The following is a 57671-nucleotide window of genomic DNA, read 5'->3' on the forward strand; positions in this document are numbered from 1 at the left end:
TCACCTATAAGTTTAGATTCAGTGTTTTTACCATCCCATTTAGGTTTATTTCTATTCCCTTCAAACATCAAATTGCCATAGCGATTATAGATTTCCAGTTTATAATCTGGATAAACGAATTCAATATTAGGAATCGTGAACGAATCGTTGACTCCATCTGCGTTAGGTGAAAAGCCATCAGGAATGAAAAAATCAACCGGTTCAGTTTCACAATCCGTTAGCGTTACTGTTACCGCAAGTACTTCTTTAGATTGACAACCTGTAATCGTCGAAGTATTTACACCATAATACGTTGTTCCTTCCGTTAATACAGCTGTTAAGGGCAATACATTCCCACCTATTGGCGCATCATACCACACTAAATTTCCTGAAACAGACACATTATCCGATAAATTCTGAAGTGTTGGATTATCTGCTCCACAAAACTGTTCCCCATCGGCAGTCAATACAGGTACAGGTACAATATCGACTGTTACAGTAACCGTTGTTCGGTTCGATTCACATCCTGTAAGCGGATTGGTTTGAGAAACATAATAATTCCCAGTAGTTAAAACTGAGGTTGAAGCCAAGGCAGTTCCTCCAGAAGAAACGCTATACCATTGGTACTGACTACCATTCGGAACTAAATCGGCAACAGTAGCATTATCCGTTTCACAAAAAGTCTGATCTGAAGCAGCTGGTGGATTTGGTAAAGCACTAATTATAAACGAATCCGAAACATTACTAATTACTACTCCACAAGCGTTGCCCGTGTTGGTAAGATTAGTAACCAAAACCATCGTAGAGCCAGTATTAGTCAATAGAACAGAAGGAATTGTAAATGATGCACTTCCTGAGGTAACAGCTAAAGTTTGTGAATTAGCCGATGAAACATTTGCTCCAGACAAATCATAATTGATTGTCACATTTGTTAAACTTCCTAATCCCGAAAGAATAGCATTTACAGGTTGGCCTAAGCAGACATCCCCAATTGACAAAGTTAATGCAGGAACCGAAGGTAAAGGTAACACTTCAAATGAATCAGAAACATTAACAGTTGCGGTACAAGTTGTAGTAGTATTTGTAACACTCGTAATTGTTATCGTAGTTGTTCCGGCATTCGCCAATAAACTTCCAGGTACGGTAAAATTAGCTACACCACCCGAAACTGTGACAAACTGGTTCTGAGGTGCAGAACTATTCACTCCAGAGAGTGTATAGACAATAGAATAACTACCATCAGGCAAGTTACCTATACCTGATAAAACAGCATTAGCGCTATTATTTTGACAAACATCATTAACCGACAAAATTGCGTTGGGTATATTTGGCGATGGATAAATAGTCAAAATATCCTGAATCAGTGGAATTGGATTCACACAAATCCCGAGACTTGTCGTCGATACTAAATTCGTAATTGTAATGGTGTAAGAACCTACTGCTTGAAAATTGCTATTCGGAATAGGAAATGAAAGTACCCCTCCAACAAAAGTAGCGGTTACCGTTATGGGTGTGACTTGTCCAGAAACTGTATAAGTTACGTTATATGTACCGTCTGGAACAGTTGCAGGAGATTGTGTCAATACTGCAATATAATTCGCTGATGTTATTTGCGTTTCACAAATATCTGAATTCACTTGTAGCGCAATGTTATTATAATTTATTGGATCCTCAATTGTAATGGTTACTGTTTCAGACTCTCTATTACAAATTGGATTCGAAGGAAAAACTTCATAGGTAAAACTGTAAACACCTGCGCCAAAATTTGCATAAATGTTAGGCAAATTGATAACTGAGTCCGTTGGTGAAGTTAATTCACCAGTTCCGCTATTGTCAATCCATCTTCCTCCACCATCTTCTCCTGTAAGTAGACTATATAAATTCAAATTGGAGTAAGAAGAAAGATCCTGTGTGCTACAAAATTGCAAATTCGTTGGAGTTCCTGGTTCTGCAGGTGGATAAACCGTCAAAAATGCAGAAACCGAATTGGCAGCACAACTGCCAATCGCTGGCAAAGTATAGCTGAATTGATAAGTAGTTGCCGAAGTCACATTAAAAGATGACGGGTTAATAGAACTACCGGAAATTGGCGTACCAGTGGTCACATTAAACCAATCCCCATTGAATTGAGGACCAAGATTCCCACCAGTTCCACTAAACAACTGAAATAAATTGTAATTCGATTCATCACCACAAACAGCACCATTCGGTCCTGGCACACCTGCGTAACCGCCTACAGTAACGGTTATGGTTCCTGTTGTATCAGTACATCCCGAAACTCCGGTCACAGTATACGTATAGGTATATACACCACTGTTTCTAATTTGATGTATGTTCAAGATTCCGGTTAAGGCATTCAATCCACCGGAATTCAGATCATCAGTCCATGTACCTCCTGGTGTAGGAGTTCCTCCGAGTAGAGCAAAAAGGTTAACAGCTTGGTTTGTTGGGTTGGGAATATCACAGATTGTAACAGAATTGTCACTACCAGCACATTGCGCATTACTTTTCTGTATGCTGAACAAAAAAAGAAAAAAAAGCGCGAGTTGTAATGCCCCCAAATTTCTTAAAAAGGGTAATTTTTTTCGCATAGATTAGGGATAAAGTTGGGATAAATGTAGGAATAACTATGGATTTGAGTAAAAAAAACACGAAAACTCTTAACAATAACCGAAAAAAATCGATGAAAAAATACAATTTACCGTTAAAAAGCATTATTTCAATCCTCAATAACCTCTTTAAAATCAATCAATTGAAGTGATATCAACAAAAAAAGGCTGCAAATTGCAGCCTTTTTTTGTTGATATTTAAAAATTATGATTTTGTCAATAATTTGGGTTTTGTACTTTTTATTGCAATATTTTTATTTACAAAATTGCTTTTTATATCACCTAAAACATTCAAAGCTTCATCGATATAAGCGTCTTTTGTCATAATATCGTGCCAATCTTTTCTTTTCTGTGCCAAAACATTGTCGCGTTTCATTAGTTCAACCTCATCAGGCAATGAAAGAAAATTCAAATTATTTTTATAACTAGTAATCGCTTTATATTTCTTGGTAACCTCTTCAATTTGAGCTACTTCTTTTTTATACTTTTCTAAACTAAGATTTACTAGGTTATCTTCTTTTCTATCATTAATCCATTTTGCATTTTCATCAATCAATTTAAATTGAGCATTTTCAGCAATACGCTTTTGACTGTTAATTACAACCGTTTCAAAATTTAATATTGATTTGGTAGGTTGATAAACCGCTTGATCGATTTTATCCCATGGCATTGCGTTTTCAACATCTCTTTCTCCGATTTTAATATAAGAATAACGGTCAGGCATTGGAATATCACTGGTTACTCCTTCTAATTGCGTAGAGCCACCATTAATACGATAAAATTTCTGTGTAGTTGTTTTTAATGCTCCGAAATCTCCGAAAGTACTATTTTTAATAAATTGATTCAAATCAATTACATTTTGAACTGTTCCTTTACCATACGATTGTTTACTTCCTAAAATAATGCCACGTTTGTAATCTTGAATAGCTGCTGCAAAAATTTCTGAGGCCGAAGCAGAGAAATTATTCTGCAATACTACTAGCGGTCCATCCCATTGTACTTTTGAATCGTGATCATTCAACACTTCCTTCTTACCATTTGAAGATTTAATTTGAACAACCGGACCTTTATCAATAAACAAACCTGTAATATCTACAACTGTTTTTAGAGATCCTCCTCCGTTATCACGTAAATCCATTACAATTCCTTGAACACCCGCTTTTTTTAATTTTTCAACTTCAGCAGCTACATCTTTAGCAGCATCTCTGTTGTCATCATTTTCAAAATCTATGTAGAATTTCGGCAAATAAATCACTCCATATTTTTTTCCGTTTTTCTCAACAATACTTGATTTTGCGTAGGTTTCTTCAATTTCAACAACATCTCTTTTCAAGATAATAACTTGAATTGAACCATCAACTTTTTTCACTGTCAGACGTACTTCCGTTCCTTTCGGACCTTTAATTTTCTTCACCACATCGTCCAAACGCATCCCAACCACTTCTACGGGTTCGGCTGCACCTTGACCAACTTTTAGAATAATATCTCCAGCTTCCAATTGTTTACTTCTCCATGCCGGTCCACCAGAAATCAACTCGGAAATTTCAGTGTGATCGTTTTTCTTTTGCAAACGCGCTCCGATACCTTCCAATTTTCCACTCATGCTGATATCGAATTTCTCTTTTTCCTCAGGAGCAAAATAGAATGTATGCGGATCAAACTGCGTTACAATTGAATTAACATAAATTTCAAACCAGTTACTTTTTTCCAATTCAGCAATAAAATCGAAATATTCATTCAAAGATTTCAATGTTGATTCGCGAGCTTCTTTTTCAAGTTGCTCATATGTTTTTGGTGTAAACTTCTCATCTTTTGCTTTTTTCTCTTCTTCAATTTTTTGTTTGTCAACTAAAGAAGCCAAGACAGAAAGTTTCATTTGCAAACGCCATCTGTTTTTTAAATCAGAGTAATTTTTAGCAAAAGCAATCTTATCAGAATCAATATTAATTGTTTCATCTACTTTAAAATCGTATGGTCTGTCGCTTAAAGCTCTGTAAATCACTTTAGCTTCCGACATACGTTTTTGCAATTTATCATATACTAAATTGAAGAATGTCAAATCTCTATTTTTGATCATATCATCAATTTCATATTCATAAGGTTTAAATTCTTTAATATCTGACTCGATAAAAAAGCGTTTAGAAGGATCTACAGCATCTAAGAAATCATCGTAAACTCCTTTTGAAAACTTATCATCCATCACCGTAGGATTGTAATGACCTTTTTCAATAACGAAGGAAATTAGATCCAAAAGCATTTTATCTTTTTCCGGATCATGCTGTCTTTTAGGCATAAAACTCCATAGAAATGCCGACAAAGCAACGACTGCAAGTATTACTTTAAAATTCTTTCTCATAAACATCCAAATTGCATTCATAATGATTACTAAAGTACATAAAAAACCATGCCATCATATCGATACTTACATAATTTTTTGTTAAAGATGTAAAATTAAAGAGTTACACATAAAATTGCGTATTTTAGCCCTACTTTTTTATGTTAATTTTTTAGAGCGAAATGAAAAAACCATTGATACTGGTTACTAACGACGATAGTATCACAGCACCAGGAATTAGAACACTTATCGAAATTGTAAGAAATTTAGGTGACGTTATTGTGGTGGCACCTGACAGCCCTCAAAGCGGTATGGGGCATGCCATCACAGTCAACAATACACTTCAAATCAATAAAGTTTCTGATGAAAATGCTGAGATTACCGAATATACTTGTTCTGGAACTCCTGCTGATTGTGTCAAAATAGCCAAAAATGAAATCTTAAAAATCAAACCGGACTTGTGTGTTTCCGGAATCAATCATGGCTCAAACTCTTCCATCAATGTAATCTACTCAGGAACAATGAGTGCCGCCATTGAAGCTGGAATTGAAGGCATTCCATCCATTGGATTTTCATTAGCCGATTTTAGTTGGAAAGCCGACTTCGAACCCATAAAACCTTTTGTAAAAAAAATAATTGAACAAGTTTTAACCCATAAACTTCCAGATGGTGTGGTATTGAATGTCAATTTTCCCAAACTAAAAAGAGAAGAGATAAAAGGTATTAAAATTTGTCGACAAGCACGCGCCAAATACGAAGAAAAATTCGACAAACGTGTTTCTCCTTTTGGGAAAGAATACTATTGGCTTTCTGGTGAATTTGTAAATGAAGACAAAGGAGAAGACACAGACGAATGGGCTTTGAAAAACGGATACATTTCTGTTGTTCCAGTACAGTTTGATTTAACCGCACACTATGCCATCCAACAACTAAACACTTGGGATTTATGAGAAAAATTGATCTATTAATTGGTGTACTAATTGGTTTTGCTACTACTTTAATCGGAATATCACTGTTTTTTATATTGTTCACACCTTTCGGAATATTAGAAGGCATCCAGAATTACAAACACTTTGGTTTTTTAGGAAAAATTATCACAATAGGAGCTATACTGAACTTGATTGCTTTTTTCACGCTCTTGAAATTTGACAAAGAACTTATGGCAAGAGGGGTTGTTTTAGCCACTATTTTACTAACGGTCATTACACTATTTTTTTAAATGAAATATTACATTATTGCCGGAGAAGCATCAGGAGATTTACACGGTTCCAATTTGATGAAGCATATTTTTCAGGAAGACAATACCGCAGAAATTCGTTTTTGGGGAGGTGATTTAATGCAAAGCACCGGCGGAACATTAGTAAAACATTACCGGGATTTGGCTTTTATGGGATTCGCCGAAGTCATCATGAATTTGAAAACCATATTGAACAACATTGACGTTTGTAAAAAGGATATTTTAGCATTCCAACCGGATGTTTTGATTTTTATAGACTATCCGGGATTTAACATGCGTATTGCCAAATGGGCAAAAGCTTTAGATTTCAAAACGCACTACTATATTTCTCCTCAAATTTGGGCTTGGAAAGAAAACCGTATCAAAGCCATCAAGCGCGATATCGACAAGATGTACGTTATTTTACCTTTCGAGAAAAAATTCTACGAAAAAAAACATGGCTTCCCAGTTGAATTTGTAGGCCATCCCTTAATTGATGCCATTCAGAATCGAAGCAAAACCGATCCTGAAACCTTCAAAAAGGAAAATAATTTATCTGACAAACCCATTATTGCTTTATTACCAGGAAGTCGAAAACAGGAAATTGCCAAAATGTTGACAGAAATGTTATCAGTTGTTAATGATTTTCCAGAATACCAATTTGTAATCGCAGGAGCACCTAGTCAAGACTACTCTTTTTACCAACAATTCCTGAAACAGGATCAGGTAAAATTCATTTCAAATAAAACGTATGATTTACTAAGCATTGCTCATGCCGCATTGGTAACTTCGGGCACGGCTACTTTAGAAACTGCATTATTCAAAGTTCCGGAAGTGGTTTTGTACAAAGGAAATTGGATTTCGTATCAGATTGCCAAACGAATCATTACACTGAAATACATCTCTTTGGTCAATTTGATTATGGACAAAGAAGTAGTAACCGAATTAATTCAGGACGATTGCAATTCCAAAAGAATAAAAGAAGAACTAACAAAACTATTGAATACCGACTGCCGAAATACCCTACTTGGTCAATATGAAATATTGGAAAAAAAATTAGGTGGTTTTGGAGCTAGCAAAAAAACGGCTCAGTTAATTGTTTCAGATGTATTAAAAACCACAAAAAAATAACACCTCGTTAATTAGTTCATCGTGATTTAGCGCCAACAAAACAGAGTTAGAAATAGTTCCCGTTAAAAAACATGTAGGTTTTTTCTTTCTTTTTGTATTTTCGTACTATGAGAATATTCGAATTTCCATTGGTACGGGTGTGCATCTGTTTTCTCTTAGGAATCATAACCGCACATTACACAGCTATTAGCCTTAACTTCTGCATGGCCATGTTTGGCATAGCTATTCTTTTTTTTCTTTTCAGTTATTTCCAATCGGCCAAACTATTTACGCAGCCAATATTTTTCGCACCCTCTCTCTATTTTCTATTCTTTTCAATTGGCATCATTGCATTACAGTTGCAAAACCCTAGCAATAAAAAGAGTCACTATACACAACTGCAAGATCATTTTGACAGACCACATTATATTGAAACCTGTATCAAAGAAAAACTTAAAAGTTCAGCTAAAAACGACAGATATACAGCTATTGTATCCAAAATTAACGACAAGAGATACCAAGGGAAAATCATTGTAAATATAGCTAAGACCAACAAAGAAACAGATTTCTCCACAGGCACAACATTGCGAATACACGAACAGCTTGTCAAAAACTTTAAGCCAAACAACCCCAATCAATTCGATTACGGAAGTTATTTAGAAACTAAAGGAATTTTTGCTCAAATCTATACTGATGTATCCCATTTAAAAAGGAGTACAATTGTTAATAGAGACATTTGGTATTATGCGGATCACTATAGATATACAATAGAACGAAATCTTGCTCAATCAGGCTTTCACAATGAAGAATTAGCGGTTATCATGGCGCTAATTTTGGGACAACAGCAAGACATCTCACCGGAAGTTTTGAGAGATTACCAATTTGCAGGTGCAGTACATATTTTATCAGTTTCGGGATTGCATGTAGGTTTCATATTACTTTTTATTGGATTTCTACTCCAACCAATACCGAATACTAAAATTGGGAACAGTATTAAAATTATTATTACACTACTATCGCTTTGGTCTTTCGCTTTAATTGCAGGTTTTTCGCCATCAGTTGTACGATCAGCAACCATGTTTAGTTTTATCGCTATAGGTAAATTCATCAATAGAGAAACGAACTCTTTTCACACTACAATTGTTTCCTTATTCATAATTCTACTTATCGAGCCCAATTTTTTATTTGACATCGGATTTCAACTAAGCTATTTAGCAGTTTTTTCCATTCTTTGGCTACAACCTATCCTACAACGTATTTGGCAGCCAAAAAACTCCATAATTAATTATTTTTGGGATATCCTTGTTATCTCATTTGCTGCTCAAATTGGCACATTACCCTTGAGCCTATATTATTTTCATCAATTCCCCGGTTTATTTTTCATCACCAACTTGGTACTCATTCCTTTACTTGGTTTTGTAATAATGCCATTAGGAACACTTTTAATTGTTTTCGCTTTTTTAAATTGTATTCCCAATATATTAACCGAAGTGGTTGAACGTTCCATTGCAATCATGAATTGTTTTATAAGTTGGATTGCATCCATGGAAAACTTTATTTGCAAAGAAATTCCAATGAATCAAAGTTTACTTGTAGCGAGTTACTTAACAATTGTACTCTGGATTTTGTGGATTCAAAAACCGAGCTTTCGAAAATTAGCTTTCGCATTAGGCAGTGTAATTGTTTTACAAAGTCTTTACTTTTTTATTCGTTGGAATGAACAATCCAATAACGAATTCATAGTTTTTAACACTAAGAACAAATCTATTTTTGCAGAAAAAAAAGGTCAGGAAATACAACTTGTAACGAATGACACATTAGCGACAACAAGCTTTGAGCACAAAATGCTTCAAAACTATGCTATAGCCAATTTCAGCAGCTTAAAAAAAGCACAAAACACTTCAAACCACCGCTATTTCAATCATAAAAAGATCCTAATAATTGATCATTCAGCAGTATATTCAAAAGCAGACAAAGCTGATGTACTTATCCTTTCTCACTCCCCAAAAATAAATTTAGAGCGATTATTCACGCATTTCAAACCCAATATTGTAATTGCCGATGCCTCCAATTATAAAAGTTATGTCAACCTTTGGAAAGCCAGTTGTGTAAAAAACAAAATCCCTTTTCATAGTACGTATGAAAAGGGATTCTACAAATTATAATTGCACCTTTATTTTACTTTTTTTGGAGCTTTTCTTTCTTCTTTTGTGTAAGGAACAAATTTTGAAATAATTTGATCTGCTCCACTTAACCAGGCAGAAGGACCACCAGCAACATAACCTGTACTTCCCAATTGTTCAAAATTGATACTTCCAGCATTATCATTTGCTTTTACAAACCAAACTGTAGGATATCCTCTTACACCAAACACTTGTTGTAATTGTGCATTTTGCATTTTAACATCATCTGCTTGAGCTGTACGTCTTGGAAAATCCAATTCGACCAAAACCACTTTATCTTTTGCCCATTTTTCAAATTCAGGAGTCTTGAAAACTTCTTTTTGCAAACGTATACACCATCCACACCAATCACTACCCGTAAAGAACATAAAAATAGGTTTATTTTCTTTTTTGGCAACTGCTACGGCTTCTTTAACATTGGTATGCCATTTTAAAGTATCTTCCGTTTCACTTTTCCCGATAAAACTAAAAATCAAGAATACGGGAACTAATAGCAATAAGTATTTTATTTTTCTCATAGTCATTACTTTAAAAAACGTAATAATTCTTCTGGTGTTTTAAATCCAGTTGTCTTTTCCTGAACTTCACCGTTTCGATTCAAAATATAGATAGACGGATACCCTTCCACTTTAAGAAAAGCAGTCAATTCATGCGCACTGTTTCTACCTTTACGAGTAGGATCAAAATTCGGATTATTAAAGCTATTCCCTTTAAAATTCACCACAGAATTACCCTCGGCGTTAAACTTAACCGCATAATAATTTCGATTGATTAAATCGGCTACTTCAGAATTTTGAAGTGTATTGGTATCAAACATCTTGCATTGCGCATACCAATCCGTATAAACCTCTAAGAAAATAGGTTTCGGATTTTTCTTTTGCTTTGCTAAGGCTTCTTCCAAAGACATCCAGCGTATTTCTTGTGCTTGCATAGCAAAAGTACCAAACACTAGGAAGAAAGCTAAAAGTAACTTTTTCATCATTCAATTTTTATTACTGTATCTCAAAAACAATGCCGAAGTTAGTAAATTATTTGACTTCCTGCATCAATTTTCTAACCAATGGTGAAATAACTAACAATACCACACCGGCAACTAAGGCATACAAAGCCAATTGCTGATAACCATCTGCATAGGTGAACAATTTATCTTTATTCGATGCTTTTTCAGATGCTTCTGCGATACCTGCACCTAACAATCCGGCGAAATATTGTCCGTATGCACTTGCTAAGAACCACATTCCCATAATTACCGCCTGAGTTTTTTGTGGAGATAACTTTGTCATAGCACTCATTCCTATTGGTGACAAACACAATTCACCGAAGGTAATGATAAACCATCCGAAGGTAAATAAATCCAAAGAAGTTTTACCCGATGCATCAGCAAAAAACTTGGTATAATAAAAAACCCAGAAACCTCCAGCTAGGAATAAAAATCCTAATCCGAATTTCACAACTGTATTGGGCTCAATTTTTCTTTTCGCCATCCATAACCAAACCATACCTACAAGTGCGGCAAAAGCAATAACAAATAAAGAATTTACCGAATTATTGACACCATTAGGATCTAATTCAATACCCAAAACTGTGTTGTTCAAATTATTTGCTGCAAATGCACTTAATGAACCTCCACTTTGTTCGAAGAAAGCCCAAAAAACTACTGAGAAAAGCATAAAAATAACAGCAGCAACCAATTTTTTATTTTCAGATAAAGAGAAATTTCGCATTTCATAAGCTAAATACAAAATCGAAGCAGGACCAATTAAATACATGAACCAATCGGTATAAACCGTATTAGAAACCATTATCATGATAATAGGTATTATCAAAATCGAACCTATATAAGTTGCTAGTTCAAATACTTTACGCTTTGTTGGATTAATTCCCAAAAGTGGTGAAAGCCCAATTTCGCCTAAACTTTTCTGAGTTTGAGTAAAAGTCAGCAAACTAATAATCATCACTACAGAAGCAAAACCGAAAGCCGCATTCCAACGTAAGTTTTCCGGTATTAATGAGGCCCACAATTCTCCTTTGGCCACAGCGATACAGATGTAACCTCCAATTAAGGCACCCAGATTAACTCCTGCATAAAACAAGGAGAAACCCGCATCGGTTCTTGGATCACCTTCTCTGTATAATTTTCCAACCATCGAGGAGATATTTGGTTTGAAAAAACCGGTTCCAACAATGGTAAAGCTCACTCCCACAAAAAAGAAATTTTTCGGATCAACCGAGAGAATAACACTTCCGATTATCATTAGCAAACCACCCCAGAAAAGTGATTTTCTGAAACCGAAAATTTTATCGGCAAATAAACCTCCAATAAATGTGAAGGCATACACCCAAGCTTGGGTAGCTCCGTATTGCAAATTGGCCACAGTATCTTTCATGAGCAATTCATTCACCATGAAATAATACAGCATCCCACGCATTCCATAGAAACTAAAACGTTCCCACATTTCGCTAAAAAACAAATACCAAAGCTGTTTTGGATACTTCCCTTTAAAATTTTGAATTTTTTCTATTGTTTGCATGCTAGTTGATTCCATGATCTTTCATTACTTTATTTAAATTTTTCACTAAAGCAAACATCAATATAGTTGCGAACGTTAGTAATCCGAAGTTTACCCAAAAGAAATTGGTTTTATCATCGTAAGAATCCCACATACTGGCTAAAACTCCCGATAATTTATTTCCGATTGAAGTCGATAAAAACCAACCTCCCATCATTAAAGCTGTTATGTTTTTTGGAGATAATTTTGATACAATGGATAATCCCATCGGACTTAAGAATAATTCTCCAATGGTAATAATTCCGTATTGGGCAATTAACCACCAAACTGAAACCTTCTCTGTTCCATTGTTACCAATATTAACGGCAGCAACCATTACTAAAACAGACAATGCAGCGATTAATAAACCAAAAGCAATTTTAGTAGGTGTTGAAGGTTCTTTCTTTCTATTTCTTAAAAAGGTGAAAAATGCTACCACCAATGGCGTTAATAGAATTACCCAACCAGGATTTATAGACTGACTTAAGTTAGCTGACCACGTATATATTTTGCCTCCTTCTTGAGGTAATTGACTTTTCTCTACATTTTTAAAATACAATGGATAATCAACAACTTTGATAACGTTGTTTTTCTTATCTTTCTGAATACGGAATGAATTATCATACAACGCAACCGAATCCTTTTTATAAACTAAAGTATCGACAAGTACGAGTTTAGAACCAATTTGTTGTGAAGTTCCTGTTAACTCTCTATCCGTATATTTATCTCCCCAGTTATTTAAAGCCGAACCATTTAATTTGAATACCGCCCAAAATAAAATTACAACAGCAAAAATGGACAACAAAGCCCCGATCGATCTTTTGTCTTCGGCTTTAGCTTTAAAATATAAACTTGCATAAAAATATACTACAGGAATACAGGCAAAGATAAAGGCATCAGTACTATCAGAACCAAAAACAGAATAATCTGTATTATTTTCTGAAACTACTCCTTTGAAAAACCAACCAATAATCCCGAATATTACAGATGGCACTAAAATGTAAAGTACAATTTTAGAAAAAGGCATATCACCTTCTTGAATTCCTTTTTTATCGGTTTTATTTCCGTAATGTTTCGTACCTAATAAAAAGACAATTACACCTATAAACATACCAACCCCAGCTGCCATAAACGCTTCTTGCCAACCGAAAAGAATTTTTAAAGCGGCGGCAAAGAAATTACAAATAAAAGCACCAATATTAATTCCCATATAGAAAATATTGTAACCTTCATCTTTCTTCGCTATATATTGGTCTTCGTTATAGAAGTTTCCTAATAAAGTAGAAATATTTGGTTTGAAGAACCCGTTACCAACAATTACTAATGTCATTGCAATATATAGCATAGGCAAACTATGAATTCCCATCATAAAATAACCAGCGCCCATCATTAGACCACCAATAACTATAGATTTCTTATAACCTAAATATCTATCTGCAACTAAACCACCAATAAAGGGTGTTAAGAATACTAAAGCAATAAAAGTTCCATATAAATCTGACGCTTCTTGTTCGGTCATAGCAAAACCGGCTTCTACATCTTTAAGGTAAAAAGTAAAAATTCCAATCATTAAATAATAACCGAAACGTTCCCACATTTCAGATAAAAACAAATAAGGCAATGCCTTAGGATGAGATTTCCACATAATTTTTTTGGTATTAAAATAAAAGCCTGTAACAATGTTACAGGCTTGAAAGATATAAAATTATTTTTTAATGCAATTATCGTACACCGTGCATCATTTTCTTTAGTAGAGGCGTCAATAAGGCCAATAATACTGAAGCAATACCACACAATACAACAAATACCATAAAGAATTCAAATAAATTATGAATTGTGAATCCAACAAAAGTTGGGTATTCTGCTGCAATTTGGTTTTCTGCAAATAGTTTCACTTGCTCTGCATTCAATACTACTTTCTTATCTAAAACATCTTGCAAGTTGACACCTAATGACTTTGCTTTTTCAAATTTATCTCCTGTAGCAGGAATTAAAGCTCCTAAAGTTCCTGCCAAAGCATAACCTGCAGCATTAGAAATAAAGAATACACCATACAACAACGAAGCAAATCGTTTTGGAGATAATTTACCTACCAATGACAAACCAATTGGTGATAAACATAACTCTCCAAGAGTTTGGATAAAGTATAATAAGATTAACCATTTAATAGCCAATAAACCAGAATTCCCTAAATCTTTTACATTATAAGCGATTATGAAATAACTTAATGCGATTAAAGCCAATCCCATAGCTTGTTTCATAGGCGAAATAGGTTCTTTTCCTGAAGCTCTTAATTTATCCCAAAGTAAACTGAATGGTAAAGCTAGAATTACAACGAAAAGACCATTAAAGATTTGTACCATTGAAGCAGGCATTTCCCAAAATATGAATTTTCTATCAGTCTGATTTGAAGCGATGAATGTCAAAGATGAACCTGCTTGCTCAAAAGCTGCCCAGAAAAATATGATAAAAAAGGAAATAATATAAATTACTAAAATTCTTTGAATTTCAATTTTAGTTAAGGTTGAATCTAATAAAATCAAAATAGCCAAAGAAATTCCAGATCCATAAATGATTGGATAAATAATCCCTTTTACTAAAGTTCCGATTTCAAAATTTGTAAATCCAAACTCACCTACGTGAAGATATCTAAAAATAAAAAACAGAACTACGAACAAACATCCAACCAAACCAATTGATTTCGATGAAAACTTCGCTTGTTCTTCTACATGTCCTAAACTTACATCTTGATTTGGTTTTGCTCCAATTGGCAAACCTTCTGGAGTAATAACATATTTATTTTTCAGGAAAAAGAAAACTAAAGTTCCTAAAACCATAGCAATACATGCCATCAAATAACCCCATTTAAAAACTGTTGGATCTTGAACATTGTTCACTTTAACATCTGCAAATAATGGCACAAAATACTGACTCAATAAAGCTCCAATATTAATACCCATATAGAAAATAGTAAAGGCTGAATCTAGTTTTGTTTTCTCCTGTGGTGGATACAAACTTCCTACCATCGAAGAAATGTTGGGTTTGAAGAAACCATTACCAAAAATAATCACTAAAAGCCCTAACCAAAAAACACCTTTAGATGTATTTAAATCAGTATCATAGCTAGTAGCACTATAGAAAAGTAAAAATTGACCTATAGCCATTAAAGTTCCCCCAAGGAGTATACAATTTCTGTTACCTAAATACTTATCGGAAACAAAGCCTCCTAATAGCGGTGTTAAATAGCATAAAGCTAAAAATCCTCCATAAATAATTGAAGCATTAGATTCTCCTAACATTAATGCATGAACCATGAATAATGTAAGAATCGCTCTCATTCCGTAGAAGTTGAAACGTTCCCACATTTCAGTTCCGAAAAGTACCCAAAGTCCTTTAGGGTGTCCTTGTTTTGCTGTTTCGCTCATTTTATAATCTATTTGTTTTTGGTTAGTATAGTAAATTAAAGTTTCTCTTTAATAAAATTCGTCATCTTCGTATACAACTGTAATCTCGTTTTTCCACCATATATACCGTGGTTTTTATCCGGATAAATTGCCATATCAAACTGTTTGTTTGCTTGAACCAAAGCTTCAACCATCTTCATAGTATTTTGCACATGAACATTATCATCACCACTTCCATGAATTAAAAGGAAATTCCCTTTTAATTTACTCACATGATTAATCGGTGAATTGTTATCGTATCCACTTGCATTTTCTTGTGGCGTTTGCATATAGCGTTCAGTATAAATACTATCGTAGTATCTCCAAGAAGTAACCGGCGCTACAGCAATAGCAGCTTTGAATACATCAGCTCCTTGAAAAATACAGTTAGAAGCCATAAATCCTCCGTAAGACCAGCCAAATATACCAATTCTAGATTTATCAACATAAGAATAAGTTCCAAATACTTTGGCAGCATCGATTTGGTCCTCCACTTCAAACTTACCCAATTCTTTTTGAGTACATTTTTTGAATTCAGCACCTTTGAAACCAGTACCACGTCCATCTACACAAGCAACGATATAGCCTTGTTGTGCTAACATCATGAACCAATAATCATCTGTTGCATTCCAAGCGTTATCTACTTGTTGCGAACCTGGCCCTGAGTATTGAAACATAAAAACCGGGTATTTTTTATTCGGATCAAAATCTTTTGGCTTAATCATCCAAGTATTCAATTTATGTCCTTTCTCTGTAGTAATTTCAAAAAATTCTTTAGATGGCAAATTGTACGCAGCCAATTTACTTTCCAATGCCTCATTCGAAACAATTGTCTTGATTAATTTTCCTGTTTTTGTTTCATGCAAAGTATACTTCGGTGCATTTTTACTACTTGAGAAAGCATTAATGAAATATTGAAAATTTGGACTAAAAGTAGCTGCATTGGTTCCTGTTGAAGTAGACAAGCGTTTTTTACCACTTCCATCTAATTTTATTGCATATACATCACGATTAATAGAACCATTTTCTACCGATTGATAGTAAATCATTCCTGATTTTTCATCAAAACCATAGTAATTTGTTACTTCCCAAGCACCTTTCGTGATTTGTTTTTTTAATTTACCTGTTTTATCATAATGGTAAATATGATTGAAACCATCTTTCTCAGAAGTCCAGATAAAACTGTTGTCTTTTAGAAATGTCAAATTATCAGTCACATCCACGTAAGCTTTATCCTTTTCGTTCAAAACTACTTTCGATGTTGCTGAATTACCATCAACAAATAATAAATCAAGATTGTTTTGGTGACGATTCAACACCTGAGCACTTAAAACGTTTGCATCATTAGTCCATTCGATTCGTGCTATATAGAAATCATTGTAATTATCAAGGTTCACTTTTTTAGTCGTTCCCGATTTTACATCGTAAATATGCAAAGAAACCAAAGCATTCTTTTCACCTGCTTTTGGATATTTAAACACGTTTTGTGTTGGGTATAATCCTTCGTTGTAAAAATCCATCGAGAATTCAGGAACATCTGTTTCATCAAAACGAATAAAAGCAATTTTATCAGAAGCCGCATTCCAGTCGTACGCTTTAACAAAAGAAAACTCTTCTTCGTAAACCCAGTCGGTCACACCATTAATTATGGAATTCTTTTTACCATCAGTAGTAATTTGCTTGTGAGACTTTGTAGCCACATCATACACATACATATTGTTTTGGTAGACATATCCAATTTTGGTTCCGTCAGGTGAAAAAGTTGGCTCTTGTACTTTATATTCTGCCAATTTAGCTAATGATTTAGTTGCTGTATCATAAATAAAATAATCGGCAACAAAAGAGTGGCGGAAAATTTGATCCGAATTATTAGCAATCAAAATTTTCTTTTCGTCTTTACTAAAAGTATAGCTATCTATACCTTCCAATTGTTTAAAATCTTTTGTATCGATTAACGTAGACACTTTGTTCAAAGTAGCAAAATCGTAAAGATCAATTTGAGACGTTTTGGAGGCTCTGTCAAAATTCAACACGGTATACTGGTTCGTGTTTTTCATAGCTTCTAAAGCTGTCATTCCTTGAGTTCTGAAGGCTCCGCCCCAAATTTCCTCTAATGTAAGTTTTTGTTGTCCAATGGCTGAAAATGAAGCCAATACTAGACATAACGCAATAAATCGTATCTGTTTCATGAATTGATGATGTAAAAAAACGCCCAATTTTAGTAAAAAAAACCCACATAAACACATATTATTTTGTTAAAAGCTTAAGTTTGAAACAATATGTAAAATTTAAAAACGCTTTTATTCTCGATATTTTGAACACTACGATTATCTTTGCAGCTTAATAAATTACATAAAAATGTCCAAAAGTATTTCCGGATTTTCAAAACTATCCAAAGAAGAAAAAATAAATTGGATTGCTTCCACACATTTCTCCAACTCGGAAGAAGCCATCCAAATCATAAAAAAATATTGGAATGCAGATACTGCTTTACAGAAACTGCATGATGAATTCATCGAAAACACCATTACCAATTTTTATCTTCCACTTGGTGTAGCTCCTAATTTTGACATAAATGGTAAAAATTATACTATTCCTTTTGCTGTCGAAGAAAGCTCTGTGGTAGCAGCTGCAAGTAAATCGGCAAAATTTTGGGGAAGTCGAGGCGGATTCAAAGCTACCGTTATCAATACTGAAAAAATCGGACAAGTGCATTTTATGTACGAAGGTGACAAAGAAAAGTTGAAATCCTTCTTCAATACCATCAAACCAAAATTCTTTACCGAAACCGAAAGCATGACCAAAAACATGCAGAAGCGAGGCGGAGGAATTCTTGATATCATTTTAAAAGACAAAACTTACGAATTAGACAATTATTACCAGCTACATGCCACTTTCGAGACAAAAGACTCGATGGGAGCCAACTTTATAAACTCATGTTTAGAGCAATTTGCCAAAACATTAAAAGAGGAAGCCGTAACATTTAATTCGTTTACTGAAGAAGAAAAAAACATCACTGTCGTGATGAGTATTTTATCCAACTATGTTCCCAATTGCCTAGTACGTGCAGAAGTATCGTGTAAAGTTGAGGAACTAGCAGAAAAACACATTGAAAACCCCCAAGAATTTGCCGAAAAATTTGTCCAAGCAGTTCGTATTGCCGAAATTGAACCTTACAGAGCCGTAACACACAATAAAGGTATCATGAATGGTATTGATGCAGTTGTATTGGCTACCGGAAATGACTTCCGTGCAGTGGAAGCCGGCGTTCATGCTTATGCTTCAAAAGATGGAAAATACTCAAGCCTATCGCATGCTAAAATAGAAAATGGCATTTTTACTTTTTGGATGGAAATCCCTTTAGCATTAGGTACAGTGGGCGGATTAACCAGTTTACATCCAATGGTAAAAATTGCCTTAGAAATGTTAGACAAACCATCTGCTCATGAGTTGATGCAAATTGTGGCGGTAGCAGGTTTGGCACAAAACTTTGCAGCTTTACGAAGTTTAACTACAACCGGGATTCAACAAGGTCATATGAAAATGCATCTGATGAACATCTTAAACCAGTTTAATGCTTCCGAAGAAGAACGCAAGCAAGTGGTGAAACATTTTGAAAAAAACACGGTTACACACAGTGCCGTAGTTGACTATTTAACAGAAATTAGAAAATAACTTCCGCCTTTTCCATAGCAAACAATGAAAAAAACCATTTATAGTAATGGCAAACTTTTAATCACTGGCGAGTATGTAGTCCTTGATGGCGCTCAGGCATTTGCTTTACCGACAAAGTTTGGCCAATATCTTGTTATAGAAGAAGGCCTACCAGCTACTTTTCACTGGACAAGTATTGATAGTGACGGAAGCATCTGGTTTGAAAGTGAATTTCGATTTGAAGACATTGTACAAAAAACCAAATTCGAAGACAATAAAATCAAATCAACACTGATTGCAATTTTGCATCACGCTTACTTACTCAATCCAAAAGTATTGCACCCAAATGTTGGTTATAAAATAAAAACAGAGCTGACATTCCCCAAATTATGGGGATTAGGCACATCGTCGACTTTAATCAACAACATAGCCCAATGGCTACAAATTGACGCCTTTGCTTTGCTTAAAAACAGTTTTGGTGGCAGCGGTTATGACATTGCCTGTGCTCAACACAACAGCCCACTCCTTTATCAATTAAACAATGGCTCACCAACTGTGACGCCAGTTACTTTTGATCCTGATTTTACAGATAAAATTTATTTTGTTTATTTAAATCAAAAACAAAACAGTCGGGAAGCAATTGCATCCTATTACAACAGGCAAGGAGATATTGACAAAATAATCCCTACTATAAACGAGATCACTCAAGAGGTAATTCAAAGCAAAGAACTTACAAATTTTGCTAATGCGATTAGGAAACATGAAGTTGAAATGAGTCAAATTCTTGAAATGCAAACGGTTCAGGAGGCTTTATTCCCAGATTTCAATGGAGTGGTAAAAAGTCTTGGCGCATGGGGTGGCGACTTTGTTTTAGTCATTTCTAAAGAAGACCCATCCCCTTATTTCATTTCAAAAGGGTATGAAGTAATAATACAATATCAAAATATGATATTATAAAAAAAGCCGAGCATTGCTCGGCTTTTATATCTTTATACTATTTCAATAATTAATTGAAATTAGCTCTGTTATCTTCGATATCAGCATCTTCTCTTAAGTTATTAAAAACTCTACCTGCCAACGATCCTTTTGACTGACTCGCTACTCTTTTCACGATATCATTATAATCTTTTGCAGCTGGCGCTTTAGCAGTAGATTTCACTTTAATTTTGAATACACCTGAATTTCCTGCAATTGTCTGAGAAACTGTTCCTGGCTTTAAAGAGAAAGCTGTACCTACAACTTTAGGCTCTTGCCCGATAGTTTCGATATAAGAGTTAGCTGCGACTACATCTTTCGCTTCTTTTACTGGAGATCCAGTAGCTTTAGAAACAGCTTCTAAAGTAGTTCCAGTCATTTTAGCCTCGATTAATTTTGCTTTTTTCTCATTTAACAATTTATATCCAAACATATTCTTAGCATCTGCGATTGGCATTAATCCTTTAGGATTCACTTTCTTCAAACGCGCTACAACATGACCAGCAGAAGTTTCAAAACGTTTTACATCACCTTCACTTGCACCAAATGCCCAACGTACGATTTCTCTCTGAGGACCAACTCCTTGAATATTTTCATCCAATGCTAATACTTTAGCAACTGGCGCAACAGTCAATTTACTTTCTTTAGCTGCTTGAGCAAAATCTTTGTCATTTGCTAAAATTTCAAACTGAGAAGCTTTTGTAAAATTTTCATTGCTTGTAGCTTCAGAAGGAACAATTTTTCTTGCGATTGTCGCCAAACGAATACCGTCTTGTTTATCTGTTACATTGATAATGTGGTAACCAAATTCTGTTTCAACCAATCCAATTTTACCCACTGGGTTACCGAAAACAAAATCTTTATATTTTTGAGCAAAACCAGCATCTTTAGTGATATAACCTACATCTCCACCTTGTTGTTTTGAACCAGTATCATCAGAACTTGTAAAAGCTAACATCGCGAATGAACCTGGATTAGCTTGTGCTTGCGCTAAAATTCCATCCGCTTTTGCTTTTGCTTCCTCTTTAGTAATATTCGATTGCGAACGCATTGCACCTTTGTAAGCAACCAACACATGGCTTGACTTAACATTGATACCTGCTTTTTTAGCAATTACTTTTGATATACAGTAATAATCTCCAAAAACATATGGTCCGTAAATAGAACCCGGAGCACTATTGTATAAAGCCTGAGCATGATCTATAGGCAATTCGTTTTTAGCAATATACGTTGAATCGTATTTGATATCAGAATTTGCATTTACAAACTCAGCTATTTTTGTTGTATTTCTGAAACCAGCAACAGTATCATTTTTACCAGTAGCTTCATTGTACATTACAGAAGCGCTTAACAAACCGTTGATTTTATCTTTAATTGCTTTTTCGTCAGCAGCTGATGCTTTGTCTTCCACTAAAACATATTCCAATTCACGAGATTCTTCCGCTTTGAATTTTTTCTCGTTTTTCTTCATGTAAGCGATAACTTCATCATCAGTCAATTCCACTTTCTTATCTTCGATAGTTGTATAAGGAACAGCAACTACATCAAAAGTAACTTTGTTATTCTCTAGTTCATAGTTGAATTTACCTTCTGCTTTCGTAGTGTAAACTCCAGACTTTAAGATTGAATTATACATCTGCTCAGTTGCAAACTGCGCCAATGATTTTTCATAATTCAACCATTGTTGCCATCTTTCCGGAGATTGTTTGAAAGAAGATACCATTTCGTTAAATCTTCCTTTATCGAATTTTCCGTTTGGTCCTTTGAATTGAGCAAACTGAGGATCATCCTGAATCACAGAAATCAATTGATCATCTCCTAAACGCAATCCTAATTTTTCAAACTGATTTTCCAACAATACTCTTCTCACTTCTTGTTCCCAAACTCCATTTGTAGCCTGCATCATCGACATGCCTGGCTGACTTTTTTGAGCGTTGTCAACTTTAATTCTAAAGTCTTCATAAGAAATATCAGATCCATTAATAGTACCAGCGTTTCTAGACCCAGTCCCGAAACCGCCATTTTCGATTAAAGCTCCGATAATGAACGCAAACAATGATAATCCAACAATAGAAATTACCAGCAATGAACGTTGTCTAATTTTAGATAAAACTGCCATTATATTATTTTATTTTTTTATTCAGTGGGCGAAAATACAATTATCTATGAAATAATAAAAGATGTTCGCTTTTATTTTAATAGAAAGTTTAATTTTTTATTGATTCTTATTTCTGTCCTCGAATTTTTTAGCAAATTTTCTACGAAAGAAGAACAAACCAATCGCCAAAACTCCCATCGCTAAAATCAAATACGCATTAGCGTCGGCAGTATTCAATTTAATAACACCATCTACCAACAACACAATTCCCGCTATTAAATACGCATATTGCGTATACTTCATATAATTCATATTATTTGTTTTTAAAGACTGTAATTCCCTATAATTTGTTGTGAATCCAAATACTTGAAGTCTTTACTAAAGTCGATACCAACTCCTTTAATCACACTTCCTTTATCTGTAAACACATAGTTTTTTTGTGTGAAAAACCATTCGTTTTTCTGATCATAATACAATTGCTCGGTTTCCAGCTTTTTCCCATCATGCGTTGTAATACACACATTCCCTTGCAATTCGATTATACTTGACACAGCATATGAAATGGCATAATTGGCCTTAACAAAGTTTTTATTTCCAGCATCATCGTAAATTGTAACATCGATTCCTTTAGGAAACTCTGTAAACGGAAATTCAAGATGAGAAAAATCAAGCATTTGTGGAGAAACCAAAACCGCTTTAATCTTACCTGAATCGGTATATTTCAAGTTAAATTGCTGAGCTTCACCGACTGGATTTAATTCGGTGATATTAATTTTTTGTACTTCTTTAAAATTACTTTCACAAGAAACTAAAAAAAGTGCTGTTGAAATTAACAACATCACTTTTTTCATCCATTGTATTTGAAATAACAAAGTCACTTATTAATCAAATTTACGTTTCACAAACCATTTGTCGTTGAAAGACAAACCAACCGAAAAGTTCATGTAGTTTTCACGAACCAATCCCGCGTCAACAGTTCCTCGTTTACCGTATTCAATCCCAATATTGATATTTGAAAGAGTTCCTGCGATTGGCACTCCAAAACCTAAAGTCAACGCTTTATCTTTTATAGATTGATTGTTCACGATTAACCCAGTATTTTCATATCTAAGTCCGGCTCTATAAGTAATTCGATCAAAATAACTCGAAAACGAATTGTATTTTGGTATATAATAACCTCCTAAAGCAATTTTGGTCGCACTTTCGTAAGAAGCATTAGGATACGTTACAGCATAATCTCCTTTACTCGAAAAAGTAGATTCCATTCCAATAAACCATTTTTTGTCCAACCCAAAACCAGCACCCAAGGCCAACTTAGAAGGCAAACGAATTTCCGAATTAGGAATCTCCACATCTTCAGAATCCCATACTATTTCGTCTCCTGACTGGCTATAGGTAATCTTTGCGATGTTTCTTGCGTTATCTGAATTAAGTACCGAAGTTGGAACAAATGTCAATCCAGAAACAAAGTCATATTTTTTAATTTTCGTTTTAAAACTTAATCCCGTTTTAAATGTAAGTCCATTTAACTCGGCAACATTAATCTCTCTTGTACCAAATTGGATATCAGAAGATATAAAAACTGCACTTTTTTCAATACGTCCAAAATTATATGACAAATCAGCACCAACACTTAGTTCTTTGGTGATTTGATATCCTGCACCAGCAAAAAAACGATTCACATTACCTATGCCCGTAAATTTCGTTCCTTCTGTATCTGTAACGTTCACGATTTTATACCCAACAGATGAATAAGGCATCAACCCTAAGCTAATCCCTAATTTTTTACTAACAGGGAATGACATTGCCAAATAATCAAAACTTGTTCTTCTTGCTTTTTGCTCCTCTTCTGTTGTTTCTAATTTTGTTGGAGAATAAGTACCACCTACTGTAAAAGTGGTTAATTTCAAAGATGAAAATGAAGCTGGATTTAACAAATTAATGTGAATACTGTCATTCACAATTCCTAAACTACCCATCGATCTGTTTTCGACTGTTCCTTTGAACCTAACTTCTCCAATCCCATAAGATGAATATGGCGAAGCAGTTCCTTCTTGAGCAAAAGTATGTAATGAAAAAAGGAATACACTTCCTAAAATTATTTTCTTAATCATTGTTGATTTGATATTGGTATAAATAATGCAAACTTTCCAGTAGAAAATTTGAATTGGCAAATATGGTATTTTTTAATCGTTTAGCCAAAAAATTAGCATCACCACCCGTTAAAATTATGATAAAGTTTTCATTTTGAGACTTCAGAGCATCAATATAGCCGTCAATTTCAAAAGCAAGTCCATTAACCACTCCAGAGTGCATGGATTGTTGGGTAGAATTACCAACAACACTTGAGGGTTCTTCCAACATCAACAACGGTAACTTCGCAGTATAATTATGCATTGCCTCATATCGCAATCGCATTCCTGGAGAAATTGCACCACCATGATATACGTTTTCAGCATCTATAAAATCATAAGTCACACAAGTTCCTGCATCAATAACTAACCTATTTTGATTAGGATAGTGCAGAACAGCTCCCGAAGCTAAAACCATCCTATCAATCCCTAGAGTATATGGCGTCGCATAATTATTTACAAACGGAAACGCTTTGTCGCGATCAACAACATAGATTTTTACCTTATCTGAAAAGACATCTAAGGCCTCTTTTTCAATTTTTCCAACCGATGCAATGACCAAAACTGAAATTTTTTGAAATTTTTTTAAAATTTTTTCGACTGAAATTTGAAACTCAGAAAGCAAAAAAACAGAGTTCTCAATTAACGTATTTTGCTCAAAAACAGCACTTTTAATTCGGGTATTACCTACATCTATGGTTAAAATCATAAATTCAAATATTGATTCGGCTAAGGTACAAATAGATTTTTTTAAAAAATTGTTTTGGATAAATGAAAAATGGTTCTATATTTGCACCCGCAATCAACAAGCAATACACGCTTAACGAAAGCAAACATAATGGTGCCTTAGCTCAGTTGGTAGAGCAATGGACTGAAAATCCATGTGTCCCTGGTTCGATTCCTGGAGGCACCACTTACAACCCGAATAGCAATATTCGGGTTTTTTGTTTTCATAAAAAAAACCAATCCTTACGGATTGGCTTTTTTTATAGTATCACCAGTAGATTCATTGTATTCTGTCTCTTCCAAATCGTCTGATTTTTTCCCTATCTTAACAATAGGCTTATCCTGAGTACCGGTTATCTTCAATGGAATTCCTATAATACCCAAAGGCGGCAAACCTAAACGCATTTTAAGATTCAATTTTCCATCCAAAGAAGCTTGCCCGGCAATTCTCGGTCGAAATCCCGCCACTTTGAACTTAAACTGCTCTACGGTCATTATATTGTTTTTCACCACCGTCTTGATATCTATTTCTGAAAGATCAGGATTTTTAATCCCTTCGTGTTCTGTTGTTTTACTAACTGCGTTAAACAACTTAAAACCTTTCATCTTTACTTTCTTCACCGACAATACCCCACCACCTTTCAAAGAAGGATAGATTGGGTTCATATTTTTATCCAAATAACCGGCCACATTATAATCTAACGAAACAATACCTTCGGCTGTTTTTGCAGCTGGCGCCATATCACGAAACATTTTCACCTCGTTATACGCTTTTTTTACGTCAAATTCATTCGCTGTAATTTTATAATCAAAAACTGCTTTTTGTGTACCGATATTCTTGTAAGACGCATTCATTTTAGTAGAACAACCAATCAAATTAAATCCCATATTTTTCAGTTGGATTTCACCCTTACCCATTCTCAGATAACTTGTAAGGTTATTGATACTCAGCCCATCAAAATTCACCTTGCGAAAATTGGTCAACAGACTAAAATCAAAATTTGGCGGCACAACCACCACGCCAGAAGAGGAAGAAGAACTATTTTTAGACGAGTCAGATTCCGAGCCTATTGAAGATCCTGACATGAATTCATCAACATTGATATAATTGGATTCCACTTTAAATTCTCCTTTTAAAATTGCTTTATCAGACATTACAAAGTTGATAGCATTCTGCATTTGCCCGTTCATTTTAAAATCGGACTGCCCGTAAGAAGCCAAAAAGTTCTTAAAAGACATCGAATTCTGATTGAATGTAAACAACCCTTCCTTAATCACAAAGGGCTTTGGAAGATATGCAGAAGTTGTACTGATATTCTGTAAAAACAACGTACCACTATTTCGCAAACGATTATAAATACCTCTTGTTGCATCACTTTGTCTACCTTTCAATGATAAATCTGCTCTTACAAAACCTTCAATATTCAAATCTTCTTGAGAAAAAACCTTATAAACCCTTCCCAAATCAATCTCTCCTTTTGCTTTCACATCATAAATAACATCATCAAAATTTTCAAATGAAGCATTTACATACATTTTCTTACCTTCAAAATCGAAAGAAGCTGGGGTAATTTTAACATTCAAATCTTTATACTGACCAGATGTATTACTCACATTTGCTGTCAAATCAATATTCGAAATTGGATTTGGATACCATTGCGTTTTAAGGCTTGCCTTTTGAAGGATAAAACTACCCTTTGTCACCGGAAACAATCTTTTTTCTTTGTTATAGATTCCATTGGCTTTCACATCAGCAATTAGCTTACCTGAAAAATCCATGTTTTGGATTCCTAAAGCCGAATGTAATTTCTTCAAATCTAAATCAGATTTAATTGTCGCTTTGATAGAAGGAGATTTCAAACCTACGGTTTCAACAACCCCATTAAAGTAATCCTTACCCATACTAAACGAAAGCGGTGTAATTTTTACCAAAAGTTGATTCACATCCAGTGAGGGTAATTTTGTATCCAATTGCAACATCAAATTCGACGCAGGGTTTTGCGATTGATTATAATTTACTAAACCATTTCTAATATTCATGGCAAATGCCAAATCCGGTTTTTTATTTTCTTCTACATTATAAATTCCTTTCAAGGTCAACAACAAATCCGTTTTTCCTCCGATTTCAGTTTTCTCAAGCCACTTAACATATTGAGGCGGCAATGCAGTAAAGAAATCATGTAGTTCACTGTCATTCGATTCCACTTTAAAATCCAAATCATATCCACTTTTCAGGAAATTTAATTTCCCTATAAAGTCAATTGGCAATTGATTAATTATCAAGTTATTTTGTTGAAAAACAAAAGCCAAGGAATTGGTATTGATTTGCGTAATCAACTCCGCATTTACTTTTTTATTTTTCAAATATTCTTCACCGCCGAAAGCAAAATCAAAAGAATCAATCTGGGCTTCCGTTTCCAAATCAAAGATTGCCTTATCAAAATCACCTTTTCCTAAATAATTAAATCCTAACGCATTAATTAAGATGTTAGCCGATTTATCATTGTATATTAAATGTGTATTTTCGATTTGAATGCGATCCAAACGAAGAGAAGTTTCACCCGATTTCTCTTTTTTGGTAGGCTTTTCCGAAACATATACATTATAATTTGCCTGACCTTTTTCATCCACCAAAATATTCATTTCCGCATCAGAAACATAAATTTCATCAATCTTTACCGCGCTTTCAAAAAGAAGGCTTTTGATATTCACACCAAACGCAACATCTTGTGCTTTAACTAAATTTTGATTTTGAAAAGGCACCGAACCTTTTAGTGAAAAATCGGTCAAGGTTAGTGTTAACGATGGAAAATGGCTAAAAAAAGACAAATTCGCTTCTTTAAAGTTGAGTTCGCCATTTAGCTTTTTATTTGCAAATAACTTTACTTCCTCGGCAATTTTACCGGGAAAAAGCAGAGGCAAAAGAAACATTAGAAGCAAAACAGAACCAATTGTTATTCCGCTAATTTTTAACCCTTTGTACAGTATTTTTTTGATATTCCAATTCATATTACAAAAGTACAATCCTCAATTATAATTTATACTGAATTTACCTACTTTATTTGTAAATAGCTATTTTTAAGCACAAAAAAAACGGGAAATTAAGTTCCCGTTGTAATCCAATTATTGATTTTACTTTCCAGAAGTGCCAAAGGCATAACTCCGGACTCCAATACTTTCTGATGAAAGACTTTGATATCAAATTTATCATTCATCGCATCAGATGCTTTTTTGCGGAGCTCCATGATTTTCAACTGCCCAATTTTATAGGACAATGCTTGTCCAGGAATTGCCATATAACGTTCCACTTCTGAAATGATACTAGCTTCGCTTTCGGCTTCATTTTCCAATGAATATTGAATCGCCTGCTCACGAGTCCATCCTTTCGAATGCAAGCCCGTATCGACCACCAAACGAATGGCGCGATGCATTTCGTTACCTAACATTCCGAAATATTGGTACGGATCCTCATACAAGCCCAATTCCTTTCCTAAGCTTTCAGTATATAATGCCCATCCTTCTCCATATGCACCAAACCAATTGAAACGTCTAAAGTCAGGTAAATCTTCATTTTCTTGTTGCAATGAAATTTGAAAATGATGTCCAGGAATTGCTTCATGCAAAAACAAATCTTCGTCCCCATAATAATTGTATTTCGTTACATCTGGAATAGGCACATAAAAAATACCAGGACGTGTTCCATCTGCACTACCTTGAATATATTCAGCACTCGCCGTTTTTTCTCTAAATGCTTCAACTCTTCTTACTTCAAAAGGAGTTTTTGGTTGTAAGGCAAACAATTTATCTACATTAGGTTTGATTCTTTTATGATAGGCATTGAAATTAGCAACAACATCCTCCGGTTTTTTGAATGGCATCAATTCCCTTTTATTTCGCACATGATTGAAAAATTCAACAATTGTACCTTTGAATCCTACTTCATTTTTAACCTTTTCCATTTCCGCTTTTAATCGCGCTACTTCCTTCAAACCCAATTCGTGTATTTCAGGAATAGACATAGTAGTGGTTGTCCATTGTTTGGCATAACCAGCGTACAAAGCATCACCACCAGCTAAACTTCCGAGACCACTTGTTGCTCTTGAAGCAGGCAAGTATTCATTTTTTAAGAAATCAGTCATTTTTTGATACTGAGGCATCAATTTATCAGTAATCATTGTACTGTACTCCGACGCTAATTGCTCTTTGGTAGTTACCGAAAACTCTTTTGGCATAGTTTTAATCGTCGAGTAAAACAAATTATCCTCGACTTTAGCAGTAATTTGATCTTCAAACTGCGGAATCAATTTCTCTGTTAATGCTTTCGGCAAAACCAACTTCTTAGCCATCCCTTTTTTCATATAAACAACAGCCGAATCAATCCAAACACTGTAGGCATCCATTCGTTTCAAGAAATTACGATAATCCTTTTCTGTTTGAAATGGCTGTGCTGCAGTACCACTGGCAAACTGTGTCATGGTTAAATGTGTACCGGAAAATTGATGAACCGGCATTAAATTGGCTTCAGTTTTTAACAAATCCTGACCAACTTCTGTCTCCCATTTTATAATTTCATAACTAATTTTTTCCTCGTCGGAGAGATTTGTCAAATCGTAAGCGGACAACTCTTTTTGGTATTTATCAAAGAACACCGCTTGCTTCTGACGATAGGAATCCGTCATTTCAAAAACAAACTGATCATTGAAATCATTTTGTCCGTTAAGCGTTGCATTCAAAGGATCCAATTCGTTTTTCTCCTTGAAATAATTCTGAGATAGTGTTTTAAAATCTTGACTTGTTTTTTTGGAACAACTGGTGAATTGAAGTAAACCCAACATCGCAATTCCGAAAATAGTTATTCTTTTCATGGTTCTTTATTTTTGGCAGCATAAAACTAGCCGAAACCTATCTAAATAAAAAATTCCCGTTAAATATTTAACAGGAATTTTAAAATTATGCTTTTCAAATTAACTATTTTTCAAGTTGATAATCTCTTGTTCGGTTAGAAAACGCCAATAACCTCTTCCGATATTTTTCTTTGTTAAACCAGCAAATACAACACGATCTACCTTTAACACGTTATAATCTAAATGTTCGAAAATATTACGAACCACTTTCACATTACTGGTTTTCATTTTGATTCCAATTTCAGATTTCGGAGCATTTTCAACATATGAAATCTCTTCAACCCAAATTTTATGATTATCAATGGTAACTCCAGAAGCGATTTTTTCCAAATCCTCATATTTCAAGTTTCTGTCTAAAGAAACCTGATACACTTTTGAAGAACGTTGATTTGGCTCTGTAAACTTACGAACCATATCGGTATCATTTGTAAACAACAACAAACCTGTAGTTGTTTTATCCATACGTCCAACAGGCTGTAGTTTTGCCTTGGTCGCACTACGTACTAAATCCAATACATTATTTGCGCTTGCATCCTCGTCTTTTGAAGTTGTAAACCCTTTTGGTTTATTCAACAAAATGTATTCCTTTTTTTCAGGAATAACAATACTTCCATCAAAATTAACCACATCTCCCGGTTTTACTTGGTAACCCATCTCGGTGATTACCTCCCCATTTACTTTTACGTTTCCGGACTGGATGTAGATATCTGCATCACGACGAGAGCACACGCCTGAGTTAGCAATGTATTTATTCAAACGAATATCATCAGTTTTCTCTTTTTTAACCGCTTTGGGTTTTTTATCAAAAAATGGTTTTGATTTTGGAGCATCTGATTTAGTGACTCCTTTTTTAAATCCTGATTTAGCAGCCGCGCTTGGTCTTTTACCTCCCGCACTTGATTTACCTGTTGTATTGCGTTTACTATTCCCTCTTCCGTTATTCATTTTTCAAAATCTTTTTGCAAAGATAGCAAATTAAAAAGTTCGAATGACTTACTTCTTATTTGATAAAGAAACGTTTACTAAATTACCCTATGTTTAATGCCATTAATTTGCCCATTAATAAACTTTAAAACTGTTCTTTGACTTCGTCTAGCAACTAAATTTTAGACTTTCTTCAATTTAGAAGAAAATTAAAAAATTACAGACGCAAAAGAGCTCTTCCGTGAATTAAGACCTCCGGATTAATTAAAACAATACAGAAAACTCCAGCAACAATTAATATTTTAAGAGCATTGTGAAGATGCACATAATCCGAATGCAGATTAGATTTCCATAGTTTAAACAAGAAACCAATCAATACAATAAAAGTGATGTAAAAATAGATGTCCATATAGCCAACATCAAATTTTTCAATCAGAATGTATACCGGAATAACTGTAGCAATAGTCAAAGTGGTAATCACTTGCTTGGAAACTTTCTCTCCAAAACGTACAGGAATGGTTTGATAGTTATTCGCCACATCTCCCTTGATATTTTCCAAATCTTTGATCATTTCACGAATCAATATCAACAACAATAAAAAAGAAGCATGCGCAAAAATGACGTAATAGAAATTTTTGAAATACATCAAAATTCCAAAGAAAGGCAACACCGCCAATAAAGAAGCGGTCAGATTTCCTATGATGGGATATTTCTTTAGCTTGTGTGAATAAAACCAAATCAGAAAAATATAAACTGCAAAAAAAAGTGAAGCTCTGAATGAAATAATAAAAGCTAATGCAGTAGCCAGGAAATTAAGTGCAAAATACACCTGAAGTTTTGTTTTTTGACTCACCAAACGATCCAACATGGATTTATTCGGGCGATTGATTAAATCTTTTTCTGAATCGTAAAAATTGTTGATAATGTATCCTGAAGCAATTGTCAAAGTAGAAACAAAAACCAATATAAACAATCTCCAATCCAAAATCACATCCAATGCTCTCTTTTCGGGCGCTAGAATAAAAATAGAAGACAAATATTGTGCTAAAACAATTATAGGAATATTATATCCACGTACCACAGAAAACAAACTGAGAATTTTCATCAGTAATAATTTTGTCCTTCTGGTAAGCATGTTTAAATTGAAAGTTTAAAAGTTATAAAAGTTTAAAGTTATTTTTTAAAACTGATATACCACTTCCAACTTATAGTTTTTTAACGATTCTTTAGCTTTTGCCAAATCTTGTGTAAAGCCTAAGATATAGCCTCCACCACCTGAACCACATAATTTTAAATAGTAGTCATTCGTATCAATTCCATTTTGCCAAACTTGGTGAAACTGTTCCGGAATCATTGGTTTGAAGTTATTCAAAACAACTTTAGACAACTTTTTAGTGTTTGAAAACAATGATTTCATATCACCATGAAGAAAGTTCTCCACACAGGCATCTGTATATTTGATGAATTGTGATTTCAACATTTTACGGAAACCTTCTTCTTTAAGATTTTCCATAAAAATATTCACCATAGGCGCTGTTTCGCCTACAATTCCCGAATCCAACAAGAAAACCGCACCTTTACCGTTAGTACTTTGGGTAGGAATTCCTGTAGCTTCAATATTATCTTTAGAATTGATTAAAATCGGAATGCTCAAATAGCTATTCAACGGATCCAAACCAGAACTTTTCCCATGAAAGAAAGATTCCATTTGAGAAAAAATAGCTTTCAACTGTAACAATTTTTCACGTGTTAAATTTTCCAACACCGTGATTTTATTATTTGCATATTTATCGTAAATCGCTGCAACCAAAGCGCCACTACTTCCTACACCATATCCTTGTGGAATGCTTGAATCGAAATACATTCCGTTCATCACATCTGCTTGTAAAGCAACTGAATTAAATGTCACCAATTCCGGTTGTTCCGATTGTAATTCTTCCAAATAGGAAGCAAAACGTTTTAGACTTTCGTTGGATTTTATGGCTTCAGAAGAAGGGTTTTCTTCAATTTTTAATGCACCATTATAAAAGTTATAAGGAATAGCCAACCCTTTAGAATCTTTGATGATTCCATACTCTCCGAAAAGTAGGATTTTCGAGTAAAATAGAGGTCCTTTCATATTTAATTGACAATTAATAATGAATAATTGATAATTATCTGTTTTTTGAAGTATTGATAATACTCGTAAGCAGTCTCAATATCTCGATTATCTTTGTTTTACAATTTTGAAATTGCACTTCAGTCAGAAATTCAGTTTCATACAGCAAATCCAACCAATATTCGGTTTCATTTGCTTCCTTTAAAGCGATTGAAAGTTTATGTATAAAATCAGCTTTACTCTGTGCATGCTCACTCTCACATTTGCTCCTATCGATGTGCCTGATCGTAATAATTGTCTTGACAAAACAAACTCCTTATTTTCAGACAACACCTTATAAAGATAAACTATTTCTTTCGCGAATGCAAAAGATTTTTCTTTTACAATATTTCCGGACTTCATTTCAACCATCAATTGTTAACTATTAATTATCAATTGACTACCATGTCCAATTTCGTCACAAATATATTGACCATTTTGACAATAGCCAACTAATTCGTTCTTAATAAACTCTAAAACTTTTTCTTTAGTATGATATGGGTATAAAACATGGACATTCGCACCGGCGTCCAAGGTAAAACAAACCGGGATATTGGTCTCGTTTCTGAATTTCCAAATGGCATTAATGATTTGCAACGTATTGGGTTTCATTAAAATAAAATACGGCATTGAGGTCATCATCATCGCATGTAACGTTAATGCTTCACTCTCCACTATTTTAATGAATTCTTCTACATTTCCAGTTTCCAAAACATTTTTAATCGCCGACAAATTTTCATGCGCCTGTTCAAAACGCCTTTCAGCAAAAGGATGATTGTGCATCAAATCGTGACCCACTGTACTCGAAACTTGTTTCTCACCTTTATCCACCAACAAAATGGTATCTTGGTACTTTTTAAAATTATCGTGAATTACTGATGGAAATTCAACCCCGAACAAATCAGAGCTACCCTCTATTTCAGCATGATTTCCCCAAACCACCACTTCACCTTTCACGCTTCGGCAGGCACTACCTGAACCCAAACGCGCCAATAAAGATGCCTTTTGATAGAAAAAGTCTTCGGAAATAGACGGATTCAAGGCTTTCTCCAAGCTCATTACATTCATTGCTAAAGCAGCCATTCCTGAAGCCGATGAAGCAATTCCTGAGCTATGCGGAAACGTATTCTCGGTATCAATCGTAAAATGAAAATCTTTCAAATACGGACAATATTCAAAAATACGCTCAAAAAACTTCTGGATTTTCGGTTTGAAATCCTCTTTCGGTTTTCCTTCAAATAACAAATCAAATGAAAAGCTACCATCATTTACTTTTTTAGCGAAAGCCATTTTGGTAATTGTCTTACAGTTATTCAACGTAAAACTGATAGATGGATTGGCAGGAATCTGTTTGTCTTTTTTTCCCCAATATTTAACCAAAGCAATATTGCTTGGCGCACTCCATTGGAAATTTCCTTTTTCAATAGACACTGTATAATCTGAAGTTATAAAATCGTTTTCCGAAATCATGAAAATAAAATTTTGGCAAAGATACTTTTTTTGTTCAGGAATGTTTTAATTTTACCTGTAAACGAAATAAAATTAAATTTTGAAAAAAATTAACTGGGGTAAAACCACCGTAACTATATTAATTTGTTTAACCGTAGGTTTTTTGTCAAGTATTCCAACAAGAGCAAGCATTGCGAATTGGTACCCTACACTTGAAAAGCCTATTTTCAATCCTCCCAATTGGCTATTCGGACCCGTTTGGACCATTTTATATATTTTGATGGGTATTGCTTGCGGAATCATTTGGACGAGACATCAGAAAAACAATACCGAGACGAAAAATGCCCTTCTCGTTTTTGCTTTTCAATTGATTTTGAATGCACTTTGGTCACTATTATTTTTCGGATTAAAAAACCCTTTATTGGCCTTTATTGAGATAATCCTACTTTGGTTAGTACTTTATGAAACCATCAAATCTTTCAACAAAATAGATCGTTTCGCAGGAAATTTACTGTATCCCTATTTAATTTGGGTAAGTTTCGCAACTATACTGAATGGAAGTATTTGGTATTTAAACATTTAAAAAACAGTTTTCTTAGAATCACGATTAGTTTACATTCTGGTTTATACCGTATAGCTTTTGGTCAGCGCCTTACTTATCCTGATCTGAGGCTTACTTTTCTTGTTCCAAGCCTTACTTTTCTTGTTCCAAGCCTTACTTTTCTTGTTCAAGGCTTACTTTTCTTGTTCCGAGCCTTACTTTTCTTGTTCCAAGCCTTACTTTTCTTGTTCAAGCCTTACTTTTCTTTTCCCAAGGCTTACTTTTCTTTTCCCAAGGCTTACTTTTCTTTTCCCAAGGCTTACTTTTCTTGTTCCAAGGCTTACTTTTCTTTTCCCGAGCCTTACTTTTCTTTTCCCAAGACTTACTTTTCTTTTCCCAAGACTTACTCCTGTATATTTTCTGTTATCGCATTCGCCAAAATAAAACCTCCGGTCCAGGCATTTTGGAAGTTGAATCCTCCGGTGATTGCATCAATATTTAAAATTTCGCCGGCGAAGAATAAATTCGGATGCAATTTACTTTCCATGGTTTTGAAGTTGACTTCTTTCAAATCGATACCCCCTGCCGTTACGAATTCTTCTTTAAAAGTGCTTTTACCGTTGACTTGAAACTGACCATTGGTTAATTGATTCACCAGTTCGGTCATTTGTTTTTTAGATACATCGGCCCATTTGGTATCCGGATTAATCTGAGCGGCTTTTAGCAAACTTTCCCACAAACGCTTCGGAAATTCAAACGGACAAAATTTAGAAACTATTTTCTTCGAATTCTCCTCCTTAATTTCTTTCAAGTCCTCTAAGACAGTATCAAAATCCAAATCATTCAACCAATTCACTTGAAGAATGAAGTGATAATTTTTGGCCGCCAATTCTCTTGCTCCCCAAGCCGACAATCGTAAAATTCCAGGGCCGCTCATACCCCAATGGGTAATTAATAACGGGCCGGAAGCTTTTAATTTACTGTCTTTCACTTTAACCGAAGCGATTGCCGAAACCCCCATCAAATCTTTAATTCGATCGTCTTTGATATTGAATGTAAATAAGGAAGGAACCGGCTCGATAATAGAATGCCCTAAAGCAACCATCATATCCCAGATTTTAGGGTTACTTCCTGTTGTCATGACCAATTTATCACACTTAAAAGATTGCTGATTGGTTTCAATTTTCCAATACGCTTCGCCTTTAAAAACAGATTGAACACTTTGTCCTGTGAGAACATCAATTCCCAATTTTTTGCTAGTATTTAAAAAGCAATCAATAATCGTTTGTGATGAATCGGTTATTGGAAACATGCGTCCGTCTTCTTCAATTTTAAGTTCGACTCCGTGCTTGTCAAACCATTCGATCGTGTCTCCGGAGCAAAACTGATGAAAGGGGCCTTTCAACTCTTTTTCGCCTCTTGGATAAAACTTCACCAAATCATTTGGAATAAAACAGGCATGCGTCACATTACAACGACCACCACCGGAAACACGCACCTTAGAAAGTACTTCCTTTCCACGCTCCAAAATGGCTACCTTGAGTTTTGGATTATTCTCTACTACATTAATCGCCGTGAAAAAACCAGCGGCTCCTCCTCCAACAATCACTACGTCATAATTTGCAATCATAATCTATCCGGGAAATCAGAAATAATGGCATCAACGCCTAATTCAGAGACAAAGGTAATATCTTCGGGGGAATTAACCGTCCAAGTATGCATTTGAAATCCGTTGTCATGTATTTTTTGGACAGTTTCTTTGGAGACGAGTTCAAAAAAAGGATGAATACTAAAAGCACTGATTTGTTTTGCAAAATCCAAAGCATCCTCTAAATTATGTTCGGTCAAAACCCCTATCTGTATATTAGCATTAAGATTCTTGACTTGTTTTAACACATCCCAATCAAAACTGGAAACTATTATAAATTGCTGTTGTATTTCACCAAGTCGAATGAATTTCTCAATCTCATATATAACTACCTCAACTGCAGTTGGATCTTTAATTTCAATATTAAGAAATTTGCCTTCAGGTAACATATGAAAAATCTCAACCAGAGTAGGCACGCCTAACCTTTCAAATTCTGCTACTGTAAAATCTTTAACAAATCCAGCTGCATTTTTGATGGTTCTATCCACTGTTTCATCGTGTATGACTACAGCCTCACCATCGGCAGACAAATGCACATCCAATTCTATTCCGTCAGCACCCAATTCAAATGCCTTCAAGAATGATTCGATGGTGTTTTCAGCCACATACCCTTTCGCTCCGCGATGACCAATTTTTAGCATACTCAAAATTAAAAAAAAACGCCTTACTAAAAGGCGTTTTACAATTACTTAACAATCAATATTTTATACTCCCAAGGTGTAAAAGAAATTTTTTGTCCTTTTGTTAGAGTAATTTCTTTACCCGACATATAATCCAAGAATTTCCCCTCTAACTCTACAGTAAATTCCTGAGCATTTTTACTCAAATTACCTAAATACACTACTTTACTTCCATCTCTTCCAAAGGCTAAAATAGCATCATCTGCTGAAGTGGCAATACGTTGGTAAGAAGCTGCATTTTTACCGCCTTTCAATGCGGGATTATTCACTTTAAGTTTTCCTAATTTATGGTATACTGCCATCATTTTACCAGGTGTATGAGAAAACTGATCCTTTTCAAAAAACTTCAATCTTCTATTCAAATCGTATTCCTGACCATTATAAATCAACGGCATACCAGGCATTGCAAAAGTTAGCGCTGCAAATGTTTCTACAGCATCATTCAAACGCTCGTATTCGGTACCGTTCCAAGAATTTTCATCATGGTTTGATGTAAAGTTCATATAAATATCATCCGATTCGTTTGACGTCACTACTTTTTGCATATAGGCATCAAAATCTTTAACTGTTTGTTCGCCTTTATAAATCTTGTTAAAAATATGGTGTACTGTCCATCCGTATTGCATATCAAACGCATCTTGCATCAAGTCCGGTTGTTCGGCTTCCATCAACATAAAAACAGGTTTCACTTTATTCAACTCGGCCGAAGTAGTATCCCAAAAATCTCTTGGAACTTCCATGGCTACATCACAACGGAAACCATCAATATTGTGATTCGTAATCCAATACTTCATATCTTCCAACATGGCTTTTCGCATTTCTGAATTTTCATAATTCAAATCGGCCACATCTGTCCAATCGAAAGGAGAAACAAACTTACCGTCTTTATCTTTTGTATAATATTCCGGATGTTCAGTCATCCATGCATGATCCCATGCTGTGTGATTGGCAACCCAGTCCAGAATAATATACATTCCATTTTTGTGTGCGGTTTGAACCAATTTATCGAAATCTTTTTTAGTTCCGTAATTGGGCGTAACACTGCGATAATCCTTAACGGCATAATGGCTTCCAAAATATTTTGCTTTTTCATTATCCGGGATTTGTTCTATTGAAACATTACCATACGCTTTACGGTTTTTCATCCCTACTTCGTGAATCGGCATCAGCCAAATAATCTTCACACCCAACTTTTTTAGTTTTGGGATATCTTTTGTGAATGCATTAAATGTACCTTCAGGAGAATACTGACGAATATTTGCTTCGTAAATCACCGCATTATCCAATGCAGAATGATTGTAATTTTTGGTAATTACGGTTTTATTTTGAGCAGTCATTTGTAAACCAATGACAAACCAACTCAACAAACAGATTAATTTCTTCATTATAGTTTGATTTTAATTTTGGATTCTTGATTAGGTTGTATTTTACATTTTATTTCGAGTACTTTTGATGTATATGCCATTGAATCTTTAATTTCTCCTTTGGAGACAGTCACCGACTTTGGTTTTGCATCGATATTATGAATAAGCAGAAAAATGGTTCTGTCTTTTCCTTTGTAGTTATCTGCTACTTCACTTTCAATTTCCAATTCCAACGTCTTACCGTCAAATTTGGATTCCAACTCAATCATCTCAAAGTTCTTCTTTTCGTAGGCATCAGGGGTTGTACCATCATCAAAATAGAATTCCCTTTCACTTTCTTTGACCGAAGCATCATGATAGTAATGAACCGTTAAACTATTTTGATCATAAGTACTAGTATTACCGTAGACATAGGCCATTGGAATAAAGCTCCCACCACGAACAAAATATGGAATTCTATCTTCCGATACCTGCACAGACTTTGTACTCCCCGCTTCGTATTTCCAGGATGTGTAAGGGTCATACCAGTTTGCTGTTTTTGGAAAATACACTTCAACAGCTTGTTTCCCTTTTTCTTTTATTGGGTAGACTAAGATATCCTCACCCCATAAATACGAATCGGAATGATTCAGCAAGTCAACATTTTTATCTTCTTCAAAAAACAATGGACGCATTAAAGGTGTTCCTTTTTTATGATTTTGAAAAGCCAAGTTGTAATTATACGGTAGAAGCATATAGCGCAATTCAATCGCTTTTTTAGCAAGATTTTTGGCTTTCTCGCTTCTAAAAACAGGCTCAGACGGTACTTCTTCTTGTGCATGTGGTCTAAAAATAGGATTGAATACACCATACTGCAACCAACGAACGTACAATTCGTCATCCAAATTGGCTCCGGCAAATCCGCCCAAATCCGAATGCATGTAACCCAAACCTTGCATACCCATTTGCAATGCAATTTCGGTTTGTCCAGAAAAACCACCCCAAGTACGGTTTACATCGCCACTCCAAGGAATCATCCCATAACGCTGTGAACCAGCAGATCCAGCACGCATTAAGATAAACGGACGTTGATTCGGGAAATCTTTCTGATACCCTTCAAAAATCATTTTAGCCCAATGATTACCATACAAATTATGCACCTCATCGGCTGAACCGGCTATTGTATTAGCAAATGAAGGAAAAACTTCGGGTTCGCCCAAATCACCCCAAACACCTGCCACACCTTTATTGGCCAAATCTTTATAAATAGACCAAAACCAATTTTTTCCTTCCGGTTTGAATACATCTACCAAACCTGTATTTCCAAAATAGAAATCCCAAGTAGCAGGAGTGCCGTCAGATTTAGTGGTCAATACTTTTTTATCGACAGCTTCATTCCATTTGGAAGAAGTGGTTAGAACAAAAGGTTCGGTGATAGGGATGGTTTTGACACCCATTGCATTGAAATCAGCCACCATTTTTTCAAAATTCGGAAAACTATCTCTGAATACTTCCAGATTACCCATTGTTCCCTGAATGTCTTTTCCAAACCAGTAGAGATCCAAAATAATAGCATCGACTGGTATTTTTTCTTCTTTGAATTTTGCAATTGTATTTCGGGCTTCCGCTTCAGAATGGTATCCAAAACGAGAAGCAAAATTACCCAAAGCCCAGCGAGGTGGCATAGGTTGTCTTCCTGTTAATTTTGTATAATTAGCCATTAAATCCTCCCAAGAATCGGCCACTATGATCTGGTAGGTTTTTCTACCTGAAATTGTTTCATACTCTAAAGTATTATTCTTCTGACTATCCAAATCCAAATAACCCACGGGGGCATTATCAAAATGGATCATATATTTTTGAGAAGAAATCACAATCGGCAACGTAAAATTCATTAACTCCGATTTTGTTTCATAGCCATAATGCGCGCGATTGTACAAAGGCAATTTATTTCCTCGGCGGTTCATACCTAAAACTCGGGCGCCACCACCATACAATACTTCATCCGGATTAAGATTGAATTGAAGTACTTCGGTTGAATCGGCTTTAATATTGTCTTTGGTCAGATCCATCGGCACATGTTTCTTTTTGAAATAACCTGCCTTTTCCGATGTAATCAATTTTCCTTTAGAATAATACGATATTTGAAATGGACTAAAATCAATCCTGACCGAAATGTTTTTACTATTGATGTGAAGATTGTCTTTATGAATAACTTGTTTGCATCCTATTTTACTATTCAAAACCACTGAATGCGAATCAGTGTTACGCTTTTCACCTTTCGGAACAAAGGAAGTTTCGCAAATCAAATCATTTAAAAAGTGAATGAAATAAGTTCCATCTGAAACAGCAACCTCTAACCTATTTCCGTAAAAAGTGTGAGAAAGATATTTACGCTCCGGGTTTTGAGCAAAACCTACTACTGAAATAAAAAATACAAATAAAAACTTCTTCATCTTATTTCAATTCTAGAATTAATGCCGATTTTCCTTCCACTGCAATTTCTTTAGTAATATCGAAAGTGGTACCTGAGATTACTTCTGTTCCAGTTGCATTTTGCTGAATACTTTCCTTGAATCGATCCAATTTAATTGTTTGTTTGTCTTTATTATTATTGATGACAACCATCACTGTTTCTGTATCATCATATCGAAAATAGACATACACATTATTCTCTGGGATATAATGCATTAGTTTGCCCGAATGAATTACCGATTTCCCTTTTCTCCAATTGAAAAGTTTAGCCGTAAAATCAAAATACTGTTTTTGCAATTCCGTGCGTCCTGAAGATAAAAAAGCGTTGTTGGTATCTTCTTTCCATCCACCGGGAAAATCCTGACGAATATCTGCATCGCCTTTACCCTTATCCCCAGCCATTCCAATTTCGGAGCCGGCATACAATTGAGGAATACCTCTCATAGTTGCCAAAACCGTCATCGCCAATTGGTACTTTTTAAAATCATTTTTATAGATTTGATTCAATCGGTTGGTATCATGATTTTCGGCAAAAATCAATAGGTTATTCGGATTGGCGTATAAAAAATCATTTACAAAGTTGTCATAAAACTTAATTGTTCCATCATTCCAATTCGCATTGTCTTCATTGAACACATTGCCAAAAACATCGTGTAGTGTAAAATCCATTACACTTGGCAAAAACGAATTGTAACTTTGAATTTTTGATATTGGACTATCCTTTTGCCAAAACGAAATTTGTGCCTGATCGTGCATCCAAACCTCACCTACAATATTGAAATATGGGTATTCATCGGTAATAGCTTTCGTCCATTTTGCAATTCCTTCCTTATCGTTATAGGAATAGGTGTCGACACGGAAGCCATCCAAGTCGGCATACTCGATCCACCAAATCGCGTTTTGCGTCAAATAATTTAGCACTAATGGATTCGATTGATTCAAATCGGGCATTGAAGTTACAAACCATCCATCCATACAATATTTTGCATCCCGTTTTGAACCATTAACATCATATTGAGTGGTCATTCGATAATTACTTTGTGCATAACCCGGAAACTGATGAAACCAATCGTAAGTAGGCATATCTTTAAACATCCAGTGTTCGGCACCCCAATGATTGGTAACATAATCCATAACCAGCTTCATATTGCGTTTTTTCATTTCAGCAGAGAGACGCACATAATCCTCGTTAGTACCGTATCGGGAATCGATTTTATACACATCCGATTGTCCATAGGTATGGTACGAATAGGCTTTGTCATTATCTTCACATAGTGGTGTACTCCAAAGAGCTGTAGCTCCCAAACTTTTGATATAATCAAGGTTTTGAATAATTCCTTCGATATCACCTCCATGACGTCCACCAGGGTTTTTCCGATCGGCTTTCTCCTGAGTATCGGCAGTTGAATCGTTCGTATAATTTCCATTAGCAAAACGATCAGGCATAAGTAAGTACATCATATCCGAAGCGTCAAAGCTTTTCCGTTCCCTAGAATTTTCTTTTCTCTTCTTTATCGTATACTTCGTATTAAAGCTTTTCTTACCATTCTTAAATGTAAAAACCAAATCTTGTGCAGTGACATTCTTGGTATCAACGGTTACAAAAAGATAGTTTGGATTTTCGGTTTTATGAATACTTTTGATTACAATTCCGTTTGAAACTGAAACCTGATTTTGTGCTATATTTTTTCCGTAGAACACAATCTGCAAATCCGAATATTGCATTCCTTCAAACCAAAAAGGTGGTTCAACCCTTTCGATTTGTGCAAAAACGGAGCAACTCAAAAAGAAAAAGAAAAGTATTTTTTTCATTTGTATACTGATAAAAACCCTAACAAAGTAAAACTCGGTTAGGGTTATAAAATTAAACGGTTACTAAACTGTTGGGCTGAACATTGATTTCTTTTCCGAAAACATGCACATTGATTGAAGAATTCCCTTCCAATGCAAATTGTGTTTCGTTTTGTGTCACAGTGACTTTTACAATTTGATTTCTGAAATTGATTTTGAAGGAATAACCTTTCCATTGTGAAGGAATTCTAGGTTCAAAATGCAATTCTCCATTTTTAACACGCATTCCTCCAAAACCTTCTACAATACTCATCCATGTTCCTGCCATAGAGGTAATGTGTAATCCTTCATGGACTTCCTTATTATAGTCGTCCAAATCCAAACGCGAAGTTCGCAAATAGAAAGTATATGCCTGTTCCATTCTTCCTAGAACTGCAGCCTGAATCGAATGCACGCAAGGTGATAGTGAGCTTTCATGTACAGTAAACGGCTCGTAAAAATCAAAATGACGTTCTAATTCCTCTTTGGAAAAATGATCCTCGAAGAAATAAAATCCTTGAAGAGTATCGGCTTGTTTGATATATGGAGAACGAAGGATTCGATCCCAAGACCATTTTTGATTGATTGGTCTTTCCGATTTATCCAGATCCGACACTTTCACTAAATCTTTATCTAAAAATCCATCTTGTTGGAGGTATACATTGTGTTTTTTTGAATACGGGAAATACATGTTCTCTGCCACTTCTTGCATCGCTTCCATTTCGGTAGTAGACAATTTCACCTTTTCCATGATTCTTGAATAATCATTAGGAAAATCCTTTGCAACACGATGAATTTGCTCCACTGTATATTGAATACACCACTTTGCAATATAGTTAGTATACCAGTTATTGTTTACGTTGTTTTCGTATTCATTCGGACCGGTTACACCTAAGATCACATATTGACCTCGTTTGGTAGAGAAATTGGCTCTCTGATGCCAGAAACGTGCAATTCCGATTAATACTTCCAAACCTTTTTCAGGAATGTAGCTGTAATCTCCTGTGAAACGGTAGTAGTTATAAATCGCAAACGCAATAGCACCATTCCGATGGATTTCTTCGAAAGTAATTTCCCATTCGTTGTGGCATTCTTCGCCGTTCATCGTTACCATTGGATATAAAGCCGCTCCGTTTTTGAAACCTAACTTCCCCGCATTTTCGATCGCTCTATCCAACTGATTGTAGCGGTAAGCCAATAAATTGCGCGCAACCTGTTGGTCTTTGGTTGCCATATAGAATGGAATACAATATGCTTCGGTATCCCAATACGTGGAACCACCATATTTTTCACCGGTAAATCCTTTCGGACCGATATTCAAACGGGAGTCTTTCCCGAGGTAAGTTTGATTCAGCTGAAAAATATTGAAACGAATTCCTTGTTGTGCTTTAACATCACCATCGATAGTGATATCACTCATTTCCCAGATCTTCGACCAAGCCTGTTTCTGATTTTCCAACAAAGCAGAAAACCCTAATGCATTAGCTTTAGCCAAAACATCATCGGCCGCCTGAACCAAATTTTCTTCATTATGATTCATTGAAACAGTGTATCCACCGAACTTTTGAATTGCAATTGCTTGTCCTTTAATTGCGGCAACTTTATAACTAAAAACCACTTTATCTATTGATTCTTCGATACTTGAAGGAATAGCATTTTGATTTTCGTTATCCTTAAAAATCGCATTTTGCATAAAAGTCGTTGCCGTAAAATGCGTTTTAAAGGTACGTGCCGTAACAAAAGCTTTATTATCGTAATGTTTTGTGTTTTGAGGTTCCCAGAATTTTTCTTCCCAGTTTGCATCTTCATTATGAACACCTGCATCAATATACGGTTTGAAAACTAGTTCTGCATCTGCATTTACTAATGTGATTTCATAATGTATTGCTCCCATTTCATCCAAATCAAGAGAAAGAAAACGCGTTACTTTTACGGCTACCTCAATACTATTTTGCAATTTAGCTTCAAATGAACGGTAATAAACACCCTCCTGCATATTTAATTCACGGCGGAAGTTTTTCACGGAACTACATTTGGCCAAATCCAGACTTTCACCATTAATTTCAATAGTGATTCCAATCCAGTTAGGCGCATTCAATACTTTGGCAAAATACTCCGGGTAGCCATTTTTCCACCACCCCACTTTCGTTTTGTCTGGATAATAGATTCCGGCGATATAACTTCCTTGGAAAGTTTTCCCAGAATAGGCCTCTTCAAAATTGGCACGTTGCCCCATAGCACCATTACCAATACTGAATAAACTTTCGGAAGATTTCACTCTGTCCGCTTCAAATCCTTCTTCTATGATGGACCAATTATTTGGTACAATATAATCCTGATTCATTTTCGATTTCAAATTTCAGAATTCGATGTTCTGTTATAATTTCAACATCAAATTCAGTATGTTTTTTTTTTAATTCTTAATTAAAGTTTCTAAGAAACTGTTGTCCATATGCAGAAAGTTAGGAAAACAATATTTCGCTTCTTTCAATACATTTTTATCTCCTATCCCAATACTTAACATTGCTGCAATATTGGCGGCTTCAATTCCAGCTACCGAATCTTCGAAAACAATAGCTTCTTTTGTATCAACTCCTAAAAGCTTTGCTGCTCGAACAAATACCTCCGGGTCGGGTTTCGCATTGGAAACATCATTCCCGTCCACTATTACATCAAAATAATGCAACAATCCCACTTTTTCAAGAATGGGACGGGCATTTTTACTTGCAGAACCCAAAGCTATTCCTTGTTCTTTTTCTTTTAAATAGTCAAGTGTTTCCTTAACATTAGGTAAAATTTCAGATTCGTCCATGTTTTCAATATAGGACAGATAATCTTCGTTTTTTTGGATCAGCCATTTCTGTTTGTCTTCATCCGACGCCTCAACGCGACCCAATTCCAATATAATTTCAAGAGAACGCACACGGCTTACTCCCTTTAGTTCTTCATTATGCTCGGGGGTAAAAAGAATATCCAGACTTGCTGCTAATTTTTGCCAAGCCATAAAGTGGTATTTCGCCGTATCGACAATTACACCATCCAAATCAAATATGAATGCTTTTTTACTCATTACTTTATCCTTTTATTGCTTTTTCTTCAGTAATTAAAAAATTACACAATCCTCCTAAAACCAGTGATGTACCTGCCAAAAGCATTGGCGCAATTGCAGAATTACCAAATAGTTTTGACAATGTATTGACTCCTCCTAAAGAGGCAATGATTTGAGGAATTACAATAAACATATTAAACAACCCCATCATCATTCCCATTTTATTTTCGTTTACAGAACTCGAAAGCATAGCATAAGGCATAGACAAAATACTTCCCCATGAAAGTCCGATAAGAAGAAACGAAACATTAAGTAAACTTTGATCCTTAATAAAGCCCATGGAAATAAATCCTAAACCTCCTGCTATTAATGAAAACATGTGAATATACTTTCTATTCACACTTCTTTTGGCTGCATAGAATGTCAAAAGCAACGCAAAAGCCATTGAAGACAATCCATATAATCCCATTGCAGAACCGACTTTGTCCGACGCAGTCTGAAATAGCTTGTTCGCTGAATCAAAAAGTTCCTGTTGCCCTGGTTTTGTAAAATCAAAAAGTTCTTTGTTGGGTGCCGGCGAATTAAATACGTGTTCTGTTAAGGCCGGTGTTGCCATACTCCACATTGTGAAAAAAGCGAACCAACTAAAAAACTGAATCACACCTAGTTTCTTCATTGTTGAAGGCATTTCCTTTAAGGAAGCGATCAAATCTCCAAAGAAGTGTTTCTCTTTTTTTTCAGCCTTGAAAGCTTCGATATCTTTAGGCGGATATTCTCTGGTAGTTAAAACAGTATACAAAATACTGATTAGAAAAACCAAAGCACCAATTCCAAAAGCAATTTTTACATATTCTGGAATTACGCCGGGTGCCGAAGTGTCCTCAAATCCCATTTTATTTACAAGCCAAGGCAAATTCGATGCAATCCATGTTCCGATTCCGATAATGAGGGTTTGCAAAACAAAACCATAAGATCGTTGTGAATCAGGAAGTTTATCTGCAACCAAAGCTCTGAATGGCTCCATACTAACATTGATGGAAGCATCGAGAATCCATAAGAAACCGGCTGCCACCCACAAAGCTGATGAGTACGGAACAAAAAAGAGCGCAAAAGAACTCAGAATCGCTCCAATTAAAAAATAGGGTTTTCTTCTTCCAAAACGGGGAGACCAAGTATTGTCGCTCAGATAACCAATAATTGGCTGAACGATCAATCCGGTAAGAGGAGCTGCAATCCACAATCCAGGAATTTCATGCGGCTCTGCCCCCAATGTCTGGAAGATCCTTGACATGAATCCGCCTTGTAGTGCAAATCCAAATTGTATTCCCAAGAAACCGAAACTCATGTTCCAAATTTCCCAGAAACCTAATTTACGCTTTTCCATTATCGTAATTTAAAGTTTATACTACGATAAGCGTTATGTGCTTATCAATACATATTTTTAGTTTCGAAGTAAAAGTATATGCTTGATAATCGAGGTAAATATAATGATTGCATTCAATCACGCTCTATGTTGAAAACAAATTTCTTCACTACAACGTTAGAGTCTTAATAACTTTTTATCGGGTCGACTCTCTTTCCACCAAATACGTCTCCACAATTTCGACAGTGTAGAACTCATCCTCTTCATCGTTCTCCAATCGGTCGATTAATAATTTAGCCGCTCTCTTACCCATTTCCACACCATCTTGACTAACTGTTGTTATTGATGGAGTAGAGAATTTAGATATAATACCATCTGTAAATCCGATAACCGACAAATCCTCGGGCACTTTTTTACCTAATTTATTAGCTGCCTTAATTGCTGTAACGGCAAATAATTCGTTAACCGCAAAAATTCCATCCAAATCCTGTTCTGCGACAAACTTTTCAATTGCTATAGCACAATTTTCGATATCCTCAATTTTTAAAATCAGCTCGTCTTTTACAATTAGATTATTTTGTCTAAATGCCTGTAAATAACCATCGGTTCTTAATTTACCAACACTTACATAATCTACAGTAGTGATGATTCCAATTTTCTTCATTCCTTTGAAAACCAAAAAATTCACAGCATCTTGAGCGGCTGTTTTATCATCAATAATTACTTTATCACAAAAAATATCATTAGTAACTCGATCAAACATTACAACAGGCATCCCCTGATTGATGGCTTCTGATATGTGATGAAAATCTCCTTTATTCTGGGTTTCTTTTGACAACGACATGATAAAACCATCGATACTGCCACCAGCCAGCATTTCCATATTGATGACTTCCTTATCAAACGACTCGTCCGAAAGACACACAATAACATTATAACCATAGTCATTGGCATAATGTTCAATACCACTAATTACAGTCGCAAAAAAGTGATGTACAATTTCGGGAATGATAATCCCGATGGTTTTTGTTTTTCTATTTTTTAGACTCAAAGCTATATTATTAGGCTTGTAATTGTAAAGTTTGGCAAAAGCCTGCACTTTTTCTCTTGTTTCTTCTCCAATTTCGGGGCTATTTCGTAGTGATTTTGACACCGTAGAAATGGAAACATCTAATTCTTTGGCAATCTGTTTTAGGGTAATTTTTTTCCTCATTGTGAAATGATAAATTATCAATTTGAAAATAAAGGTAATTTATATTTTTCGGAATGAAAATTTTTTACCTAAAAATATGGTTTTTCTTAAAAGTTTTCAACACGAAAACGTTTTCGGTTGTGTTTTAACAAGTGTTCGTGAAAATTATTACAAAATTTACTTAAATTTAATGTATCGAAGTAAAATGTATGCCTAAAAAAACTATTTCTAACTTAAACAAAATGTATGAAAACATCGTATAAAAAGTTGCTACTTTTACTACTCATGTTACCACTTAATTTACTGGCTCAAAGTAAATTACAAGGAGTTGTTTCCGACAATACGAGCGGTCAACCACTACCCGGAGTTAACGTGACGGTTAAAGGAACAAATAATGGAGTTTCCACCAATTTTGACGGACAATTTTCATTATCAAATTTAAAAAATGGAGATACCATTTTATTTACTTTTTTAGGATTTAAAGAAAAAGCAATTACTTTCAACGGACAAAACAATGTTAATGTAGTCTTAGAGGAAGAATCATCCAAACTAGATGAAGTAGTTGTTGTTGGTTACGGTAGTGTAAAGAAAAAAGATGCTACAGGATCTGCCTCTGTTCTATCAGCAAAAGAATTCAACAAAGGAGCAATCGTAACTGCTGAAAACTTATTAAATGGACGTATTGCCGGTGTAACAGTTAATACCAGTGGTGCTCCTGGATCAGGATCCGAAATCCGAATTAGAGGAGGTTCTTCTTTATTTGCCAACAATGACCCTTTAATTGTTATCGATGGTCTTCCAATAGAAAACAAGACAGCAACCGGAAGTACTTCGTTCTTAGCCTCGCTAAACCCTAGTACTATTGAATCCATAACTGTTTTAAAGGACGCGTCAGCAACAGCTATTTATGGATCAAGAGCATCTAATGGTGTAATCATTATTACTACTAAAAAAGGGAGCAAAAATTTATCTGTTGATTACAATGTACAGTATACACTTGGTAAATTACACAAAACTGTAGACGTTTTGAATAGTGCACAATTTGTAAACGCAATTGAAACCTATTTCCCTGAAGAAACCAATCTTTTAGGTATTGACGACCCTTCAACTTCGGCTACGGATAACATAGCAACTCCAGGTGTTATCGAAGGTAGAATTATCTACAATACCAATTGGCAAAAAGAAATCTACAGAAAAAGCACTGAGATGATCAATCAGGACTTGAATATTAGAGGTCATTTATTCAAAACTATCCCTACCCGACTAAGTATAGGCAATACTAATCAACAAGGTTTACGACTTACAAACGAATTTACCCGTAACACTATAGGATTAGCTTTAAATCCTACTTTATTCAAAGAACACCTTAAATTAGCTGTAAACGCAAATTATTCTAACGAAAGAAACCGTTTTACCAATGGTGTGGAAGGAGGCGCTTTACGCTTCGACCCTACCAAACCTGTTCATGACTCCAACTCCATTTGGGGAGGCTATTTTGAAAACACCACAAGCCCAACCGAATTATCCAATACTGCTCGTAATCCAGTTTCAGAACTTTTACTAAGAAAAGACAGAGGTCGTGTTAATAGAATTTTCGGAAACGCTCAATTGGATTACAAATTCCATTTTTTACCAGAATTAAGAGGAGTAATTAATGTAGGTTTAGACAGAACCGAAGGAGAGAGAACACTTTTTATACCAAAATATGCAGGTACTGCCGACGGGAATGGAACAAGTTTTGCGGGTAAATATGGAAACGATCAACTTGAAAGCTCTGAGTCTACTAACCAATTATTTGATGGTTATTTCGTATACAACAAACAAATCGGAAAATTAAATGTTGAAGCAACAGCCGGTTATTCTTATCAAAAATTTGAATCTGAAAACTTTACTACAAGAAATAGACTAAACCCTACTTCTGCTGGCCCTGAAACTACAATTGATACAGACTTAGTATTAATTGGTATTTTCGGTAGAACGAATCTTAGTTTAAATGATAAATATTTATTGACATTAACCTACAGAAGAGATGGCTCATCTCGATTCCCTACGAATGAAAAATGGGGTAATTTCCCAGCAGCTTCATTTGCTTGGAAAATGAAAGAGGACATCCTTAAAGAAGATAGCTTCATTTCCGATTTAAAACTACGATTAGGATGGGGTATTACTGGACAACAAGATTTACCAACTGATGCTAGAAATTACTACCTCCCAATTTATGCAACAGGGAATCCAAATTCTCAATATTATTTTGGACCTGAAACCTATATAGTTGGACTACCATCTCCCACAAATCCTTATTTAAAATGGGAAGAAACAACAACCTACAATACAGGTTTGGACTATGGAATTCTTAAAAACAGAATCAACGGAAGCATTGATGTATTCTACAAACAATCGGATGATTTACTAGCCAATGTAGCTTTTGCAGATGGTGGAAATTTCTCTAATGCCGGTTGGCAGAATATTGGAAGCTTTACTACAAAAGGAATTGAATTAAACATTAATTCAGAAGTAGTAAAATCAGAAAACTTCAACTGGAACTTAAACCTTAATGCCACTAAATACGAAAGACGCATCAAAGAATTGGCTTTTGGATCAAACATTCTCGTAGGAGGTATCGGAGGAGGTACAGGAGGAACAATTCAAGTTCACAGTGAGGGATATACACCTAATTCATATTTCGTTTTCAAACAATTGTACGACGAAAACAACAATCCTATTGAAGGTGCTTATGCCGACTTAAACAGTGACGGAATAATCAACAATGATGATAGATACATCTACAACAACCCTGATCCAGATTTCTTGTTAGGTTTTCAATCCAACATGACGTATAAAAACTTTGATTTTTCTTTTAATTTACGAGCGAGTGTAGGAAATAGAATTTACAACAACGTAAATTCTTCCAGAGCACAATTGAACTTGTTGAAAGACAATGCTTTCCTTGGAAACATTCCAACCTCAGCATTGGAAAGCGGTTTCACAACTACATCTGATGTAATTTTATCAGATTACTATATTGAGAACGCTTCATTCTTACGTATGGACAACGCAACTATTGGCTATACTATTCCGAAATGGATAGATGGAAAAGCGACCTTACGACTTAATGTGGGTGTGCAAAATCCATTTGTTATCACAAAATACAGCGGACTTGACCCAGAAATCACTAGTGGAATTGACAATACTATCTATCCGAGACAAAGACAGATTTTATTTGGTGCAAACGTGAAATTTTAAAAATTAAACCATGAAAAAATTAAAATACAGCCTAATTTACATGCTTGGATTTGTAACATTTTTCACATCATGTACTGATGATTTGAATGTTACACCGGAGGACGACGATATTTTTCTGTCCGAAAATTTCTTTTCTTCCAATGAATCCTACAAACAAGGCTTAGCAGGAATCTACGGCAATTTATCTCTTACAGGACTTAATGGTGCCGAATCGTCGAACATCCAAGGTATTGATGCCGGAACAAGTCAATATGGTCGCTGTTTGTGGTATATGCAGGACCTAGCAGCGGATCAAGCCATCTGGAGTTATGAAAACGACCCAGGAGTTGGTGAAATCCAAAGAAACACATGGAATGCAAACAATTCCATTTTAAGAGGAATGTTCGGAAGAGCTATGTTTCAAGTAGCTCTGGTGAATGAATATTTACGTCAAACTACCCCTGAAAAATTAAGCTCAAGAGGTGTAACAGACGCTCAACTTTTAAGTGATATTGCTTTATATCGAAATGAAGTGAGAGTTTTGAGAGCTTTGGCTTATTATCACCTTATGGATTTGTTTGGCAAAGCGGCTTTCGTAACTGAAAACGACCCAATCAACACTGCAGGTCCAGAATATGATAGAGCCGAATTATTCAGTTACATCGAAAGCGAATTAACCGAAGTTATTCCTGCTTTAAAAGATCCAAGAACAAACGAATACGGACGCTTAGACAAAGGAATGGCTTGGATGATTTTAGCAAAAATGTACCTTAATGCTGAAGTATATATCAACCAACCTAAATATTCCGAATGTGTAACCATGTGTAACAACATCATGTCAGGTGGCTATGCATTAGAATCAGACTATCTTGATAACTTCAAAGCAGACAATCATACTTCTACCGAAATGATTTTCAGCATTCAATCGGATGGTATTGCAACTCAAAACTACGGCCCAACAACCGTAATGATTAATGGCCAAGTAGGTTCAATTGAGCAAAACGGTACTTCCTTGGGAGTTGGAGCAAGTGGCTGGGGAGGAGCGATTCGTTTGAGAAAACAATTCGTTCAAAAATTCGATGGATTCCAATTCAACAATGACGAAAGAAAAACAATTTTATCAGCAGGAAGACCAATTGAGATTACATCTATCTCTACTCAAAAACAAGGTTATGTTTTGGCCAAGTATTCGAACATCAGTTCTACAGGAATTCCAGGTTCAAATCAAACTTTTGTGGATACCGATTTCCCTTTATTCCGATTGGCTGATGTGTATTTAATGTATACAGAATGTGCGTTAAGAGGCGCAAGTAATGCCACAACTGCTCAAGGATTAATTTATGTGAATCAATTGAGAGAAAGAGCTAACAACGGCACTTCAGGAAATATCCTAGCAACAGATTTAACATTAGATTTCATACTAGACGAAAGAGCTAGAGAATTACACTGGGAATCACATAGAAGACAGGATTTAATTCGTTTCAACAAATTCACAGGTGGTTCTTACAATTGGACTTGGAAAGGAAACAGTCAAAGTGGTATTGCTTTACCAACTCATTTTAATGTGTATCCTATTCCCGCTGCAAGTTTAGCATCTAATCCTAATTTAACTCAAAATCCTAATTACTAATAAACTCATAGATTATGAAAAATATATATAAATATTTATCGATCAGCATACTAGCATTTGCTTTGAATTCATGTGAAGATGAAAATAATTTTAAAATCTTAGAACCTGAAGAAGCATCTTTCGAAATAGTAACTCCTTCAAGTGGCACTTCGATTATTTTAACTGAAGCTACTCCCAATAATCCTGCAGTTACTCTTACTTGGCAACCTGCAGTTTATACAGTACCAACTGCAGTAACTTATACTGTTCAATTTGCAAAAAACGGAACTGAATTTGCTGTTCCTGTTGACATTACAGAATCGCCAACAACAAATGCTACAATCAATGTTGCTGAGCTTAACTTAAACTCATTGCTATTAGGAGTTGCACCTTTTACCGAAGGTACCATTGATGTAAGAATTAAAGCAACAGTAGGCACAACTGGAGCTGAGCCTCAATATTCAAACATCATTAACTTATCGGTTACGCCTTTCGGATGTCTTAATCAATATGGTGTAGGTGCTGGATTAGTAGACGCAGGATGGAATTGGAACAGCCCGGTAGTGATGTTTTGTAATGACAATGTATTGACTTCAACAGTAAATCTTGCAAACGATACGTTCCGATTCTTTACTACTGAAGGCGATTGGGGATCAGGAAGAAATTACCCTTACTACACTGGAGCTGGATATGTAATCAATTCTACATTAGTAAATGCCAATGATGGTGATAGCAATTTCCGATTTATAGGAACAGCGGGTGCACATCGCTTAAAAATCGATGAAAACAACAAAACCATTACTGCTTTCCAAGGAACTTCTTCAAGTAATTCATTTTGGTTGGTAGGTGCAGCAACCCCAGGCGGTTGGAGCTGGGCCGGAAACAATGAAACAGAATTAGGCAAAATCGACAATGGCGTATACGAAGTGCCTGTTGAATTAAAAAACAACGAAACATTTAGAGTTTGGTTTGCTAATGATGGTGGCGATAGCTGGGGTTCACCTAATAAAAACTTCCCAGGTTATATTGCTGATGGTTATACTATTTCATCTGATTTTGTAAATGCTAATGATGGTGACAGTAACTTCAGATATGTAGGAACAACTGCTGTAAAACTTTTCAAAATAGATACAGTTAACAAGACAATAACCTTTAATTAAAAAATCACCAAAAGGCTGGTTATTCCAGCCTTTTTTATTTCAATAGCAACATGAAAAAATTTACACAAATCGTATTATTTTTCATATCGATAGCTGCATGGTCACAACAACAAACCGTTAGTTATAGTATCACACCTAGCACTTTCGAAGAAAATCAATCCATTACAGTAACTTTTCAAGGTTCATCTATCAATGAAGGAACTTGGGGCGTTGTGGGTAATGCACTTTATCTTTGGGCATGGTCGTATGACCTTAATGACGCCAACAGTTTGGACTGTCCAACAAACGGCACTTGGACTTCCTCCAATGAAGCAAATCGTTTAACGTATAATTCAGGAAACGATACCTATACAATCACCCTTACTCCGAATACATTTTACAGCAGAACGGGTATTGGTCGCATAGGCTTTCTAATTAAAGCTAAAAACGGAACGGGTGATAAAAAATCACAAGATATCTATGCTGAAGTAGGCTCTTTCCAAGCCAATCTGATTACACCGGCACAAAATTCAAACACAATTGTCACTTCAGGAGGCAATTTGACTATCACAGCAAATAATACAAATGGCTCAGCAAACTATGTACTTTTAGCCAACGGTGTTCAGATTAACACTTTCACCGGTAGTTCATACAACTTCAACGACACGAATATTACCACGAATAAAGCCTATGAGTTGCTTATCACTCAAGCTAGTGTTACCTTCTCCAAAAAATTCAATGTAATTATCAATCCAGGAACTATTTCTCAAGCTATTCCATTAGGTCTAGTGGATGGAATCAATTACAATACAGGCGATGCTACTAGAGCTACTTTGGTACTTAGTGCTCCAGGTAAAGATTTTGTATATGTAGCAGGAACTTTTAACAACTATCAACCCTCTGGCGCATATGCCATGAAAAAAGATCCTTCCTCAGGAAAATTCTGGCTGGAATTAACAGGATTGACTTCTGGACAAATTGAAAATTACCAATACTGGGTAGTTGACACTACTCCTATTGCCAATTCGCCTTCTGTAGTAAAAACGGCTGATCCTTTCTCAACATTAGTTTTATCGCCTTACGATGACCCTTGGACACCCGCATCAACCTATCCAAATTTACCAGCATATCCTGTTGGACAAGAAAGAGAAGTAACCGTACTGCAAACAGGACAAACTGTTTATCCATGGATCAATACTTCATTCACTAAACCAAAAAAAGAGGATTTGGTTGTTTATGAGGCTTTAGTTCGAGATTTCGATTCCGATAGAAACTATCAGGATTTAATCGATAAAATGGATTATTTCAAGAACTTAAAAATCAACGCAATAGAATTAATGCCGGTTATGGAATTTGAAGGCAACGAAAGCTGGGGATACAACACGGCGTTCCACATGGCTTTAGACAAACATTATGGACCTTCAACCAAGCTAAAAGAATTGATTGACTTATGCCACAGCAACGGCATTGCAGTAATTTTAGATGTGGCGCTTAACCATGCATTCGGAAGAAATCCAATGAACAGAATGTGGATGAAAGATCCAGATGGTGATGGATGGGGCGACCCAAGCTCCGAAAGCCCTTATTTCAACGAATTTCCAAGACACAGTTACAATGTTGGCTCCGATTTTAATCATACTTTACCTTTAACTAAAGCGTATACAAAAAGAGTCATCAAACATTGGATTGAAGAATATAAAATTGATGGCTTCCGTTGGGATTTGACCAAAGGATTTACTCAAAATTGTATTGGTAGCGAATCATGTACCAATGCTTATCAACAAGACCGCGTAGATGTGTTGAAAGAATATGCCGATTACAGTTGGTCACTGGATCCAACGCATTATGTAATTTTCGAACATTTGGGTACTGATAGTGAGGAACAACAATGGGCCAACTACAGAGTTACCGGTGAAGTAGATGGCATTTCGAAAGGGGTAATGATGTGGGGGAAAATGTCAGATGAATTTGCTACGCTAACGAAAGGGTATAGTACGAGTGTAAATCGCGTAGGCCATCTGAGTAGAGGTTTCACAGCCAAACGATTAATTGGTTATGCAGAAAGCCATGACGAAGAAAGAACAATGTATAAAAATCTAACTGAAGGAAATACTGCAGGACACAACGCTAGAAACCTAAACATTGCTCTAATGAGAATGCAAACCATGGGAGCGTTGCATTTATTAGTGCCTGGTCCAAAAATGATTTGGCATTTCGGAGAAATGGGGCATAGCGACTCGATTTTTACTTGTACTGATGGTTCGGTTAACTCACAAGTTGATGCGACCCCCGGTGACTGTAAACTGGCTACTAAACCGCAACCTCAATGGACAAACAACTGGTTAGCTGATGCCAACAGAGGTCCTATTTATACACTTTGGAGTAAATTAAATACATTAAAAATCAATGAACCTGTGTTTGAAGGCAATTACAGCATTTCACCTGATGTTAGTAATTTAAAACAAAGACTTTATGTTTGGGATGATGCAATTGCTCCAACTTCATTAAAAAATGTAGTTGTATTGGCAAATTTTGATGTAGTAGATCAAAATTTTACGCCTAATTTTCCTTACACCGGAACTTGGTACAATTTAATTGATAACACTTCATTAAATGTTACCAATACGACTACACCAATTTTAATACCGGCAGGAACTTTCAGAATTTACGGAAATCAACCAGCGCAAAGTTTAGGAACCGACGATTTCAACATTGCTGATTCCATTGGTTTGTATCCCAATCCATCCAAGGAGTATTTCAACTTGACCGAAGCAATTAAATCAGTCGATATTTACAATGTAACTGGACAGCTTGTAAAAAGTTTCAAAGGTGGCTTTACCAGTGATTATAACTTCTCTACAACCGATTTAAGAAAGGGAATTTATTTTGTAAAATTAACCGATGATGCAAACCGTCAAGGAACCATCAAATTAATCAAAGAATAGTTCGTTTACTATAGTTACGTTTGTATTAATAAAAAACCCGGGTTTTCAGCCCGGGTTTTTTTAATATTCGACAGAAATTATTCTACCTGATTGTCATCTATGTAAGTTTTGTTACCGTTTTTATTGATGTAATACTTACCACCTCTTGGCCCTTCAAATACTTTTTTATCATTGTACTTTCCAATCACTTTGTCTTTAGTGTTCGGATTCGC

General features: G+C 35.3%; 39 protein-coding genes, 1 tRNA gene and 2 pseudogenes (2 of these 42 cut by a window edge). 12 read left to right on the forward strand and 30 right to left on the reverse strand.

The window, feature by feature from the left end; all coding sequences use genetic code 11:
• Both ACFO7M_RS02160 and ACFO7M_RS02165 read right to left on the reverse strand, forming a co-directional pair.
• Positions 1-2570 carry the 5' portion of a gliding motility-associated C-terminal domain-containing protein gene (locus ACFO7M_RS02160; RefSeq protein ID WP_379733793.1) on the reverse strand. 91 nt of this gene lie to the left of the window's left edge, so 2570 of the gene's 2661 nt are visible here — the first part of the coding sequence; its start codon is at positions 2568-2570; its stop codon lies beyond the left edge, outside the window.
• Positions 2571-2793: 223 nt separating this feature from the next.
• Positions 2794-4965: a carboxy terminal-processing peptidase gene (locus ACFO7M_RS02165; protein WP_379718659.1), complete on the reverse strand. Its 2172-nt coding sequence runs from the start codon at positions 4963-4965 to the stop codon at positions 2794-2796.
• A gap of 140 nt (positions 4966-5105) precedes the next feature.
• On the opposite strand from ACFO7M_RS02165, the gene surE reads away from it, so the two are divergent.
• The 4 genes from surE to ACFO7M_RS02185 all read left to right on the forward strand — a co-directional run bounded on the left by surE (position 5106) and on the right by ACFO7M_RS02185 (position 9414).
• Positions 5106-5873 (forward strand): 5'/3'-nucleotidase SurE, encoded by a 768-nt coding sequence (surE, locus tag ACFO7M_RS02170; protein WP_379718656.1) that lies wholly within the window; start codon positions 5106-5108, stop codon positions 5871-5873.
• Positions 5870-6142, forward strand: a complete 273-nt coding sequence (locus tag ACFO7M_RS02175; protein WP_379718653.1) for a hypothetical protein — start codon at positions 5870-5872, stop codon at positions 6140-6142. The genes surE and ACFO7M_RS02175 overlap by 4 nt, the downstream gene beginning before the upstream one ends.
• Complete coding sequence (gene lpxB / locus ACFO7M_RS02180) at positions 6143-7270, forward strand: lipid-A-disaccharide synthase (protein ID WP_379733795.1); 1128 nt, start codon at positions 6143-6145, stop codon at positions 7268-7270.
• Positions 7271-7377: 107 nt separating this feature from the next.
• Complete coding sequence (locus ACFO7M_RS02185) at positions 7378-9414, forward strand: ComEC/Rec2 family competence protein (protein WP_379733797.1); 2037 nt, start codon at positions 7378-7380, stop codon at positions 9412-9414.
• Between the two features lie 8 nt (positions 9415-9422).
• On the opposite strand, the gene ACFO7M_RS02190 is transcribed toward ACFO7M_RS02185, so the two are convergent.
• The 6 genes from ACFO7M_RS02190 to ACFO7M_RS02215 form a co-directional block, all read right to left on the reverse strand.
• On the reverse strand, positions 9423-9950 hold the full coding sequence (locus tag ACFO7M_RS02190; RefSeq protein WP_379718644.1) for a thioredoxin family protein: 528 nt from the start codon (positions 9948-9950) through the stop codon (positions 9423-9425).
• A gap of 5 nt (positions 9951-9955) precedes the next feature.
• A complete protein-coding gene (locus tag ACFO7M_RS02195; protein WP_379718641.1) occupies positions 9956-10411 on the reverse strand; it encodes a thioredoxin family protein in 456 nt (151 codons plus the stop codon).
• A 49-nt stretch (positions 10412-10460) separates the two neighbouring features.
• Positions 10461-11963 carry a peptide MFS transporter gene (locus tag ACFO7M_RS02200; protein ID WP_379733799.1) on the reverse strand — a complete coding sequence of 501 codons (1503 nt, stop codon included), beginning with the start codon at positions 11961-11963 and terminating at the stop codon, positions 10461-10463.
• 1 nt (position 11964) lies between these two features.
• Entirely contained in the window at positions 11965-13626 is a 1662-nt protein-coding gene (locus ACFO7M_RS02205) for a peptide MFS transporter (RefSeq protein ID WP_379733801.1), read from the reverse strand.
• A gap of 76 nt (positions 13627-13702) precedes the next feature.
• Positions 13703-15406, reverse strand: coding sequence for a peptide MFS transporter (locus ACFO7M_RS02210; RefSeq protein ID WP_379718633.1), 1704 nt, complete (start codon positions 15404-15406; stop codon positions 13703-13705).
• Positions 15407-15441: 35 nt separating this feature from the next.
• Complete coding sequence (locus ACFO7M_RS02215) at positions 15442-17613, reverse strand: S9 family peptidase (RefSeq protein WP_379733802.1); 2172 nt, start codon at positions 17611-17613, stop codon at positions 15442-15444.
• A gap of 148 nt (positions 17614-17761) precedes the next feature.
• Here ACFO7M_RS02215 and ACFO7M_RS02220 point away from each other — a divergent pair.
• Together ACFO7M_RS02220 and ACFO7M_RS02225 are read left to right on the forward strand one after the other, a co-directional pair.
• Positions 17762-19099, forward strand: a pseudogene (locus ACFO7M_RS02220) (hydroxymethylglutaryl-CoA reductase, degradative); the annotation flags it as partial.
• A 24-nt stretch (positions 19100-19123) separates the two neighbouring features.
• Complete coding sequence (locus ACFO7M_RS02225) at positions 19124-20035, forward strand: GYDIA family GHMP kinase (RefSeq protein WP_379733804.1); 912 nt, start codon at positions 19124-19126, stop codon at positions 20033-20035.
• Positions 20036-20084: 49 nt separating this feature from the next.
• On the opposite strand, the gene ACFO7M_RS02230 is transcribed toward ACFO7M_RS02225, so the two are convergent.
• The 5 genes from ACFO7M_RS02230 to ACFO7M_RS02250 all read right to left on the reverse strand — a co-directional run bounded on the left by ACFO7M_RS02230 (position 20085) and on the right by ACFO7M_RS02250 (position 24992).
• Positions 20085-22172: a peptidylprolyl isomerase gene (locus ACFO7M_RS02230; RefSeq protein ID WP_379733806.1), complete on the reverse strand. Its 2088-nt coding sequence runs from the start codon at positions 22170-22172 to the stop codon at positions 20085-20087.
• Between the two features lie 96 nt (positions 22173-22268).
• Entirely contained in the window at positions 22269-22463 is a 195-nt protein-coding gene (locus ACFO7M_RS02235) for a hypothetical protein (protein ID WP_379718621.1), read from the reverse strand.
• Between the two features lie 11 nt (positions 22464-22474).
• Positions 22475-23002, reverse strand: coding sequence for an LPS export ABC transporter periplasmic protein LptC (gene lptC / locus ACFO7M_RS02240; RefSeq protein WP_379733808.1), 528 nt, complete (start codon positions 23000-23002; stop codon positions 22475-22477).
• A gap of 30 nt (positions 23003-23032) precedes the next feature.
• Positions 23033-24265 carry a hypothetical protein gene (locus ACFO7M_RS02245; RefSeq protein ID WP_379718615.1) on the reverse strand — a complete coding sequence of 411 codons (1233 nt, stop codon included), beginning with the start codon at positions 24263-24265 and terminating at the stop codon, positions 23033-23035.
• Positions 24258-24992 carry a type III pantothenate kinase gene (locus ACFO7M_RS02250; RefSeq protein WP_379718612.1) on the reverse strand — a complete coding sequence of 245 codons (735 nt, stop codon included), beginning with the start codon at positions 24990-24992 and terminating at the stop codon, positions 24258-24260. The genes ACFO7M_RS02245 and ACFO7M_RS02250 overlap by 8 nt, the downstream gene beginning before the upstream one ends.
• A 131-nt stretch (positions 24993-25123) precedes the next feature.
• Here ACFO7M_RS02250 and ACFO7M_RS02255 point away from each other — a divergent pair.
• A tRNA-Phe gene (locus tag ACFO7M_RS02255) sits at positions 25124-25196 on the forward strand.
• Positions 25197-25252: 56 nt separating this feature from the next.
• Here the strand turns inward: ACFO7M_RS02255 and ACFO7M_RS02260 are convergent.
• The 7 genes and pseudogenes from ACFO7M_RS02260 to mvaD all read right to left on the reverse strand — a co-directional run bounded on the left by ACFO7M_RS02260 (position 25253) and on the right by mvaD (position 34444).
• The gene (locus ACFO7M_RS02260; protein WP_379733810.1) at positions 25253-28018 is read right to left on the reverse strand and encodes an AsmA family protein; all 2766 of its coding nucleotides are present in this window, start codon (positions 28016-28018) and stop codon (positions 25253-25255) included.
• Positions 28019-28110: 92 nt separating this feature from the next.
• Entirely contained in the window at positions 28111-29874 is a 1764-nt protein-coding gene (locus ACFO7M_RS02265) for a DUF885 domain-containing protein (protein WP_379733812.1), read from the reverse strand.
• Positions 29875-29973: 99 nt separating this feature from the next.
• Positions 29974-30858 carry a pseudouridine synthase gene (locus ACFO7M_RS02270; RefSeq protein WP_379718602.1) on the reverse strand — a complete coding sequence of 295 codons (885 nt, stop codon included), beginning with the start codon at positions 30856-30858 and terminating at the stop codon, positions 29974-29976.
• Positions 30859-31054: 196 nt separating this feature from the next.
• A complete protein-coding gene (locus tag ACFO7M_RS02275; RefSeq protein ID WP_379718599.1) occupies positions 31055-31972 on the reverse strand; it encodes a geranylgeranylglycerol-phosphate geranylgeranyltransferase in 918 nt (305 codons plus the stop codon).
• A gap of 45 nt (positions 31973-32017) precedes the next feature.
• Positions 32018-32956, reverse strand: coding sequence for a mevalonate kinase (locus ACFO7M_RS02280; RefSeq protein ID WP_379733814.1), 939 nt, complete (start codon positions 32954-32956; stop codon positions 32018-32020).
• A gap of 34 nt (positions 32957-32990) precedes the next feature.
• Positions 32991-33337: pseudogene (locus ACFO7M_RS02285) on the reverse strand (four helix bundle protein).
• 15 nt (positions 33338-33352) lie between these two features.
• Positions 33353-34444, reverse strand: coding sequence for a diphosphomevalonate decarboxylase (gene mvaD / locus ACFO7M_RS02290; RefSeq protein ID WP_379718593.1), 1092 nt, complete (start codon positions 34442-34444; stop codon positions 33353-33355).
• 79 nt (positions 34445-34523) lie between these two features.
• On the opposite strand from mvaD, the gene ACFO7M_RS02295 reads away from it, so the two are divergent.
• Positions 34524-35006, forward strand: coding sequence for a TspO/MBR family protein (locus ACFO7M_RS02295; RefSeq protein ID WP_379718590.1), 483 nt, complete (start codon positions 34524-34526; stop codon positions 35004-35006).
• A gap of 361 nt (positions 35007-35367) precedes the next feature.
• On the opposite strand, the gene ACFO7M_RS02300 is transcribed toward ACFO7M_RS02295, so the two are convergent.
• The 9 genes from ACFO7M_RS02300 to ACFO7M_RS02340 all read right to left on the reverse strand — a co-directional run bounded on the left by ACFO7M_RS02300 (position 35368) and on the right by ACFO7M_RS02340 (position 48565).
• On the reverse strand, positions 35368-36594 hold the full coding sequence (locus tag ACFO7M_RS02300; protein ID WP_379733816.1) for an NAD(P)/FAD-dependent oxidoreductase: 1227 nt from the start codon (positions 36592-36594) through the stop codon (positions 35368-35370).
• The gene (locus tag ACFO7M_RS02305; protein WP_379733818.1) at positions 36591-37253 is read right to left on the reverse strand and encodes a glycerophosphodiester phosphodiesterase; all 663 of its coding nucleotides are present in this window, start codon (positions 37251-37253) and stop codon (positions 36591-36593) included. Before ACFO7M_RS02305 ends, ACFO7M_RS02300 begins: the two co-directional genes overlap by 4 nt.
• Before the next feature lie 44 nt (positions 37254-37297).
• Positions 37298-38677 carry an alpha-amylase family glycosyl hydrolase gene (locus tag ACFO7M_RS02310; protein WP_379733820.1) on the reverse strand — a complete coding sequence of 460 codons (1380 nt, stop codon included), beginning with the start codon at positions 38675-38677 and terminating at the stop codon, positions 37298-37300.
• Positions 38677-41091 (reverse strand): TIM-barrel domain-containing protein, encoded by a 2415-nt coding sequence (locus tag ACFO7M_RS02315; RefSeq protein WP_379733822.1) that lies wholly within the window; start codon positions 41089-41091, stop codon positions 38677-38679. Before ACFO7M_RS02315 ends, ACFO7M_RS02310 begins: the two co-directional genes overlap by 1 nt.
• Before the next feature lies 1 nt (position 41092).
• Positions 41093-42922, reverse strand: a complete 1830-nt coding sequence (locus ACFO7M_RS02320; protein WP_379733824.1) for a glycoside hydrolase family 13 protein — start codon at positions 42920-42922, stop codon at positions 41093-41095.
• 52 nt (positions 42923-42974) lie between these two features.
• On the reverse strand, positions 42975-45284 hold the full coding sequence (locus tag ACFO7M_RS02325) for a glycoside hydrolase family 65 protein (protein ID WP_379733826.1): 2310 nt from the start codon (positions 45282-45284) through the stop codon (positions 42975-42977).
• 69 nt (positions 45285-45353) lie between these two features.
• Complete coding sequence (gene pgmB / locus ACFO7M_RS02330; RefSeq protein WP_379718568.1) at positions 45354-46010, reverse strand: beta-phosphoglucomutase; 657 nt, start codon at positions 46008-46010, stop codon at positions 45354-45356.
• Between the two features lie 4 nt (positions 46011-46014).
• On the reverse strand, positions 46015-47373 hold the full coding sequence (locus tag ACFO7M_RS02335) for an MFS transporter (protein ID WP_379718565.1): 1359 nt from the start codon (positions 47371-47373) through the stop codon (positions 46015-46017).
• Positions 47374-47548: 175 nt separating this feature from the next.
• Positions 47549-48565, reverse strand: coding sequence for a LacI family DNA-binding transcriptional regulator (locus tag ACFO7M_RS02340; RefSeq protein WP_379718562.1), 1017 nt, complete (start codon positions 48563-48565; stop codon positions 47549-47551).
• A gap of 225 nt (positions 48566-48790) precedes the next feature.
• On the opposite strand from ACFO7M_RS02340, the gene ACFO7M_RS02345 reads away from it, so the two are divergent.
• Genes ACFO7M_RS02345 through ACFO7M_RS02360 form a run of 4 tightly spaced genes read left to right on the forward strand, consistent with a single transcriptional unit; the run spans position 48791 to position 57459 of the window.
• On the forward strand, positions 48791-51787 hold the full coding sequence (locus tag ACFO7M_RS02345) for a SusC/RagA family TonB-linked outer membrane protein (RefSeq protein ID WP_379733828.1): 2997 nt from the start codon (positions 48791-48793) through the stop codon (positions 51785-51787).
• Positions 51788-51797: 10 nt separating this feature from the next.
• The gene (locus ACFO7M_RS02350; RefSeq protein ID WP_379733829.1) at positions 51798-53396 is read left to right on the forward strand and encodes a RagB/SusD family nutrient uptake outer membrane protein; all 1599 of its coding nucleotides are present in this window, start codon (positions 51798-51800) and stop codon (positions 53394-53396) included.
• A 14-nt stretch (positions 53397-53410) separates the two neighbouring features.
• Positions 53411-54535 carry a SusE domain-containing protein gene (locus ACFO7M_RS02355; RefSeq protein WP_379718552.1) on the forward strand — a complete coding sequence of 375 codons (1125 nt, stop codon included), beginning with the start codon at positions 53411-53413 and terminating at the stop codon, positions 54533-54535.
• A 50-nt stretch (positions 54536-54585) separates the two neighbouring features.
• Positions 54586-57459 carry an alpha-amylase family glycosyl hydrolase gene (locus ACFO7M_RS02360; protein ID WP_379733831.1) on the forward strand — a complete coding sequence of 958 codons (2874 nt, stop codon included), beginning with the start codon at positions 54586-54588 and terminating at the stop codon, positions 57457-57459.
• A 77-nt stretch (positions 57460-57536) separates the two neighbouring features.
• On the opposite strand, the gene ACFO7M_RS02365 is transcribed toward ACFO7M_RS02360, so the two are convergent.
• Positions 57537-57671: the end of a hypothetical protein gene (locus ACFO7M_RS02365; protein WP_379733833.1), read on the reverse strand. 528 nt of this gene lie beyond the right edge of the window; the window shows 135 of its 663 coding nt (coding positions 529-663); the start codon falls outside the window, past its right edge; the stop codon is at positions 57537-57539.

Source organism: Flavobacterium sp. GCM10023249 (genome assembly GCF_042653365.1).
Lineage (GTDB): Bacteria > Bacteroidota > Bacteroidia > Flavobacteriales > Flavobacteriaceae > Flavobacterium.

What these genes read in the sequence shown, in the direction of transcription:
- ACFO7M_RS02165 (WP_379718659.1), bottom strand. Translation starts at nt 4,965, where the DNA reads ATGAATGCAATTTGGATGTTTATGAGAAAGAATTTTAAAGTAATACTT.
- surE (WP_379718656.1), top strand. Translation starts at nt 5,106, where the DNA reads ATGAAAAAACCATTGATACTGGTTACTAACGACGATAGTATCACAGCA.
- ACFO7M_RS02175 (WP_379718653.1), top strand. Translation starts at nt 5,870, where the DNA reads ATGAGAAAAATTGATCTATTAATTGGTGTACTAATTGGTTTTGCTACT.
- lpxB (WP_379733795.1), top strand. Translation starts at nt 6,143, where the DNA reads ATGAAATATTACATTATTGCCGGAGAAGCATCAGGAGATTTACACGGT.
- ACFO7M_RS02185 (WP_379733797.1), top strand. Translation starts at nt 7,378, where the DNA reads ATGAGAATATTCGAATTTCCATTGGTACGGGTGTGCATCTGTTTTCTC.
- ACFO7M_RS02190 (WP_379718644.1), bottom strand. Translation starts at nt 9,950, where the DNA reads ATGAGAAAAATAAAATACTTATTGCTATTAGTTCCCGTATTCTTGATT.
- ACFO7M_RS02195 (WP_379718641.1), bottom strand. Translation starts at nt 10,411, where the DNA reads ATGAAAAAGTTACTTTTAGCTTTCTTCCTAGTGTTTGGTACTTTTGCT.
- ACFO7M_RS02200 (WP_379733799.1), bottom strand. Translation starts at nt 11,963, where the DNA reads ATGCAAACAATAGAAAAAATTCAAAATTTTAAAGGGAAGTATCCAAAA.
- ACFO7M_RS02205 (WP_379733801.1), bottom strand. Translation starts at nt 13,626, where the DNA reads ATGTGGAAATCTCATCCTAAGGCATTGCCTTATTTGTTTTTATCTGAA.
- ACFO7M_RS02210 (WP_379718633.1), bottom strand. Translation starts at nt 15,406, where the DNA reads ATGAGCGAAACAGCAAAACAAGGACACCCTAAAGGACTTTGGGTACTT.
- ACFO7M_RS02215 (WP_379733802.1), bottom strand. Translation starts at nt 17,613, where the DNA reads ATGAAACAGATACGATTTATTGCGTTATGTCTAGTATTGGCTTCATTT.
- ACFO7M_RS02225 (WP_379733804.1), top strand. Translation starts at nt 19,124, where the DNA reads ATGAAAAAAACCATTTATAGTAATGGCAAACTTTTAATCACTGGCGAG.
- ACFO7M_RS02230 (WP_379733806.1), bottom strand. Translation starts at nt 22,172, where the DNA reads ATGGCAGTTTTATCTAAAATTAGACAACGTTCATTGCTGGTAATTTCT.
- ACFO7M_RS02235 (WP_379718621.1), bottom strand. Translation starts at nt 22,463, where the DNA reads ATGAATTATATGAAGTATACGCAATATGCGTATTTAATAGCGGGAATT.
- lptC (WP_379733808.1), bottom strand. Translation starts at nt 23,002, where the DNA reads ATGAAAAAAGTGATGTTGTTAATTTCAACAGCACTTTTTTTAGTTTCT.
- ACFO7M_RS02245 (WP_379718615.1), bottom strand. Translation starts at nt 24,265, where the DNA reads ATGATTAAGAAAATAATTTTAGGAAGTGTATTCCTTTTTTCATTACAT.
- ACFO7M_RS02250 (WP_379718612.1), bottom strand. Translation starts at nt 24,992, where the DNA reads ATGATTTTAACCATAGATGTAGGTAATACCCGAATTAAAAGTGCTGTT.
- ACFO7M_RS02260 (WP_379733810.1), bottom strand. Translation starts at nt 28,018, where the DNA reads ATGAATTGGAATATCAAAAAAATACTGTACAAAGGGTTAAAAATTAGC.
- ACFO7M_RS02265 (WP_379733812.1), bottom strand. Translation starts at nt 29,874, where the DNA reads ATGAAAAGAATAACTATTTTCGGAATTGCGATGTTGGGTTTACTTCAA.
- ACFO7M_RS02270 (WP_379718602.1), bottom strand. Translation starts at nt 30,858, where the DNA reads ATGAATAACGGAAGAGGGAATAGTAAACGCAATACAACAGGTAAATCA.
- ACFO7M_RS02275 (WP_379718599.1), bottom strand. Translation starts at nt 31,972, where the DNA reads ATGCTTACCAGAAGGACAAAATTATTACTGATGAAAATTCTCAGTTTG.
- ACFO7M_RS02280 (WP_379733814.1), bottom strand. Translation starts at nt 32,956, where the DNA reads ATGAAAGGACCTCTATTTTACTCGAAAATCCTACTTTTCGGAGAGTAT.
- mvaD (WP_379718593.1), bottom strand. Translation starts at nt 34,444, where the DNA reads ATGATTTCGGAAAACGATTTTATAACTTCAGATTATACAGTGTCTATT.
- ACFO7M_RS02300 (WP_379733816.1), bottom strand. Translation starts at nt 36,594, where the DNA reads ATGATTGCAAATTATGACGTAGTGATTGTTGGAGGAGGAGCCGCTGGT.
- ACFO7M_RS02305 (WP_379733818.1), bottom strand. Translation starts at nt 37,253, where the DNA reads ATGCTAAAAATTGGTCATCGCGGAGCGAAAGGGTATGTGGCTGAAAAC.
- ACFO7M_RS02310 (WP_379733820.1), bottom strand. Translation starts at nt 38,677, where the DNA reads ATGAAGAAATTAATCTGTTTGTTGAGTTGGTTTGTCATTGGTTTACAA.
- ACFO7M_RS02315 (WP_379733822.1), bottom strand. Translation starts at nt 41,091, where the DNA reads ATGAAGAAGTTTTTATTTGTATTTTTTATTTCAGTAGTAGGTTTTGCT.
- ACFO7M_RS02320 (WP_379733824.1), bottom strand. Translation starts at nt 42,922, where the DNA reads ATGAAAAAAATACTTTTCTTTTTCTTTTTGAGTTGCTCCGTTTTTGCA.
- ACFO7M_RS02325 (WP_379733826.1), bottom strand. Translation starts at nt 45,284, where the DNA reads ATGAATCAGGATTATATTGTACCAAATAATTGGTCCATCATAGAAGAA.
- pgmB (WP_379718568.1), bottom strand. Translation starts at nt 46,010, where the DNA reads ATGAGTAAAAAAGCATTCATATTTGATTTGGATGGTGTAATTGTCGAT.
- ACFO7M_RS02335 (WP_379718565.1), bottom strand. Translation starts at nt 47,373, where the DNA reads ATGGAAAAGCGTAAATTAGGTTTCTGGGAAATTTGGAACATGAGTTTC.
- ACFO7M_RS02340 (WP_379718562.1), bottom strand. Translation starts at nt 48,565, where the DNA reads ATGAGGAAAAAAATTACCCTAAAACAGATTGCCAAAGAATTAGATGTT.
- ACFO7M_RS02345 (WP_379733828.1), top strand. Translation starts at nt 48,791, where the DNA reads ATGAAAACATCGTATAAAAAGTTGCTACTTTTACTACTCATGTTACCA.
- ACFO7M_RS02350 (WP_379733829.1), top strand. Translation starts at nt 51,798, where the DNA reads ATGAAAAAATTAAAATACAGCCTAATTTACATGCTTGGATTTGTAACA.
- ACFO7M_RS02355 (WP_379718552.1), top strand. Translation starts at nt 53,411, where the DNA reads ATGAAAAATATATATAAATATTTATCGATCAGCATACTAGCATTTGCT.
- ACFO7M_RS02360 (WP_379733831.1), top strand. Translation starts at nt 54,586, where the DNA reads ATGAAAAAATTTACACAAATCGTATTATTTTTCATATCGATAGCTGCA.